Source organism: Okeania sp. SIO3I5 (assembly GCF_010672085.1).
In the GTDB taxonomy this organism is placed as follows: domain Bacteria; phylum Cyanobacteriota; class Cyanobacteriia; order Cyanobacteriales; family Microcoleaceae; genus Trichodesmium.
This window is the reverse complement of record NZ_JAAHHT010000009.1, coordinates 28,308-78,826: the sequence shown is the minus strand read 5'-3', so window position 1 is coordinate 78,826 and position 50,519 is coordinate 28,308. Positions and strand designations below refer to the sequence as shown.

Annotated in this window: 36 protein-coding genes and 2 pseudogenes; 23 read left to right on the top strand and 15 right to left on the bottom strand. The window is 37.6% G+C overall.

Annotation, left to right across the window (positions count from 1 at the left end; translation table 11 throughout):
* Positions 1 to 136: 136 nt before the first annotated feature.
* The 3 genes from F6K40_RS03840 to F6K40_RS03835 are packed head-to-tail and all read right to left on the bottom strand — an operon-like array spanning position 137 to position 710.
* Entirely contained in the window at positions 137 to 283 is a 147-nt protein-coding gene (locus F6K40_RS03840; RefSeq protein ID WP_293131621.1) for a hypothetical protein, read from the bottom strand.
* On the bottom strand, positions 255 to 464 hold the full coding sequence (locus F6K40_RS40610) for a winged helix-turn-helix domain-containing protein (RefSeq protein WP_365670050.1): 210 nt from the start codon (positions 462 to 464) through the stop codon (positions 255 to 257). The genes F6K40_RS03840 and F6K40_RS40610 overlap by 29 nt, the downstream gene beginning before the upstream one ends.
* Positions 465 to 710 carry a hypothetical protein gene (locus F6K40_RS03835; RefSeq protein WP_293131618.1) on the bottom strand — a complete coding sequence of 82 codons (246 nt, stop codon included), beginning with the start codon at positions 708 to 710 and terminating at the stop codon, positions 465 to 467.
* 814 nt (positions 711 to 1,524) lie between these two features.
* On the opposite strand from F6K40_RS03835, the gene F6K40_RS03830 reads away from it, so the two are divergent.
* The 4 genes and pseudogenes from F6K40_RS03830 to F6K40_RS40605 form a co-directional block, all read left to right on the top strand.
* Positions 1,525 to 3,342, top strand: a complete 1,818-nt coding sequence (locus tag F6K40_RS03830) for a glycosyltransferase family 39 protein (protein WP_293131616.1) — start codon at positions 1,525 to 1,527, stop codon at positions 3,340 to 3,342.
* Between the two features lie 187 nt (positions 3,343 to 3,529).
* Positions 3,530 to 3,778 (top strand): hypothetical protein, encoded by a 249-nt coding sequence (locus tag F6K40_RS03825; RefSeq protein ID WP_293131613.1) that lies wholly within the window; start codon positions 3,530 to 3,532, stop codon positions 3,776 to 3,778.
* A 969-nt stretch (positions 3,779 to 4,747) separates the two neighbouring features.
* Positions 4,748 to 6,262 (top strand): class I adenylate-forming enzyme family protein, encoded by a 1,515-nt coding sequence (locus F6K40_RS03820; RefSeq protein WP_293131610.1) that lies wholly within the window; start codon positions 4,748 to 4,750, stop codon positions 6,260 to 6,262.
* Between the two features lie 201 nt (positions 6,263 to 6,463).
* A pseudogene (locus F6K40_RS40605) lies at positions 6,464 to 6,664 on the top strand (helix-turn-helix domain-containing protein); the annotation flags it as partial.
* Here the strand turns inward: F6K40_RS40605 and F6K40_RS03815 are convergent.
* Both F6K40_RS03815 and leuB read right to left on the bottom strand, forming a co-directional pair.
* Positions 6,635 to 7,804 (bottom strand): IscS subfamily cysteine desulfurase, encoded by a 1,170-nt coding sequence (locus F6K40_RS03815; protein ID WP_293131607.1) that lies wholly within the window; start codon positions 7,802 to 7,804, stop codon positions 6,635 to 6,637. The pseudogene F6K40_RS40605 and the gene F6K40_RS03815 sit on opposite strands and share 30 nt — an antisense overlap.
* Before the next feature lie 377 nt (positions 7,805 to 8,181).
* Complete coding sequence (gene leuB / locus F6K40_RS03810) at positions 8,182 to 9,264, bottom strand: 3-isopropylmalate dehydrogenase (protein WP_293131605.1); 1,083 nt, start codon at positions 9,262 to 9,264, stop codon at positions 8,182 to 8,184.
* 507 nt (positions 9,265 to 9,771) lie between these two features.
* On the opposite strand from leuB, the gene F6K40_RS03805 reads away from it, so the two are divergent.
* Complete coding sequence (locus tag F6K40_RS03805) at positions 9,772 to 10,134, top strand: SH3 domain-containing protein (RefSeq protein WP_293131604.1); 363 nt, start codon at positions 9,772 to 9,774, stop codon at positions 10,132 to 10,134.
* A gap of 1,617 nt (positions 10,135 to 11,751) precedes the next feature.
* Here the strand turns inward: F6K40_RS03805 and F6K40_RS03800 are convergent.
* On the bottom strand, positions 11,752 to 13,494 hold the full coding sequence (locus F6K40_RS03800) for an ABC transporter ATP-binding protein (protein ID WP_293131602.1): 1,743 nt from the start codon (positions 13,492 to 13,494) through the stop codon (positions 11,752 to 11,754).
* A 225-nt stretch (positions 13,495 to 13,719) separates the two neighbouring features.
* Between F6K40_RS03800 and F6K40_RS03795 the strand changes: the two genes are divergently transcribed.
* Complete coding sequence (locus F6K40_RS03795) at positions 13,720 to 14,043, top strand: hypothetical protein (protein WP_293131599.1); 324 nt, start codon at positions 13,720 to 13,722, stop codon at positions 14,041 to 14,043.
* Positions 14,044 to 14,319: 276 nt separating this feature from the next.
* On the opposite strand, the gene F6K40_RS03790 is transcribed toward F6K40_RS03795, so the two are convergent.
* Positions 14,320 to 15,306 (bottom strand): YdcF family protein, encoded by a 987-nt coding sequence (locus F6K40_RS03790; protein ID WP_293131597.1) that lies wholly within the window; start codon positions 15,304 to 15,306, stop codon positions 14,320 to 14,322.
* Positions 15,307 to 15,865: 559 nt separating this feature from the next.
* Complete coding sequence (pap, locus tag F6K40_RS03785) at positions 15,866 to 17,353, bottom strand: polyphosphate:AMP phosphotransferase (RefSeq protein WP_293131594.1); 1,488 nt, start codon at positions 17,351 to 17,353, stop codon at positions 15,866 to 15,868.
* Positions 17,354 to 18,080: 727 nt separating this feature from the next.
* Here pap and F6K40_RS03780 point away from each other — a divergent pair.
* The 11 genes and pseudogenes from F6K40_RS03780 to F6K40_RS03730 form a co-directional block, all read left to right on the top strand.
* Positions 18,081 to 18,824, top strand: a pseudogene (locus tag F6K40_RS03780) (photosynthetic reaction center family protein); the annotation flags it as partial.
* Between the two features lie 55 nt (positions 18,825 to 18,879).
* A complete protein-coding gene (locus F6K40_RS03775; protein WP_293131593.1) occupies positions 18,880 to 19,170 on the top strand; it encodes a hypothetical protein in 291 nt (96 codons plus the stop codon).
* 526 nt (positions 19,171 to 19,696) lie between these two features.
* The gene (gene rfbB, locus F6K40_RS03770; RefSeq protein ID WP_293131590.1) at positions 19,697 to 20,770 is read left to right on the top strand and encodes a dTDP-glucose 4,6-dehydratase; all 1,074 of its coding nucleotides are present in this window, start codon (positions 19,697 to 19,699) and stop codon (positions 20,768 to 20,770) included.
* 268 nt (positions 20,771 to 21,038) lie between these two features.
* Positions 21,039 to 24,338: a trifunctional serine/threonine-protein kinase/ATP-binding protein/sensor histidine kinase gene (locus tag F6K40_RS03765; protein WP_293131587.1), complete on the top strand. Its 3,300-nt coding sequence runs from the start codon at positions 21,039 to 21,041 to the stop codon at positions 24,336 to 24,338.
* A 448-nt stretch (positions 24,339 to 24,786) separates the two neighbouring features.
* Complete coding sequence (locus tag F6K40_RS03760; protein WP_293131584.1) at positions 24,787 to 26,343, top strand: ABC transporter substrate-binding protein; 1,557 nt, start codon at positions 24,787 to 24,789, stop codon at positions 26,341 to 26,343.
* 345 nt (positions 26,344 to 26,688) lie between these two features.
* Positions 26,689 to 28,242, top strand: coding sequence for an ABC transporter substrate-binding protein (locus tag F6K40_RS03755; protein WP_293131581.1), 1,554 nt, complete (start codon positions 26,689 to 26,691; stop codon positions 28,240 to 28,242).
* A 309-nt stretch (positions 28,243 to 28,551) separates the two neighbouring features.
* Positions 28,552 to 30,129, top strand: a complete 1,578-nt coding sequence (locus tag F6K40_RS03750) for an ABC transporter substrate-binding protein (RefSeq protein ID WP_293131578.1) — start codon at positions 28,552 to 28,554, stop codon at positions 30,127 to 30,129.
* 253 nt (positions 30,130 to 30,382) lie between these two features.
* Positions 30,383 to 32,716, top strand: a complete 2,334-nt coding sequence (locus F6K40_RS03745; RefSeq protein ID WP_293131575.1) for an ATP-binding protein — start codon at positions 30,383 to 30,385, stop codon at positions 32,714 to 32,716.
* 42 nt (positions 32,717 to 32,758) lie between these two features.
* The gene (locus F6K40_RS03740) at positions 32,759 to 32,887 is read left to right on the top strand and encodes a hypothetical protein (protein WP_293131572.1); all 129 of its coding nucleotides are present in this window, start codon (positions 32,759 to 32,761) and stop codon (positions 32,885 to 32,887) included.
* A gap of 441 nt (positions 32,888 to 33,328) precedes the next feature.
* Positions 33,329 to 34,684 (top strand): hybrid sensor histidine kinase/response regulator, encoded by a 1,356-nt coding sequence (locus F6K40_RS03735; protein WP_293131569.1) that lies wholly within the window; start codon positions 33,329 to 33,331, stop codon positions 34,682 to 34,684.
* Positions 34,685 to 34,983: 299 nt separating this feature from the next.
* Positions 34,984 to 35,469 carry an ankyrin repeat domain-containing protein gene (locus F6K40_RS03730; RefSeq protein WP_293131566.1) on the top strand — a complete coding sequence of 162 codons (486 nt, stop codon included), beginning with the start codon at positions 34,984 to 34,986 and terminating at the stop codon, positions 35,467 to 35,469.
* A gap of 978 nt (positions 35,470 to 36,447) precedes the next feature.
* Here F6K40_RS03730 and F6K40_RS03725 read toward each other — a convergent pair.
* From F6K40_RS03725 to F6K40_RS03715, 3 genes are all read right to left on the bottom strand, one after another.
* Positions 36,448 to 37,941: a UDP-N-acetylmuramoyl-L-alanyl-D-glutamate--2,6-diaminopimelate ligase gene (locus F6K40_RS03725; protein ID WP_293131563.1), complete on the bottom strand. Its 1,494-nt coding sequence runs from the start codon at positions 37,939 to 37,941 to the stop codon at positions 36,448 to 36,450.
* Between the two features lie 907 nt (positions 37,942 to 38,848).
* Complete coding sequence (locus F6K40_RS03720; protein WP_293131560.1) at positions 38,849 to 39,124, bottom strand: glutaredoxin family protein; 276 nt, start codon at positions 39,122 to 39,124, stop codon at positions 38,849 to 38,851.
* A gap of 423 nt (positions 39,125 to 39,547) precedes the next feature.
* A complete protein-coding gene (locus F6K40_RS03715; protein ID WP_293131557.1) occupies positions 39,548 to 40,249 on the bottom strand; it encodes a hypothetical protein in 702 nt (233 codons plus the stop codon).
* A 765-nt stretch (positions 40,250 to 41,014) separates the two neighbouring features.
* Between F6K40_RS03715 and F6K40_RS03710 the strand changes: the two genes are divergently transcribed.
* From F6K40_RS03710 to F6K40_RS03700, 3 genes are read left to right on the top strand one after another with little or no spacing between them, the layout of a single operon-like run.
* Entirely contained in the window at positions 41,015 to 41,305 is a 291-nt protein-coding gene (locus tag F6K40_RS03710) for a response regulator (protein WP_365670044.1), read from the top strand.
* Positions 41,306 to 41,617, top strand: coding sequence for a hypothetical protein (locus F6K40_RS03705; protein ID WP_293131554.1), 312 nt, complete (start codon positions 41,306 to 41,308; stop codon positions 41,615 to 41,617).
* A 24-nt stretch (positions 41,618 to 41,641) separates the two neighbouring features.
* Entirely contained in the window at positions 41,642 to 42,370 is a 729-nt protein-coding gene (locus F6K40_RS03700) for a diguanylate cyclase (protein ID WP_293131551.1), read from the top strand.
* Positions 42,371 to 42,874: 504 nt separating this feature from the next.
* On the opposite strand, the gene F6K40_RS03695 is transcribed toward F6K40_RS03700, so the two are convergent.
* Positions 42,875 to 44,692 carry a two-component system response regulator gene (locus tag F6K40_RS03695; RefSeq protein ID WP_293131548.1) on the bottom strand — a complete coding sequence of 606 codons (1,818 nt, stop codon included), beginning with the start codon at positions 44,690 to 44,692 and terminating at the stop codon, positions 42,875 to 42,877.
* A gap of 485 nt (positions 44,693 to 45,177) precedes the next feature.
* Here F6K40_RS03695 and F6K40_RS03690 point away from each other — a divergent pair, with 485 nt between their 5' ends.
* Positions 45,178 to 45,327, top strand: a complete 150-nt coding sequence (locus F6K40_RS03690; RefSeq protein ID WP_293131545.1) for a hypothetical protein — start codon at positions 45,178 to 45,180, stop codon at positions 45,325 to 45,327.
* A gap of 393 nt (positions 45,328 to 45,720) precedes the next feature.
* On the opposite strand, the gene F6K40_RS03685 is transcribed toward F6K40_RS03690, so the two are convergent.
* From F6K40_RS03685 to F6K40_RS03675, 3 genes are all read right to left on the bottom strand, one after another.
* The gene (locus F6K40_RS03685) at positions 45,721 to 46,257 is read right to left on the bottom strand and encodes a hypothetical protein (RefSeq protein WP_293131542.1); all 537 of its coding nucleotides are present in this window, start codon (positions 46,255 to 46,257) and stop codon (positions 45,721 to 45,723) included.
* A gap of 480 nt (positions 46,258 to 46,737) precedes the next feature.
* Positions 46,738 to 48,141, bottom strand: a complete 1,404-nt coding sequence (locus F6K40_RS03680; RefSeq protein WP_293131539.1) for a serine hydrolase — start codon at positions 48,139 to 48,141, stop codon at positions 46,738 to 46,740.
* 619 nt (positions 48,142 to 48,760) lie between these two features.
* Complete coding sequence (locus F6K40_RS03675) at positions 48,761 to 49,507, bottom strand: RNA methyltransferase (RefSeq protein WP_293131536.1); 747 nt, start codon at positions 49,505 to 49,507, stop codon at positions 48,761 to 48,763.
* 473 nt (positions 49,508 to 49,980) lie between these two features.
* Between F6K40_RS03675 and F6K40_RS03670 the strand changes: the two genes are divergently transcribed.
* Positions 49,981 to 50,175: a GNAT family N-acetyltransferase gene (locus F6K40_RS03670; RefSeq protein WP_365670013.1), complete on the top strand. Its 195-nt coding sequence runs from the start codon at positions 49,981 to 49,983 to the stop codon at positions 50,173 to 50,175.
* 158 nt (positions 50,176 to 50,333) lie between these two features.
* A partial coding sequence (locus F6K40_RS03665) for a GNAT family N-acetyltransferase (RefSeq protein ID WP_483143762.1) occupies positions 50,334 to 50,519 on the top strand: 186 nt, incomplete at its 3' end.

Sequence of the window (50,519 nt, the reverse complement as noted above, 5' to 3'; positions counted from 1 at the left end):
TCGCATTATCCTCAATTAATAAGATTTTTTTTTGTCAGAAATTCCTACATCCTCAGCCAATTGTTTGTCAACAATATTCAACCATAATGTATTGACTCTTGGGATTAAATACCAGCTTCTTTCTCCAGTTTTCGGCTTAACATGCGCCATAAACGTATAGCCATTCATAACGATGATTAACATAGACTTGAGGTCTTTGAACTACTTGATTCCATACTTTCCTTAAAATTGGTTTTAATCCCACTCTATGCTCATCAAAAAAACCATAAATATATTTCGACACTCGGATATTTTTTTTCTATCTCTTTTACTTTTAACGGTAAGTTTTTTCTAAATTTTTCTTGTTCAATTAGAGAACATTTTTTATGTTTTTGCCTGGGACTTTGCCAGGAGTAGTTCAGCTTTTTTAAGTAATGCCATCCCCTTTGATTCCAAACTTTTTCCACTCCTGTTTCCCTTTCAATTCAACGGGCTATTTTTAGTCCTGTCCAAATGTCACCATCAAATGGTCGCCCTGCTAATTCTAGAGCTAATTTTTGAAATTGTTCTGGTTTTAATAGTTCTTTTTTTCCTCTTTTTCCTTTTTGAAGCTTGTGTTTACCATTTTTGACTCCAACTTCACCTAATTGATTGTATTTCTTGATTATTTCTTGGGCATAATCATAATTAATACCTATAGCGATCGCACTATTTTTCACAATAAATGCCACCTTCTTGACTCTACTGGTTCTCCAGTTTTTTTATACCTTTATTTGAGTTTATCTGAACTCAAATAATTTGCTAAATATACTTTTCTTGGCATTCCATTAATCCTATATATTTACCTTAAAGTATAAGAGGGATTTCCAAACCGGATTTGGTATAAAAACGGTATTGAAGCCATTAATTCTGACTCCTGACTCCTGACTCCCAAAAAGTACCATAGCTATTTGTACCAAACATTTATCAAACTGGTATAACCCATCCATCCCATCCTACGGACTGGTCTGCTTGCCGACCGCTTTTTATATAGAATCCGGGTAATTAGTTATCGTATTACTGAGGAGTAATGAGTTAGGAGTAATGAGTTAGGAGTTAGGAGTTAGGAGTTAGGAGGTAGGAATTAGGAATTAGGAGTAAGAAAGGAAATGAAAATGCATAAATTTTTAAATTCGTGCTTCTAGCAAACACATATTTTAGTTGAGGATTTTTGAATGCGATTACTGTATAACCGGATTTTATATTATTCCTTTAAAAAGGGAGGCTTTAGACCACAATTTTTCGGTAAAAGGAATCAATGGTACGATGATTAAATGTACTAAAAAACTTTAGCACAATAAAGTTGAGTGGTAAGGGAATAGAGAATAAGGAACAATAATAGAGGAATATCCTAACATATTGGCATAGCGCTATAGAATTAAATATCGGGTGCATCTCATATTTGCAAAAATACTTTTTTCCTATTCTCTGTTCCCTGTTCCCTCTTTTCCGGAGAGGTCTAATAATTATAGCGATTTAACTGTTAACAACATTTAACCAATCTAGATGAAAAATAACGACATTAAACTACTACTTAAAAATCAATGGTTTCACCTAATAATATTATTATGCTGGCTCATAATAGGCATTATACTCCGCAGCACAAACTTAGATGCCAAATCTCCCTCATCAATCGAAATTGCTACACTAGGTTATAGTTTGGGACATAGTTTTTTTGACCTACCCTTAGATCGAGTTATAACCCTTAATCAATTGCTCTCACCCTTGCAATTTGACTCAACTTCTACTCCCACCGATGTAATTCATCAGCTACTCAGTGAGGATACCCATCCCCCGCTTTATTTCGTAATAAATCATTTGTGGTTTAACTTATTCAGCACTGATGGAGAAATAGTTTCTCTCAGGGTGGGGCGATCGCTCAGTGCTATTTTGGGTGTAGCTACTATTCCGGCAATTTTTGGCTTGGGTTGGTTGGCATTTTCCCCATTAGTAGCTCATATAGCAGCGGCATTAATAGCTATTTCTCCTTATGGTATCTATCTCGCCCAAGAATCTCGCCATCACACCCTGACTATTTTATGGATTATTAGTTCCATAACTTGTTTGACTGCAATAGTACCGTATCTCCAAAAACGCAGGATATTTCCAATTTGGTTAGGATGTCTTTGGGTTACTATCAATAGTTTAGGAATTGCCACCCATTATATTTTTATCTTGGTGTTAGCTACAGAAGGATTAGTTATTGGAGGTTTTTGGTTGAGAGATATACAAAACCGATTTCAAAGTTATTGGTTGCGAATTTATCTGGTTGCTTTGGGAACGTTTGTTGGTTGCTTGGTTTGGTTGCCTGTAGTCGTGGGTGCTGCCAATAATCAACTTACTGGTTGGATTTCAACTAGCTTCGATCTTGATGAAATTTGGCATCCTATTCCTCGTTTGTTAGTTTGGATATTGACAATGGTATGGCTTTTGCCCCTTGAAGGAACAAGTTTGTTTGTAACTATCTTATCTGGAGTCACGCTTCTAGTTGCTTTAGTTTGGGTTGCTCCTAATTTATGGCGAGGTGCAAAAGCACAGATGAACGATCTTGAAAATCGTTTGTCTTTTCAAATTTTTATCGGTTTTTTTGTGGGAGCGATCGCTTTATTTTTGCTGATTATTTACGGTATGGGTAGAGATTTATCTCTTGCTGCTCGCTATCACTTTGTTTATTTTCCTGTTGTAATTATTTTATTAGCTGCAATATTGGCGAAATGTTGGAATAATTCGGACAATCAGAAAGCAGGAGAAAAAGTTTTTTCAGACAAAGAAACAGGTAAAAACAAAAAGGAAAAAGCGACCCAAAAAGATTGGATTATTACTTCTGCTACAAGTATAATTATTTCTAACTTCAAGCCGATTAATAAAAGAGTTGTAATTATAGTTTTATTAATCGGTTTATGTGGTGGTTTAACGGTGGTTAACAACTATGGATATCAAAGATCGCGACGTGCAGACCTTTTGGTTGAAGTGATTAAAACACAGTCTAAAGCTCCACCTTTAGTTGCAACAACTTATCAAACTCATGCAGAAATTCGTGCTTTAATTGCACTTGGTCTAGAGTTTAAACGTCAAGAAAATAAAACTAATATCTCTGATTTTTTTTCACCTCAATTTTTATTAGCTAAAAGACAAAAAAAACAAAAATTAACTCCTGATTCAACTTTAGCTAAATTTCTCTCTCAAACATCAAGACCTATAGATTTGTGGGGAGTTAATCTCAAGGTAGAAACAAGCGATTTAGAAAGTTTCAATTGTCGGAAATCTTCCATTTATCAACCTAAAATTAATGGTTATCGTTATAGGTTGTATAATTGTCGTTAATTTTGTTCAGGTTAAAATTTTCAGTCTATAGCGATAATTAAGAAGCAATCGACGCCCCTGAAATTGCTTCCTGCCACTCCATTCCAATCGTATAGTAATTAGGATTTGCTGAAAAAGTATTTTTGCTCTTTGTAGTAGTCAGTAGTCAGTAGTCAGTAGAAATAGGAATTGGTGGTGGTGCATACTAATGGTAGAGAGAGTGTGGGAGGTGTGGGAAGTGTGGGAAGTGTGGGAAGTGTGGGAAGTGTGGGAAGTGTGGGAAGTGTGGGAAGTGTGGGAAGTGTGGGAAGTGTGGGAAGTGTGGGAAGTGTGGGAAGAAATTACAAAACTTATGTATCTTCGCCATTCCTCAGCAGGACTACCTAGGAATTTATATAAAATCCGGTTATACAGTAATCGCGCTCAAAAATCCTCAACTAAAATATGTGTTTGCTAGAAGCACGAATTTAAAAATTTATGCATTTTCATTTCCTTTCTTACTCCGTACGGACGCCCTTATGCAACGTCCCTACCTCCTAACTCCTGACTCCTGATTACTTCCTCAACTAAGATATGTTAAGCTAGAAGCACGAATTTAAAAATTTATGCATTTTCATTTCCTTTCTGACTCCTAACTCATTACTCCTAACTCATTACTCCTAACTCATTACTCCTAACTCATTACTCCTAACTCATTACTCCTAACTCATTACTCCTCCGCTCCCCCGCTCCTCTACTCCTTAAAAAAGACACCCACATTCCACACGTCAAGTTGGGGCGGTAAGTATTTATACTGAATCTATTAAAAGTCTGAGAGCTAGAAAAGGAAAATCAAAAGTGAAAAGCAGCATTACAGAAGTTCAAATATTAAATTTTCCTGAAAAAAATCGCCTGAATTTTCCTGACAAATATTAAATTTTCCTGAAAAAAATCACCTGAACTTTCCTGACAAATACTGAACTTTATTTCCTGACAAAAACAGGATTGTGTATATCAACGATAAGAGTTAATATACTTGCAAGTGATACAGATCACAGAAAAATTATGAGTTAACGTCCTTGGGCAAGTGAGACAGATTACAGGCAAATCCTGGATTGTTCACTTACACGATTAATTTTAACTTTTTTCTCAAGCAGGAGTCTTCTGCAAAAATGCTTATTTTATTAGGATAATCTTTATAGTAGTAGCTAAGATTTTTCTCTGAAAATAAATTCGGGAAAACAACTACGTAAATTCGGGAAAACAACTACGTATTTTCTCAAAAACAGCCACACAGCGCTGACAAATTGATCAAATTACCTAGAAAAAAATCGGCTCATTTTCATCAGAGAATTAGACTTATTTTTCAGACACGGCGTCAATGCCTTCAACTAATTTACACAGAACTTAATCGGACAATTTTTTTAACTGCAGAGGAAAATTCAAAATGATGAATATTACACAACACATTGAAAGAGGTGCGAAATTTTTTCCAGAGAAAACAGCTTTAATTTTTGAAGACCAAACTTACAGTTATCTAGAACTGAATCAATTAGCAAATCGCGCTGCTAATAGTTTGGTAAAATTAGGGGTTAAATCTGGCGATCGCGTAGCTTTATTCTTACCAAATATTCCCGAGTTTATCATTGCTTATCTGGGAATTCTAAAAATAGGTGCGGTAGTTGTCTCTGTGAGTGCTATGCTCAAAAGTGATGAAGTTCGCTTTATCCTCAACGATAGCGAAGCGGTGGCAATTATTACTACAGAATCCTTGAGAAAGCAAGTCCCCGACGATGATCTAGGATTTCTAAAGTATGTCTGCATTGCTGATTTTTCCGAAACTGTAGATGAATTAACAGGTAATGATATTAGCTTATCTACTTTGATGACTATCGCTAGTTCTGATGCTCAGGCAGTTTCTATGGCACCAACTGCACCGGCAGCTATTGTCTACACTTCTGGTACAACGGGTTTTCCTAAAGGGGCAACTCTTTCCCACGGAAATGTCTGTTCTAATATGCACTCGGTGAAGCATTCTTCTGGGATGAATTCTGACGATAAGTTGTTGCTTTTTGTGCCACTTTTCCACTGTTTCGGTCAGAATCATGTTCTCAATAGTGGATTAAACGCTGGTGCAACGATTATTTTACAGCGTCGATTTAAGCCAGAGCAAGTGTTAGAAGTGGTAAAAACGGAAGGTGTGACGATGTTTTTTGGTGTTCCTACTGTTTATTATCGCTTGCTAGAGATGGGTATTACTAAGTTAGATTTGAAATCGATACGCTATTATTTTAGTGCGGCAGCTAAAATGCCTGTACAACTGGTGCGTAAGTGGCAAGAATCTTTAGGTCAGCTAATTTCTGAAGGTTATGGGTTAACTGAAACTTCTCCTTTTGCTTGTTACAACCATAATTCAAAGTATAAGTGGGGTTCCATTGGAATACCGATTGAGGATGTGGAGATGAAGGTTGTTGATGAAGGGGGTGAAGAGGTGGAATCAGGGGAAGTAGGAGAGTTATTAGTGCGCGGCCCGAATGTAATGTTAGGATATTGGAATCGCCCTGAAGAAACAAAGAAAGTCCTACGCAATGGCTGGTTTCATACGGGGGATTTGGGTAAGATGGATGAGGATGGTTATTTCTATATTGTCGATCGCTTGAAGGATATGATTAATGTTTCTGGGTTTAATGTCTATCCTTCTGAGGTGGAAAGGGTGATTCTGATGCATCCTGATGTTAGTGAAGTGGCGGTTTATGGAGTGAAGCATCAGATTAAGGGTGAGATTACTGCTGCTAATATTATTCTGAAGCTAGGTAAGTTGCTGACGGTTGAAGATTTGAAGAGTTTTTGCTCTCAGAGAATGGCTACTTATAAGGTGCCGCATTTAATTCGCTTTGTTGATTCGATTCCCAGGAATGCTACGGGGAAAGTTCTCAAGCGGGTTTTGTGCGCACAAAAGTAGGCCGGAAATTGTGAGTTGGGTTGAGTACGTACAACCAAACCTGAAAAGCTACATCAACGAAAAAGCTCTGGTTTGAAAATTTCTAAATTATAGCAGTCCAAGCATAGGGTTTGTAACTGTTGGCTAAAATCTGGTATTATCTATAAAAATCTGGGATTATCTGTTTTATGCTACTAGGATTCACGCGCTGAACTACACCCCAAAAAACAGCAAAAAACGCTGCTGACTAAACACGCGGGTGTAGCGCGTCATGCTTACAATTGGGTCTTGTGGTTAACTAAAAATATCCGTCGGACGGTGCGGAGCACCATCGCTTATACGAAAAAAGCGCTCTGCACAGCTAAAAAATTGCATCCGTGGCCAAATCCCTGTCTATCCCTGAATTCTACTTGCTTGACGTAAAGATTTAATAGTAGCGATCGCCTGTTCTGCCACCATATCAATTTCTTCGGCAGTATTAAATCGCCCAATACCAAAACGCACAGAAGCATAAGCTAACTTTTCTGAACGCCCTAAAGCTTGCAAAACATGGGAAGGGGCGACTTTTGCAGAAGTGCAAGCGGAACCCGAAGAAACCGCCATCACACTTTGCAAACCCAACAATAAAGCTTGCCCATCCACACCTCCAACACTAATATTCAAATTTCCTGGCAAACGGTGAGTCGGATGTCCGTTGATAAAAATATTTTCCAATGTTTGCAGCTTTTCCCATAACCTTTCTCGCAAACTGGTTAACTGTTTTGCCTCCGACTCCATTTCAGATAACGCGACTTCCACTGCTTTACCAAAACCGACTATTTGAGGCGTACACAAAGTACCAGAACGCATTCCTCGTTCGTGTCCTCCCCCATGTATTTGAGACGCTAGTTTTACTCTCGGATGACGACGACGCACATAGATCGCACCAATACCTTTTGGTCCGTAAATTTTATGGGCAGTTAACGACATTAGATCGATATTCATTGCTTGTACATCAAGGGGAATTTTACCAATTGCTTGTGCAGCATCAGTATGGAAAATAATGGAATTTTCTTTGCACATTTCTCCTATTTGTGCCAAGGGTTGTAAAACTCCAATTTCATTATTTGCTGCCATAACAGATACGAGAATTGTATCTTCGCGCAAAACTGTTTCTAGGGAAGTTAGCTCGATAATTCCATCTGTATTTACAGGCAAATAAGTAACTTCAAATCCTAAATTTTGTAAATATGCACAAGGATCGAGAACTGCATTATGTTCAGTAGCGATCGTAATAATATGTTTGCCTTTATTGAAGTAAGCTTCAGCTACTCCCTTTATTGCTAAATTATTTGCTTCTGTCGCGCCACTGGTAAAAATAATTTCTTCAGGAGTAGCATTAATACCTGTAGCCAAAATTTCTCTAGCTTTTTTCACTGCTGCTTCTGCTTCCCAACCATATTGATGAGTGACACTAGCGGGGTTGCCGAAATGTTCCGTGAAATAGGGCAACATAGTTTTTAATACTCGTTCATCCAGAGGAGTAGTGGCATTGCAGTCGAGATATATAGGACGTTTTAACATAGCGATCGCTTAATAATTAGTAGTTTATAGCGCTACGCGCTAGGGAATAGGGAACAGGGAACAGGGAACAGTAGACTCTCAAATGCTTTCAGAATTTATAACTGTCCTAACCTTTGCTTCGACTGCTATAGTAGTAGTAGCGTGTGTAGACTAAAATTGTTAGTTAGGAGCGAGCAGTTTAGAAGACCTCTCCCCCCTGCCCCTCCCCCTCTCCTGCTTTTGAGAGGGGAGAAATCACTCCCTTCCCTCCTCCCCCCTTTCAAAGGGGGGCAAGGGGGGATTCTTGTGGGGTTGCGGGGTTAGGTTTTTAACCCCTAAAGCTCGATCGCTCCCTAAATTACCAACGCCGTAATTTTTGCTATTTCAATTAAATTACTCTACAAACTCAAGACTTTCAACAAAACCTCTCCCACTTCTTTACATCCCACCAGTTTCATACCTTCCGACATAATATCCCCAGTACGATAACCCTTCTCCAATACTTGCAAAACTGCTTTTTCAATTTTCTCTGCTGCAACAGGTTGCTCTAGAGCATAACGTAACATCATTGCTACACTCAAAACTTGTGCCAGAGGATTAGCTTTATCCTCACCTGCAATATCTGGCGCCGAACCATGAACAGGTTCAAATACTCCTGGTCCAGAAGCACCCAGACTTGCAGAAGGTAACATCCCAATACTCCCAGTCAACATAGCAGCAGCATCAGAGAGAATATCCCCAAATAAATTTCCTGTAACGATAGTATCAAATTGTCTTGGCCAACGAACCAACTGCATCGCCGCATTATCTACATATAAATGGGATAACTCCACATCTGGATATTCTGGAGCAAGTAGAGTAACGCGATCGCGCCACAACTGAGACACTTCCAAAACATTTGCCTTATCCACGGAACACAATTTACCCCCTCGTTTCTGGGCAGTCTCAAACCCCACCCTAGCAATACGATCAACTTCTGACTCAGAATAGGCCATTGTATTGACACCCCGTTTTTCTCCAGTCTCGGTCTCAAAAACGCCTTTGGGTGTACCAAAATAGACCCCACCTGTTAATTCTCGCACCACCATAATGTCCACTCCTTCAACTATGTCTCGTTTGAGAGTTGAAGCATCTATTAATTGGGGCAAAATTTTGGCAGGCCGTAAATTGGCAAATAATCCTAATCCGGCCCTTAGTCCTAATAGTCCAGTTTCTGGCCGTTGATGGCGAGGTAAATTATCCCACTTGTAACCACCGATTGCTGCTAATAGTACCGCATCGCTATTACGACACATTTCGAGAGTTTCTGTAGGTAGAGGTTCCCCAGTAGCATCAATAGCTACTCCACCAATAGGAGCTTCTTGAAATTCAAAGTTGAGGTTAAATTGGGAACCAATTACTTTCAAGACATCTACCGCCACTGCCATAATTTCTGGGCCAATGCCGTCACCGGGAAGTAGAGTAATGCGGTAGTTCATCATGTTCTATATTTTTAATTTTCTATGAGTTTAAGTAGAGTATTAACTATATCAGGGAACAGGTCATTTCAGTTATCAGTTATCAGTTATCAGTTATCAGTACCTCCAAGTGAACCATTGGAATTGAAATATATATAGCGAATATTTTATGGAGGGAAGATTGGATATGGTTAAGTAACCCATCCATCCCTTGACCACTTTTTCATCCTCTTAAAAAGGGGAGGCTTTGGACCCTATTTTTTGGTAACATCTAAAGCAAGGAAAATATTTTCTCCTATTTTATTTATCAATTGTAAAAATTAGTAATGGAGGAAGAGCTACTATTAAAATTGAGAAAGAAGGTAAAGTATTTATTTTTAGAAGCTCTCGTTCATTTAGAGGCAGAATAATATTTCCATAGAATAGGAGTTACACATGGGCCAATTGATTAAGTATCAGCAAAATTTATCCTGACTTAAGCTTTTATATCATGTTATTATTGATGTCCTAACTTGAGCTATAGTTCTGTGAATGAAAATTAATATTATGCGACAACTTTTAACTATTATTCCTGTAATTTCTCTCTATATATTGGGTGTAAAAGTTTTATCTACTGACACATCTTATGCAGCAGATAGATTGCAAAACCAGACTGATAAATTTTTATTAGCTGCTGCTAGTAGTTGTGAAGTTTCAATGCCAATTCCTGAAACAAATGAACGTCTAGTTTTGAATGTGCGAGAAGAACCAAATGGCGATCTTGTTAATACAGTTGATGATGGAGAAACAGTAAAATTAGAAACAGCCGGTGATATTGAAGGTTTGTTTTGGGTGAAGATTGTTGAGCCTGTTGTAGGATATGTTTGGACGGAATATCTAACAAATTGTAAATAATTTTTTTGCTTGTAAATTAGGTTATATCAAATTCACTTGCTTCGGAGCATTATAAGAAACTAGATTTGTGGGAGGTTAATGTTAGTATTGTAGGATATGTGATATTTTCCCTGGTTTATCTGCTTTTTTATACCGATACTACCGGATTTGATATTAATCAAGATTAGACTGAACTACAGAAAATTTCTGTTTACAAAATAACTATATAGAATGGGAATATCCTAAACAAATTTATTTTTAAGCTGAGTTATTTTGCTTCCTAAAATTGTACTATCAACCAACTCATAATATCGTTTTTTACTTTTAACTTTTGAATCAATTTTTAACTACATCAATTTTTTGACAACTAATAACTAATAACTAATAGAAGTTAAAAGTCAAAACTCAGATTCTCAAACACTCTGGAGTCGAATCAGATTTTGGTGCATTTGCCTGGGTAATTTTCCACTTTGTAAATTTTGACTTTTAACTTTGGAATCAATTTTTAACTACATCAATTTTTTGAGAACTAATAACTAATAACTAATAGAAGTTAAAAGTCAAAACTCAGATTCTCAAACACTCTGGAGTCGAATCAGATTTTTGTGGAGTTGCCTGGGCAATTTTCCACTTTGGAAATTTTGACATAGAAGTTAAAAGTCAAAATTCAGATTCTCAAACACTCTGGAGTCGAATCAGATTTTTCTGTAATTGCCTGGGCAATTTTCCACTTTTTAAATTTTGACTTTTAACTTTGGAATCAATTTTTAACTACATCAATTTTTTGAGAACTGATAACTAATAACTAATAGAAGTTAAAAGTCAAAAGTCAGATTCTCAAACACTCTGGAGCAGAATCAGATTTTTGTGCAGTTGCCTGGGTAGTTTTCTACTTTTTAAATTCTGACTTTTAACTTGTGAATCAATTTTTAGCTACATCAGTTTTTTGAGAACTAATAACTAATAACTAATAGAAGTTAAAAGTCAAAACTCAGATTCTCAAACACTCTGGAGTCGAATCAGATTTTTCTGTAATTGCCTGGGCAATTTTCCACTTTTTAAATTTTGACTTTTAACTTTGGAATCAATTTTTAACTACATCAATTTTTTGACAACTAATAACGAATAACTAATAGAACTTCAAAGTCAAAAGTCAGATTCTCAAACACTCTAGAGTCGAATCAGATTTTTGTGCAGTTACCTAGATAATTTTTAACTTTTTAAATTTTGACTTTTAACTTTGGAATCAATTTTTAACTACATCAATTTTTTGACAACTAATAACTAATAACTAATAGAAGTTAAAAGTCAAAAGTCAGATTCTCAAACACTCTAGAGTCGAATCAGATTTTTGTGCAATGGAATGGCAAGGTTTCCTAAGCATATCCAATCTACCAAGAGAAATAAATTTTTTCCTTTTAGTCAATCCTCTCCGTTTTAGGAAGAGGTAATTATACATTATCCATTAATGAAAGATTTTCTATTGAAAACTAATTTGAAAATTCATACTATTCAAATCCTTTTTTTTCCTGACTCCTGACTCCTGACTCCTAAACAATACGATAACTAATTACCCGGATTATATATAACTAAATGACAACTAACAACTAATAACTGAAATGCTCCTTATCCTAAGAACTATTCAACCTTTTGTTGTTGCCAAAGTAACTGATATAAACCAGGTTGATCTATTAATTCTGAATGATTTCCTATTTGCACAATTTTCCCTTTATTCATCACAAAAATTCTATCTGCAGTAGCAGCAGCAGACATTTGATGGGAAATAAAAATTACAGTTTTCTTTTGAGTTCCAGTCGATAAATTTTGCAAAATATTCGTTGCTGTCTGATTATCAACACTTGAAAGTGCATCATCTAAAATTAATATTGGCGCATCAACTAATAAGGCTCTTGCTAATGCTGTTCTTTGTCTTTGTCCTCCTGATAAAGTAATTCCTCTTTCTCCAACTATAGTTTCATATTGTTGGGGAAAGTTGAGAATTTCTGCGTGAATTTGTGCTTGTTTAGCAGCAAATTCTATTTCTTTTTGTTCTTTTAACGGGTCTCCATAACAAATATTATTTTTAATAGTTGTACTGAAGAGAAAACTTTCTTGAGGAACGTAGGCGATCGCCCTGCGTAAATCTGTCAATTTTACTTGAGTTACATCATAACCATCTATAAATAATTGGTCAATATCAATATTTAAAAGTCGAGGTAATATATTTGCTAAAGTTGATTTTCCCGAACCAATAAGTCCGACTATAGCAATAGTTTCTCCTGGTTTAATCAGAAAATTAATGTTTTCTAAAGCTGGTGTTTTACTACCTGGATAAGCATAAGTTAATCCTTGGCTTTTTATCCAACCTTTTACTGTTTGTGGAAAAGTTATAGGTGATTCATGGTCTTGAATTTTTGGTTCAACTGTGAAAATAGCTTCGATACGATCAATACTTACTTCTCCTCTTTGATAAGCACTAATTGTAAAACCTAATAATGCAGTAGGGAAAACTAAACGTTCAACATAAAGAATTAAAGCTACAAAATTACCAACTGTTAATTGCCCGCTTTCTAGATAACTTGATCCATTAATTAGTAAGATTAATAAACTTGAACCTGCTAAACCAACCAGGATAGGAAAAAGAATATTACGAGTTTGTGCTAAATCTAAATTTACATCTAAAAGTCGTTGATTATATTCACTAAAAGCTTGTATTTCATTTTCTTCTTGAGCATATATTTTGATTAGAGAAATACCATTCATATCCTCTTGAATCAGATCGCTAATATTAGAAAGTTCTTCTTGCACAGCTAATTGTTGAATTTGCAGTTTCTTACTAAATATTTTTACCAGTATTAGCATGATAGGATAAATAGAAATTGCTAATAGAGTTAACCGCACATTAATAGAAAGCATAACTGGGATAGTTAAACCATAAGCAAAAATTGTATTAAAAATACTTAATACTGCAAAACCTAATAGTCTACGGATATTATCAACGTCACTTGTAGCGCGATTAATTAAATCTCCAATTGTATTATTACTGAAATAGGATGGTTCTAATTTTAATAGTCGATTAAAAATTTTTTGTTTAAGGTCAAATTCTACTTGTCGCCCTACTCCAAATATGAGAATGCGGGAAGTTACTCTAATTACCCACATAATGGAGGCAAAAATCACAATCAACACAACATAGTATAAAAATTCATTAAATTTTGTTGCTATTTCCAGATCATCTATAGCTTGACTGATTAATTTAGGAATATAGATTCCTAAACTATTGACTATTAGTAGGGAGAAAATTCCTAATGAACACTTTCGCCAATGAGGACGTAAGTAGGAGACTAACTTTTGGAGTCGTAGTTGAGAAGATTGAGCCATAGCAGTAATTTTAAATGTTAGATAATGGTATTATTGTAAAGAGTTAAATATACAAAACAATTGATGTTTGATTCAACAACTAATCAGCTTTTTGTTGAGCAACCTGATCTGTATCAAGTAAATCTACCACTACTAAGTAATCTTGTCTGAAATTAAGCTCAAAATATTAAGAAGATGATCTTAATATCTTGACTACAATATTTACCATAAATAGGATTAACAAATATGGGTAAGGAACTTTCTTTTAAAGCCAAACTCAACGACGATGATAAGACTATTGACATTAATACTATTGAAGTCAAACTTGAAAAACCTAAAGACAAACCAAAAGACCCACCTCCAGGACAAGATTTTGTAATTTCATTATTACTTACATTTTTAGGTATTTGGTTTATTGTTACTTTTTTAGTACCAGGTGGTCAAAAAAGTATAAATGACCAACCATCTGCACCTACATCTGAACCTGCACCTGCTAATTCAGAAAATAATTCAACAGTTAGATACCCTACTAATTACGATCAATTAGAAATATCTTCTAAAGAATATTGAGATGGGTTGAAAACAATTTTTTAAACAGATTTGAGGAACCAGATTTGGCATTTCTTTTAAGAAAATGAAAATGCCCCTTTTTCTCAAATTTTTTAAGTGGGGCATTAACTAAATTGACTAAATTGTATGAAAGAAAAAAAATAGATAAGCATTCAACTATTATCGTTTACTTCTCAGCTTTTGAATGAATAAAGCAAGCATTTGTTTAACTTATACTCAATTTTCAACTAGAGAAATAAAGCTGGTAGCTGAGTGCTGAATGCTTACAAAAGTTATTTAGAAACCAGGAGCTAACCAACCCCGTAGGAAGTAATAAAATAATACCAAATATTCTTCCCAAACTTCAGTAGTTAGCGAAAGTGCTTCTGCATTAGGAAGAAAATCTGCTAGTACAAAACGATAAGAAGAATCCTCATAAGGATTAACAGTATTAAAATCTGTGGGAGCTGGAATAACCCTCATATCTAGGTCAGTGAAAGTTAAACTAGCACGACGAACTTGAATAGCAGAAGTAACAAGAATAACTGTAGGTTCTAAACCTCTTTCATCTAATATTTCACGAGTTTCAATCGCACTTTCACGTATCGTCGAGCTATTTGGTTCAATAATAATAGCAGAACTTGGAACACCCAATAAACCTAAAACTCTTTTGATATCTTGAGCTTCAACTGTATTAATATCTTCTCCAATTCTTGGACCAGCACTAACAATAACGTAAGGAGCTAAACCTTTCTTATATAATTGAGAAGCATAGATAATTCGCTCTGCAGTTTTAGTTAGCTGAACTTGTATCCGATCAGGTATTACTGGTTGAGTTGTTCCTTGACCTAATAATACAATTGCATCCGCTGTTTCATCACAACAAGCTGAAACAGAAACAACCTCTATTGCATCTTCTTCTGCTTGTTGAGCTACCCATACAGCAAATACTGGTGCGCTAGAAATTATCAGAACTATTAAAGCTGTAATAATCAGGGTTGGTGCTGGATTTTTTATTCCCCCACTTGATATTAGGGTAGTAGCATAAATCAACAATATAATCGAAAAACCAAGTGGTTTAAATGCAAAAGCCAGAAATCTAAAAACAGCAGCACCTACCGGACTATCTGGTGCATAAAATGCCAGTATTAATAGAATAATTGAAAATACCAGTAATAACTTAGAAATTAAGTTCTTCTTATCACCACCTGAATTGTCCCAAAGTGATTTAACTATAGAAATTAATAGTATAGCGAATACTATTCTTGTTAAAAGTATCAGCATAATTTTTTGATTTTTTTTCTGAAAAAATTGGAATTTTTCGCTATATCAACTAAAGTGAGTTGATATAGCATTACTGAATAATGAATAATTAATAATTAAATAATTCACCTTTAAAGCCTCCCTAATAAAGGCAGGGCTGTTTTATTCTTGGGTTTTGGTAGAGGGGGAGCAGGGGACCAGGGAGCAGGGGAGAATTTTCCTAGCTTTACTCCAAGATTTTCCCCAATATTTATCAATTATTCTTAAAGGTTAATTAACTTCTTGTTGTGGCTGTATCGGGAATTGAACCAAATATTTAGACAGAATTTAATGACACTCCGAAGCTGAAAAATCGGCTTTCTGCGTGACTAATTTCTCTATTTTCTGATTCTAAACATCTCTCGTTATCCTTAAATTGTTAACTCACGATACTTTGAAAAAGCCCTGCCCCAATAAAGGGAAAAAAATTGATTTTTTTCCTTTTAGTCAATCCTCTCCTTTTTAGGGAGAAGTAATTATCAATTATCCATTATCTATTATCCATTAATGAACTGTACATAAAAATAAAAATCAACTGGTTTTAGCCAAACTTCAGTTGATAATTAATTGCATCTGTCACTGTTTGGATTACCTTAACACGAGCATAAGGTTTATTATCACCCGCAATTAAAGTCCAAGGAGCGGTTGGTCTACTTGTACGTTGAATCATTTGATTTACAGCTACTTGATAAACTTGCCACTTTTCTCTATTGCGCCAATCTTCTTCAGTAAGTTTATACTGTTTATATTGGTCATTTTGTCGCTCAGTGAAACGCCTTAGCTGTTCCTCCGGGCTAATATGTAACCAAAATTTAACCAAAACATAACCTGCAGTGGTCAACTGTTCCTCAAACTCATTAATTTCCCGATAGGCACCCTGCCATTCTGACTCTGTAGCAAATTTTTCCACTCGCTCCACCAATACTCGACCATACCAACTGCGGTCAAAAATACCAATTTTTCCTGCTTCTGGCAACTTTTTCCAGAAACGCCAAAGATAATGATAAGCTTTTTCCTCCTCTGTTGGTGCAGCAAAAGCATTAACTACATAGCTACGAGGGTCCAAATTATCCGTCAACCGCTTAATTGCCCCACCCTTACCAGCAGCATCCCACCCTTCAAATAGGATTAAAACTGGTAGTTGATGCTTATAGATTTCCAATTGCAATTTATTCAAAAGTTCTTGCTGCTCATTTAATGACTTTTTGTACTGTTTCCCAGACAAAGATTTGGTCAAATCTACTTGAGCTAAAAAATCTTGTTCGGTCGGTTTGAGTTGTTCTTGAAGAGGATTATTTGGTCGTGGCGCCCTAATATGGATTTGGTCTAAAGCTTGAGTCAATATAGAGACAATTTCTGTCAGGACTTTAACTCTTGCCCAACGTTGAGAGTTTCCCTCAACTAATGTCCAGGGAGCAACTCCTGTGCTGGTATTAATTAGCATTTCCTCAACAAAGGCAGTATATTTTTTATAATTTTTTGCTTGTTGCCAATCTTGACTTCTGACTCGCCAACTTCTTAAAGGGTCCGCAGCAGTTTCTTTTAAGCGGTTCTTCAATTCTTTTTTGCTCAGATGAATCCAGAATTTAGCGATCGCTGCCCCATTATCGACCATCTGACGTTCAAAAGCATTGATTTGTCCCATAATTCTTGGTATGTCCGCCTCTGAAACACTTTTCAACAATCGGTCTTCTAGGACGTGGGTGTACCAACTATGATAAAATAGGCAGATTTGTCCAGCTCTAGGAATTCTTTGCCAAAATCGCCACAGAAAAGGATATTGTCGCTCTTGTTTAGTAGCAGGCCAAATTGGATGAACAACAAATCCCCGTGGGTCCATATATCCCACTATTTGTTTAACTAAAGCACCCTTACCTGCTGCTGCCCAACCCTCCAATACTATTAGCATGGGTAATTTACTTTGCCAACAAGCGTTTTGTAGCGATCGTAACTGTCGCATCAATGTTTCTAGCTGTGTTTTGTAGGCATCTTTGTCCAGGGAAAGGTCTAAGTCCAGAGTCTCTAACATCTGTAAGTTTTTATCTGAAATATTGGTTGAATAGTTAATAAAAATATAGTCACATAAGACATATCCTTATTTTGCAGGTCTTGCCCTGACTGGGTATACAACACCACGCCAGTTGCTTGATTGTCGGGGGACTCGCCCAAGGCACTGGCTCCTCTATCCCATAGTCAAAGACAAAAGGGAGTTGCTTTTTTGATAAGTAGGTGGGTTTAATTATCTGTACAATAGCAAAGAAGATTCAAAACGGTGAGAAGCTTTTGGGAACTTGCTTCTAGGTTATTTTTAAGATTTTTTGTTTTAACCTTTATTTATGCTTACCTATTTAACTTTCCTGGCGGGAAGTCCCGCGCTCTCCCGTAGGGGAGCGTCGGGAGTATGTCAATGTTCAAAGAACCATTCACTTAACTCATTCGTTAATCCTTTGCTGGCAATACGATACAAACCTCTTTTTACTCTTTTTTCTGAGAAAGTGAGGAGTAATAGTTGACCAAAAACAAGCTACTACTAGATATATAGATATAGTTATCTAGTAGTAGCTTGACTTTTAAATTTTATTATGTCATTTAGCTAATAAATTAATAAAACTTATAATTAAATTCAAGAATAACTTTCTTAAAACCCTTTACAAAGAGAAATAAAGTAGCTAAAGTATTAATAACGGTCAAGGAACACAAAACCCAAGACCGCCGTACCTCGAAAATTTCATACATAAAGCAATCATACATCTATTATGACCACTACTTTACAACAGCGCGAAAGCGCTAACGTATGGGAAAGGTTCTGTAGCTGGGTAACTAGCACAGATAACCGTCTTTACATCGGTTGGTTCGGTGTATTAATGATCCCTACTCTCTTAACCGCTACTATCTGCTACATCATCGCATTCGTAGCAGCTCCTCCTGTAGACATTGATGGTATCCGCGAACCCGTCGCTGGTTCCCTACTCTACGGAAACAACATCATTTCCGGTGCAGTAGTACCTTCCTCCAACGCAATTGGTCTACACTTCTATCCTATCTGGGAAGCAGCTAGCTTAGATGAGTGGCTCTATAATGGTGGCCCTTACCAGCTAGTAATTTTCCACTTCCTCATCGGTATCTTTACTTATATGGGTCGTGAGTGGGAATTATCCTACCGCTTAGGTATGCGTCCTTGGATCTGTGTTGCTTACTCTGCTCCTGTAGCAGCAGCAACAGCAGTATTCTTAATCTATCCAATCGGTCAAGGTAGTTTCTCCGATGGAATGCCTTTAGGAATCTCTGGTACATTCAACTTCATGATTGTATTCCAAGCAGAGCACAACATCTTAATGCACCCATTCCACATGTTAGGTGTAGCAGGTGTATTTGGTGGTTCTTTGTTTAGTGCAATGCACGGAAGCTTGGTAACTTCTTCCTTAGTTCGTGAAACAACTGAAACTGAATCTCAAAACTACGGTTATAAGTTCGGTCAAGAAGAAGAAACTTACAACATCGNGAGGAGAGGTAAGTGAGTGGGGTTGAGAGTTATGTGCTGGAGGTCTGGGAAGTGTGGGAAGTGTGGGAAGTGTGGGAAGTGTGGGAAGTGTGGGAAGTGTGGGAAGGGTGGGAAGTGTGGGAAGTGTGGGAAGTGTGGGAAGTGTGGGAAGTGTGGGAAGTGTGGGAAGTGTGGGAAGTGTGGGGAGACCCTCGAAAGTAGGAGGAATAATTGTACCTGTATCTTTTTCGGAAGTGTCTGCTTTTCGTCCTAACTTTTTGGTCTTAAAGGCTGAAAAATTTGTACTTTTTTTGCTCGAAAAATCTCCTGAACCTTTATATATCAGTGCTTTTCGATTATATTGACCAGCCCGACTTGACAATCCCACACTTTGCTGATGCACAACCGATTTTTCAACCGCCGATGAAAAAAGGATGGCTGCCACCAAGTTTGAAACATCAGGTTTTGAGTGTAGAAACCTGAGTTAATAGATTGTGTAAACTAACTCCGGTAAGTAGTTTAGCTATGGAATTGCTCAAGTTTGATACCAATTACCATGCATTAATTTTATACTTCGACTATACTTCAAATATGCTTCAAAAGTCTAGAGTTACCAAGATTAAAAGTCTTTTTTTGACAATTATTAGTCAGTTAGTATAAATTTTTCCGTACGGACGTTGCATAACAAAAATGCGAACGTCCCTACCTCTCTCCACACCTCCCACACCTCCCACACTTCCCCACCTGATCGGGTATAGCATTCATGCATGAGAAATGGTATGACACCTAGAAAATACAAAACCCTGAAATTTCAGGGGTTGAGTATCAACTTGGGGAACTATTTGGTTATCATGTCCGGAAGTATCTACTACAGAAGTGGAGATGAAAATTATGGAAAATCGATTGCTGATAACTGGGGGTGCTGGATTTATTGGTTCTAACTTTACCCATTACTGGTGTGAGACATATCCTAATCACCGATTAGTTGTGTTAGATGCTCTAACTTATGCGGGTAATAAAGAAACTTTAGCTGATTTACAAGACAGGCCAAATTTTCGTTTTGTCCAAGGGGATATTTGCGATCGCTCTTTAGTAGATAGCTTACTCCAGGAAGAGGATATAGATACAATAGCCCACTTTGCAGCAGAATCTCATGTAGACAGATCGATATTAGGACCAGCAGCTTTTGTTCAAACTAATCTGGTGGGTACTTTTACTCTATTAGAGGCATTCAGAAGTCATTATCCAACTCTTACTGAAAATCCCAATCGTAAATGTATATTTCTCCATGTATCAACTGATGAAGTCTATGGCAGCTTAAGTTCTGAAGACCCAGCCTTTACAGAAACTACACCTTATGCTCCAAATAGTCCTTACTCTGCTTCTAAAGCAGGAAGTGACCATCTTGCTAGAGCATATTATCATACTTATGGTTTGCCAACCATTATTACTAATTGTTCTAATAACTACGGACCTTATCATTTTCCTGAAAAGTTAATTCCTTTAATGTGCATCAATATGTTGTTAGGAAAAAAATTACCAGTTTATGGAGATGGGCAAAATATTCGAGATTGGTTATATGTAATAGATCATTGTCGGGCATTAGATACGGTAATTCATAAAGGTCAACCAGGAGAAACTTATAATATTGGTGGAAATAATGAGGTAAAAAATATTGATTTAGTACGAATGTTGTGTCAAATTATGGATGAGTTGGCGGATGATTTACCAGTGCAACCTTGTGAAAAATTAATTACTTTTGTCAAGGATAGACCAGGGCATGATCGACGTTATGCTATTGATGCGACAAAGATAAAAACTGAGTTAGGTTGGCAACCTTCGGTAACTGTTGAAGAAGGCTTACGTCAGACTGTAGAATGGTTTTTGAATAACCGAGATTGGTGGGAGCCATTATTGTCTGAAGAGTATCAAGAATACTATAAAAAAGTTTATGCAAATTCTTGAAAAAGAAATAAGTAAAGATTAGTTTTCAGAGCCCAAAATTTTTGTGAGGGTGCAACCAAAAATTCTTTGACACGCCGATTTTTTTTGGGAGCTTCATAGAATGCAAACTTTGGCGTTTTGGAGCTAAATTATTGATGAACGGAAAAATTTGGTGAGGGAAAAACCTAATTTTTTGGAGCTTCACAAAATGACAATATTTCTATAATTCTTCTGGAGACAATTTTGTGAATATCTGATTGCTTCTTACAGTTGGTCGGGAATTTTTTTTTTGCACGATCGAGTTCAACAAGCTGCTTATTCTTTGATTGCTGAGTCTGAAAAACAGGCGACTCATTTAAAGATTGGTAGGTTGTTGTTAAGTAATACTCCTGAACAGGAGCGGGAAGAGAAAATTTTCGATCTAGTTAATCAATTGAATTATGGTGTGGAATTAATCGTTCAACCAGAAGAACGCCAACAGTTGGCGCGGTTGAATTTAGTAGCGGGAAATAAGTCGAAAGGTGCAACAGCTTACAGTGCAGCAGTTAGTTATTTGGCTGTAGGTAGAGAACTACTGACATCAAATAGTTGGCAAACTCAGTACGAACTGACATTGCTTTTATATGAGTCCGCAGCAGAAGCAGCATACCTGAATGGTGAATTTGAGGAAATGGAAAAATTCATTGAGGTGGTATTGCAAGAGGCAAAATCATTATTAGAGAAAGTCAGAATTTATGAAATCAAGTTGCAAGCTTATTCACTACGAAAGCAATTTGTGGAGGGGATGAAAACGGCTTTTGATGTTTTGAATTTATTGGGAATAAGTTTTCCCGAATCGCCAACCGATGCAGATATTCAACAGGCATTCATGGAAACTCAATCCTATTGGATCGATCGGCAAATTGCAGAATTAATTGATCTGCCACCAATGATCGATCCAGAAAAAGTAGCAGCTTTACGCATTCTGGGCAGCATCACTGCAGCAGCTTATATTGCGATGCCTCAATTTTTGCCCCTAGTTGTTTGCAAGCAAGTGGAGTTATCTCTAGAATATGGTAATGCATCTTGGTCTGCTTATTCTTATTCAACTTATGGGACTATTTTGTGTGGAATTTTGGATGATATTAATTCTGGTTATCAATTTGGCAAATTAGGTTTGAGTCTATTGTCTAAATTTAATGCTAAAGAACTTACAGGCAGGGTCATTATCAATACAGATGGGGATATTCGACATTGGAAAGAACCTGCGAGAGAAACTATCAAACCTCTCTTTTCAGCATACCAAACGAGTTTAGAAACTGGAGAACCAGAATTTGGCTCCTATTGTGCTTTTCATGGGTGTTGCAATTCCTATTTTGCTGGCACAGAATTGGTGGAGCTAGAAAAAGAAATTGCGACTTATACTCAAGCATTCAAGGAATTTAAACAGGAGACTGCTTATTCTTGGAGTGCAATTCACAGACAGGCAATTTTAAATTTAATTAAACCAAGTGCTAATCCTGGTTATTTGTTAGGGGAAGCTTATAATGAAGAAGAATCTCTAGGGTTTCATCAGGAAGTCAACGATCGCCTCGCGTTCCATCTAATACATAGCCATAAGCTGATACTAAATTATTTATTTGAGCAGGTAGAAGCAGCAATAGAAAATGCGGCGATCGCTGAAAAATATTTAGATGGAATAACGGGAATGCTAGGTATTCCTGTATTTTATTTTTACGATTCTTTAGCCAGACTACGACGTTTGCAGAACTTAGACGATCGTAATTCAGTAGAACTCGAAAAAGTCGCCCTCAATCAGAAAAAGATGGAAAAATGGGCAACTCACGCACCAATGAATCATCTTCACAAATTTAATCTAGTAGCAGCAGAACAACATCAAGTTTTAGGTCAAAATTGGGAAGCTATAGAATTATACGACAGTGCCATTGCAGGAGCCAAAGAAAACGAATACATTCAAGAAGAAGCTCTCGCCAACGAACTCGCTGCCAAATTCTACCTCGCTCGGAGGAAGGAAAAAATAGCTACTACCTATATGCAGGAAGCCTACTACTGCTATGCTCGCTGGGGTGCAAAAGCCAAAACTGAGGACTTAGAAAAGCGCTATCCTCACCTCCTAGCACCCATTCTCAAACGACCAAAACTTACTTTAACTTCCAGTGCAACTCTCACCAGTTTAACTCAAGAAACAATTTCCCCAACTGCCACAGGAGCAGGAGAAATATTAGACTTAGCTACTCTAATGAAAGCATCGCGCACCCTGTCAGAAGATATATCCTTAGACGGAGCGATCGCTAATTTAATGCAAGTAGTCCGAGAAAATGCAGGAGCTGAAACCGTGGCTTTGATGCTGTTTACTGACCAAGAATTAATGCTCGCTGCTCTTGCTACAGGCCAAGAAGTTAGCACAATTGACCCCATTCCCGTTATCAGAACTCAGGCAGTACCTTTATGTATTATCAACAAAGTCAAACGCAAACAAAAGCCTTTAGTTCTGGATAACGCTAGTAACAACAATGCTTATGCAGGCGATGCTTATATCCAAAAACACCAACCCCAGTCTGTTTTATGTCTACCCTTAATAGATCGCGGTGACACGATCGGCATTCTCTACCTAGAAAATAATCAAATTACTGGAGCATTTACCAGCGAACGAGTAGAAGTGCTAAATTTACTTTGTTCCCAAGCAGCAATTTCCCTAGAAAACGCCAGACTTTATAGAGAATCTCAGAATTACGCTCAACAATTGGAGCAAATCCAACTACAACTTGTTCAAAGCGAAAAAATGGCTTCAATTGGTCAGTTAGTTTCTGCTGTTGCTCACGAAATTAATAATCCCGTGGGGTTTATTTCTGGGAATTTAGATTATGCGATCGAATACATTCAATATTTAATAGATTTGTTGGAGCTTTATCAACAAGGAATTGATTGGAATAGTCAAACAACTCAAGAGAAAATTGAAGAGATAGAATTAGATTATTTATTGACAGATTTACCAGAATTAATTGAGTCAATGAAACAAGGAACAGAACGTATTGCCGAGATTAGTAAATCAATGCGAATTTTTTCTCGTGCGGATACAATAGCGAAAGTTCCATTTAAAATCCATGATGGCATAGATAGCACTTTATTAATTCTCAGACACCGACTCAAAGCTAATGAAAAACGCCCAGAAATCAAAGTAGTAAAAAACTATGGTGACTTGCCAGAAATTCACTGTTATCCAGGGCAATTAAATCAAGTATTTATGAATTTAATTGCTAATGCTATTGATGCTTTAGAAGAAAGTAATTCTAGTCAAAAAAATGTCAAAATAGCGCCAAATCAAATTAGTATTACGACAGAAATTGACCAACAAAAACAACAGGTAATTATCCGAATTAGAGATAATGGTATAGGTATGAGTGAGGAGGTGAAAAAGAAAATATTCGGTCATTTATTTACCACAAAAGGAGTAGGAAAAGGAACGGGATTAGGCTTATCAATTTCTCGGCAAATAGTAGAAGAAAAACATGGAGGTAAAATTAGTTTTACTTCAGAATTAGGAAAAGGAACTGAGTTTGTAATTGCTTTAGACCTCTCCAAAAAATAGGGAGTAGGGAGCAGGGATTAGGGAGAAATAATTGATTATTTATGTACGATAATTGATTTGATTTTTGATTATTGGAGAAGTCTTTTGGCTAAAAAATAAGGTAGAGTCTGGCGAAAGCAAGTTTTCAAACTGCTTAGGCTGTATAACCGGATTTTATATAACTAATAATTACTAAGATAACCGTAGTTATGAAGATAGAATATTTTTTTATGTCTAATCCCCCCGGATTTGATATAATGAAAACCGCTGTAATGCAACACAGTTATTCACAGGACTTACGCAGGGGAACCCAAAAACAAAACCGGGTTTTTTCGTAGATTTCTAGTGTGAAAAACAACGGTTTATTCAAGAAACTCCGTTTCTTTGCGTAAGCCATAATTCTAATAACTTGAGTAGACATCTGCTGCTTTCTTTTGATTGATCCATTTTTTAGATCGAACTAATTTTTATGAAAATACTGGGCCACAAAAAAAATTGTCATCAGCAAAGATTATCTACAGCACTTGTAGCTTTCCTTTTGCTGTTAAATGCAGTCGGTTGCACTCCAAAACAGTCCACTCTGGAAACAGATCAGGTTCAAACTCCAATAGAAAATTCAGTAACACCGCAAAGATTTGACGGGATTACCATTACGGTTGCTACCTACGAGAAACCTCATGGGGTAGGGGTTGAGCGTCGAGCGCGTGAGTTTGAACAACTAACGGGTGCTAAGGTTAATATGGTTAAACTTCCTCTCCAAGATACTTTTCCATCCATACAGCAGCAGTTTGTGAACAAAACCAACAAGTATGATGTGGTTGTTTTCTCTGCCAAATGGATGACGGATTTTGCAAAGCCTGGATATTTGGAAAATTTAACAGCTCGTGTCCAAGCAGATAGCCAACTGGAATGGGATGATATTGCACCCTTTTTCCGCAATTTTATTGCCACCTACAAAGAGGAAATCTATGGGATTATTGTGGATGGCGATTTTCACATGGTTTATTATCGTACGGATTTATTGGAAAAGGCGGAACTTGACTCCCCAAGAACCTGGGATGATTATCTTGCTATTGCCAAAAAATTTCACGGGCAAGACCTCAATGGTGATGGTATACCAGACTATGGTTCTTGTATACCTAAAAAGCCAAAAAACGTGAACGATCAGATGTTTTGGTCTGTAGCAAGTCCGTTTCTCCAAAGTCAAGGAACAGAAGAAGGTGGATTTTTTGACGCTGAAACCATGAAGCCATTGGTAAATAACCAAGCCTTTGCCAGAGCACTAGATATTTATAAAGAAACAACTAAATACGCACCGCCAGAAGAATTAAACTTAGATTTAGACGGAGCCAGAGCATTGTTCCTAAGTGGACGCTGTGCCCTAACTTTAGATTGGGGGGATATTGGAACATTAGCGATCGATCCAGCCATTTCCCAAATACCCGATCAAGTTGGTGCATCAATATTACCGGGTAGCAAAGAAGTTCTCGATCGCAATACTGGTAAATTAGTAGCCTGCGATAAATTTACCTGTCCTTATGCAATTGATGGCGTTAACCATGCTCCTTATGGTGCGATGGGTGGATGGGTAGGATCAATTAATGCAGCGGCCAAACCAGAAGTTAAAGATGCTGGTTATGCACTGATTTCTTATATCAGCCAACCCGCGCAATCCAATGTTGATGTCACCATTGGGATTACGGGTTTTAATCCTTACCGCATATCACAGTTTACTAACCGTGAAGCCTGGTTAGAGGCAGGAATGGGGGAAGAACCAGCTAGTAAATACTTGGGTGGGATTTCTGTAAGTTTAAAAAATCCTAACATGGTATTAGATTTACGCATCCCAGCAAATGCTCTCTACCAAAGAGAACTTGTGGATAATGCACTCGCCAGTTTTCTGACGGGTAAGATAACTCGCGATGAAACCATGGAACAAATTGAGCAAGGGTGGGAGAAAATCACAAATCAAATGGGGCGAGATTCCCAATTAGAAGACTACCGAGACAGTTTAGGACTTGAATAATCAAATCAATTCAAAATTCAAAATTATCAATTCAAAATTATAACTTATGCCTAAAATCAGCTCAATTCCAACAGAACTTACGCCAACTCTTAGACAATAAGCTATCCGTAGAGGGCGAATGCCATAGAGGGCGAATGCCATTCGCCCCTACGACATAGCGGTGCGACCCCGCGTCGGCGTTAGCGTTAGCGAAGCTCCTCTGTAAGAGGAGAGCTACCGTAGCAAGAGGCAAGTCGCAAGGGAATGCGCACCAAGAGAGGGAACGCGCACCAAGAGAAGGTGGTTCTGCGTAAGTCATATTCAAAAATAGTGATGGAGAGAAAGCAATCAATGTTTCGTTTTTTTATGAAAATACTGGGCTACAAAAAAAATCATCATCAGGAAAGATTATCTACAGCACTTGTAGCTTTCTTTTTGCTGTTTAATGCAGTGGGTTGTAGTCAAAAACAGTCCATTCCGGAAACTGATCGGGTGCAAACTCCAATAGAAAATTCAGTAACATCACAAAGATTTGACGGGATTACCATTACGGTTGCCACCTTCTATAAAATTGGGATAGGAGTTGAACGTCGAGTGCGTGAGTTTGAAGAACTGACGGGTGCTCAGGTTAATATGTTTACGTTTCCGATGAAGGATGTTTTTGCATCGATGCAGCAGGAGTTTGTGAACAAAACTAACAAGTATGATGTGGTTGTTTTCTCGCCCAAATGGATGACGGATTTTGTCAAGCCTGGATATTTGGAAAATTTAACAGCTCGCGTCAAAGCAGATAGGCAACTGGAATGGGATGATGTTGCACCTTTTTTCCGCAATTTTATTGCCACCTACAAAGACCAAGTCTATGCTGTTCCTGTGGATGGCAATTTTCACATGGTTTATTATCGCACGGATTTGTTTGAAAAGGCAGAGCTTGAGTCCCCACGAACCTGGGATGATTATCTCGCTATTGCCAAACAGTTTCACGGGCAAGACCTGAATGGTGATGGGATACCAGACTATGGTTCTTGTATGATGAAAAAGCCAAAAGTCTTGAATCATCAGATATTTTGGTCGGTGGCAAGCTCGTTTATCCAAAGTCACGGAACAGAAGAAGGTGGATATTTTGACCCCGAAACCATGAAGCCATTGGTTAATAACCAAGCCTTTGCCAGAGCACTAGATATTTATAAAGAAACAACTAAATACGCACCGCCAGATGAATTAAGCTTGGGTGTGGACGAAGCGAGAGCATTGTTCTTAAGTGGACGCTGTGCTTTAACCTTAGATTGGGGCGATATGGGAACATTAGCCATAGATCCAGCCATCTCCCAAATACCTGATCAAGTTGGCGCCTCTATATCACCGGGTAGCAAAGAGGTTCTTGATCGCAATACTGGTAAATTGGTAGCCTGCGATAAATTTACCTGTCCATACGCGATCGATGGCGTTAACCATGCTCCCTATGGTGCGATGGCTGGATGGGCAGGTGGAATTAATGCAGCGGCCAAACCAGAAGTTAAAGAGGCTGCTTATGCACTGATTTCCTATATGAGCCAACCAGCCCAATCTAATGTTGATGTCACCATTGGGATTACGGGTTTTAATCCTTACCGCATATCACAGTTTACTAACCGTGAACCCTGGTTAGCGGTAGGAATGGGGGAAGAAGCAGCTAGTAGATACTTGGGTGGTATTTCTGTAAGTTTAAAAAATCCCAACATGGTATTAGATTTACGCATCCCAGCAAATGATCTCTACCAAGGAGAAATTTTGGATAATGCACTCGCCAGTTTTCTGACGGGTAAGATAACTCGCGATGAAACCATGGAAAAAATTGAGCAAGGGTGGGAGAAAATCACAAATCAAATGGGGCGAGATTCTCAATTACAATCTTACCGAGACAGTTTAGGAATTCAATAGTTAAATAAATTCAAAATTATAACTTATGCCTAAAGTCAGCTCAATTCAAACAGAACTTACGCAAACTATTAAACAATACGCTATCCGTAGAGGGCGAATACCATAGAGGGCGAATGCCATTCGCCCCTACGACATAGCGGTGCGACCCCGCGACGACGTTAGCGTTAGCGAAGCTCCTCTGTAAGAGGAGAGCTACCGTAGCAAGAGGCAAGTCGCAAGGGAATGCGCACCAAGAGAGGGAACGCGCACCAAGAGAAGGTGGTTCTGCGTAAGTCCTGTTCAAAAATAGTGATGGAGAGAAAGCAATCAATGTTACGTTTTTTTATGAAAATACTAGGGCACAAAAAAAATCGTCATCAGCAAAGATTATCTACAGCACTTGTAGCTTTCTTTTTGCTGTTTAATGCAGTGGGTTGTAGTCAAAAACAGTCCATTCCGGAAACTGATCGGGTGCAAACTCCAATAGAAAATATAGATTCAGTAAAACCACAAAGATTTGACGGGATTACCATTACGGTTGCAACCCTTGGTGGATCGATTGGGGGAGGCGTTGAGCGTCGAGCGCGTGAGTTTGAACAACTGACGGGCGCTAAGATTAATATCATTAAACTTCCTCTCAAAGATACTTTTCCATCCATACAGCAGCAGTTTGTGAACAAAACCAACAAGTATGATGTAGTTGTTTTCTTGCCCAAATGGATGACGGATTTTGTCAAGCCTGGATATTTGGAAAATTTAACAGCTCGCGTTAAAGCAGATAGTCAACTGGAATGGGATGATATTGCACCCTTTTTCCGCAATTTTACGGCAACCTACAAAGGGAAAATATATGCTATTCCCATAGATGGAGACTTTCACATGGTTTATTATCGCACAGATTTATTAGAAGAAGCCCAGCTTGAACCCCCACGAACTTGGGATGATTATCTTGCTATTGCCAAAAAATTTTACGGAGAAGACCTCAATGCTGATGGGATACCAGACTATGGTTCTTGTCTGGCTAAACAGCCAAAAAACTTGAGTTATCATGTATTTTGGTCTGTAGCAAGCTCGTTTCTCCAAAGTCAGGGAACAGAAGAAGGTGGTTTTTTTGACCCTGAAACTATGAAGCCATTAGTCAACAACCCAGCCTTTGCTAGATCCCTCAATATGTATAAAGAAACCAGTAAATACGGACCCCCAGAAGAATTGAGCTTAGATCTAGATGGGACGAGAGCATTGTTCATAGATGGACGCTGTGCTTTAACCTTAGATTGGGGGGATATCGGAACATTAGCGATCGATCCAGCTATTTCAAAAATACCAGATAAAGTTGGAGCATTAATGTTACCTGGTAGCAAAGAAGTTCTCGATCGCCAAACGGGGAAATTGGTGGCCTGCGATAAATTCACCTGTCCTTATGCAATTGATGGTGTTAACCATGCTCCCTATGCTGCGCTTGGTGGATGGGTTATTGGGATTAATGCAGCAGCCAAAGCGGAAGTTAAAGAGGCTGGATATGCACTGATTTCCTACATCAGTCAACCGGCACAATCGAATGTTGATGTTACCATTGGCACTACAGGTTTTAATCCTTACCGCATATCGCAGTTTACTAACCGCGAACCCTGGTTAGAGGCAGGAATGCAAGAAAGCACAGTTACTAAATACTTGGGTGGTATTTCTGTCAGTTTAAATAATCCTAACATGGTCTTGGATATGCACATCCCAGCAAATACTCTCTACCAGCAAGAAATTTTGGATACTGCACTGACAAATTTTCTGACGGGTAAGATGACTCGCGATAAAACTATGAAACAAATTGAGCGAGAATGGGAGAAGGTTACGAATCAAATGGGGCGAGATTCCCAATTAGAAGCGTACCGAAACAGTTTAGGACTCGAATAGTCAAATCAATTCAAATTTCAAAATTATCAATTCAAAATTATAACTTATGCCTAAAATCAGCTATCCGTAGAGGGCGAATGCCATTCGCCCCTACTATGTAAGGTGGTTATGCGTAAGTCCTGTTCAAAAATAGACATCTCCAGAAAAGAGGGAACAGGGAACAGGGAACAGGGAACAGGGAACAGGGGGAGTAATTGATAATTTATGGATAATAATTGATTTTATTTTTCATTTTTGGAGAAGTCTAATAGTTATGGAGAGAAAGCAATCAATGTTACGTTGGAATTTAAGTCTCAAAATTGTGGCTGCTTATTCAGGCTTAATTGCTCTGATGGCGGGGATACTCACTACTACTCTTTACTGGCAGTTTCGCACAGCTAACCAGCAAGCAATGCGCGCTCGCTTATTGGATTTGCTGAGTTTAACTGCGCCAGAAATTGACAGTGACTATCATTCTCTGGTTGTCACACCTAAAGATACTAATAAACCGTTCTACAAGATCAATATCGAAGAACTCAAAACCGTTCAAGCAGCTAGTAAAGATGTCAACCGCATTTATACCCTGCGTCCCCAAAGCAACGGTAAATTCGCTTTTGTCTTAGATGTCTATCCCACGTCGAAATCATCAACATTTGTGGGGGAAATAGCAGAGAATCTAACTCCAATTCTCTCAGCAGAAGGAAATACCCTATCCAAACCCAAGGTTGAAAACGATTTTGTGCAGAATACAGAAGGCAAAAGCTTGTTATATGGATATGCACCGATCGAGGATCAATTTGGTCGTTTAGAGGGGATTTTAGCGATCGAATTAGATGCTACTTCAATTCTGCAATCTGAACAAATTGCTGCAGCGATCGCCCTAGGACTTTTCTTGATAATTTTAGCTTTGACGGTTATTATGGTGCGGTGGTTAGCGCGATCGCTCATTGTGAATCGAACTCTCCGCTTAAATGATGCGGCTAAAAAACTAGCTGCTGGAGAATGGGATCAATCTTTATTGAATGAGAGTAACGATGAATTGGGTGAATTAGCTAATTCTTTTAATTACATGGCGGGGCAACTACAAACCTCATTCCAAAAACTGGAAGAATATTCCCAAACTCTAGAACAAAAGGTAAAAGAACGAACTGTGGAATTAGAGCAAGCAAAATTAATCGCAGATTCTGCGAACCAAGCCAAAAGCACTTTCATTGCCAACATGAGCCACGAATTACGCTCTCCCCTGAACGCTATTCTTGGCTTTGCTCAAATTATGACTCGCTCGCAAACCCTGGGGCGCGAAAATCAAGAAAATATTGGCATTGTTTATCGTAGTGGCGAACATCTCTTGAGTCTAATTAACAATATTCTCGATCTTTCTAAAATTGAAGCAGGTAAAACCACTCTCAATCCCCAAAACTTTGACCTTCAGCGCCTGCTAGATGACATTGATGATATGTTTAAAATGAGAGCAGAGGAGAAAAATCTCTACTTACTGATGGAGTATGAACCCGATCTGCTCCGCTATGTCCGTACCGATCAAATTAAATTGCGCCAAGTGTTGATTAATCTGATTAACAACGCCCTCAAATTTACTCAATCTGGTGGCGTTTCCATTAGAGCTTCCAATCTGAGAACTAATAGTCAAGATCAAGTGTTAGATGCTAATTCTTCTACACTTCATTTTGAAATTGAAGATTCAGGGGCGGGAATTGCTCAAGAAGAATTAGAACATCTTTTTGAAGCCTTTAGCCAAACCAAAACCGGAAAACAAGCTCAGGAAGGAACGGGTTTAGGATTATCTATTAGCAACCAATTTGTGCGTTTGATGGGAGGCGAGATTAAAGTTAAAAGTGTCGTGGGGCAAGGCACAACTTTCCTATTTGATATTCAAGTTACTGAAGTGGCAGCGAGCGATATTACCACACTCGATCCCTCTCGCCGAGTTATTGCTCTGGCAGCTAATCAACCCAAATATCGTATTCTCATAGTTGATGATAAAGCGATCAATCGCCAATTATTAATTAAGCTACTTTCTCCCTTGGGATTTGAACTTCAAGAGGCAAATAACGGCCAAGAAGCTGTGGATATTTGGGAGAAATGGGAACCACACTTAATCTGGATGGATATGCGGATGCCAGTCATGGATGGTTACACTGCTAGCAAAATTATTAAATCTCACCTGAAAGGACAAGCAACAGCAATTATTGCCTTAACAGCGAGCGTCCTAGAAGAAGAAAAAGCAGTAGTCATATCGGCAGGATGCGATGATTTTGTCAGAAAACCTTTTCGAGAGTCAGAAATTTTTAATGTGATGAATAGACATATTGGTGTCGAATATGTTTATGAGGAATTAATTCCAGAAAATACGGCAACAACAACAAAAGAGGTTTTAACCCCAGAGGTAATGGCAGAAATTCCTACTGAGATTTTAGCCCAACTCGAAGAGGCAGTCATGTTTTCTGATGAGGACTTAATTACCACGCTAATCAAACAAATTGCTACTCATAATGATTCTTTAGCTCTGGCACTAAAAACTTCTTTGCATAACTTTGAGTATGAAAAAGTATTAAGCTTAATTTCAGCAACAATAGGAGACAAGGAGTAATATTAAATCCGGTAGCATTGGTGTAAAAAGAGTGTAAAAAGAGTGTGGGAAGTGTGGGAAGTGTGGGAAGTGTGGGAAGTGTGGGAAGTGTGGGAAGTGTGGGAAGTGTGGGAAGTGTGGGAAGATAGAACATTTTTTTCTACCGAATTAAACGGATTTGATATAATATAAGGAGTAATATCATGTCCGGATAATTAGTGATAAAAACACTTCTTTTTCCTGGTACATTCTTTTCTCCTGTCTCCTGTCTTCTGTCTCCTGACTCCTCTTCCTGGTACATTCTTTTCTCCTGTCTCCTGTCTCCTGTCTCCTCCCTAATTATTTATATAGCAGTCGAAGCAAAGATTAGGACATAGACTGATGATGAATCTTATACTAGGAAACACTTTTCCAACTGTTCCCTGTTCCCTGTTCCCTGTTCCCTGCTATATAGCACTACGCATTAAGATTAGGACATTTCTCAATCCTGTTTGCGGAGCATTTCCCTATAAGAAAAAGCCTTTGAAAGTCGGCTGTTCCCTGTTCCCTGTTCCCTGTTCCCTGTTCCCTGTTCCCTGTTCCCTGTTCCCTAGCGCGTAGCGCTATAACTGTTCAACCAGAGATGATCTAAACATGAATTCTACTCAAGAGCAAATCATTATTATTGATGATACCCCAGCTAATTTACACGTACTTAGCACTCTGTTAAAGGAAAATGGCTATCTGGTGCGATCGTTTCCTAATGGAAAATTGGCTTTAGCATTTATTGAAAAATTTTCTCCTAGTTTGATTTTGCTGGATATTAAAATGCCAAACATGGATGGCTACGAAGTTTGTCAACATCTCAAAGCCAACGAATTGACTTGCGATATTCCAGTGATTTTTATTAGTGCTTTAGATGAAGTAATGGATAAGCTCAAAGCTTTTACTCTGGGAGGGGTGGATTATATTACCAAACCATTTCAAGCGGAGGAAGTTTTAGCTCGCATTTCTACTCATTTAGAACTCTCTCGCCTGCAAAAACTTCTGAAACAAGAAAATTATATGCAGGCTCAACAACTAGCAAAACAAAATAAACAACTCCAGCAGATAAATCAGGAATTAGAAAAAGCTAATCAGGAACTGAATCAAAAATACGATGAACTAAAACAAGCCCAACTCACTATTATTCAAAGCGAGAAAATGGCTACCTTGGGGAATCTCGTGGCGGGAGTAGCCCACGAAATTAACAATCCCGTGGGGTTTATTTCCGGAAATTTAGATTATGCCACTAAATACATTCAATATTTAATAGATTTGTTGGAACTTTATCAACAAGGTATTGATTGGAATAGTCAAACAACTCAAGAGAAAATTGAAGAGATAGAATTAGATTATTTATTGACTGATTTACCAGGATTAATTGACTCAATGAAAGAAGGAACAAAACGTATTGCAGAGATTAGTAAATCTATGCGAACTTTCTCCCGTGACGATACAATTGCTAAGGTAGCTTTTAAGATCCATGATGGTATCGACAGCACTTTATTAATTCTCAGACACCGACTCAAAGCTAATGAAAAACGATCAGAAATAGAAGTAGTAAAAAACTATGGCAACCTGCTACCAGTATATTGTTATCCGGGACAATTAAATCAAGTATTTATGAATTTAATTGCTAATGCCATTGATGCTTTAGAAGAAAGTAATTTTGGGAAAACTTTTGAGGAAATAAAAGCAGCACAAAATCAGATTACTATTACTACAGAAATTGATTCAGAAAACCAACAGGCAATTATCCGAATTAGAGATAATGGTATGGGTATGAGTCAGGAAGTTAAAAATAAAATATTCTGTCATTTATTTACTACAAAAAAAGTAGGTAAAGGAACGGGATTAGGTTTATCAATTTCTCGGCAAATAGTAGAAGAAAAACATGGAGGTAAAATTACTTTTACTTCAGAATTAGGAAAAGGAAGTGAATTTACGATTAGTTTACCAAATAATTAATAGACTTCTTACAGAAGTCAGGGAATAGGGAATAGGGAATAGGGAATAGGGAATGAAATTGTTGATTTCCTATCTTGCATTGATTTCATTTTTTATTTTTGGAGATGTCTAATAATTAGAAAAGAGGGAGTAGGGAGTAGGAAATAGGGGGCGTTGCATATTTGGGGGATGATAATTAAATTTGCACCCATCTGAAACTTTTATTTCTACTGACTACTAAAAGATAGGAAATATTTTTCCAACTGTTCCCAGTTAAGTGCTATATAACTAAATGAAACTAAATTATAGGAGAAAATTCAATGACGGAATTAATTAACGCTGCTAAAGTTGGAGATATTTCTCAAGTTGAAACTTTGCTGAGTGGCGGTGTGGATATTAATGCCAGAGACTCGGAGGGTTTAACTGCTTTAATTGCTGCTGCTGAAACTGGCCATGTAGAGATAGTGAAAAAATTGCTAGTTACTGGTGCAGATGTCAATGGCAATGATAATGATGGTTGGGTTCCGTTGATGGGTGCTGCTGCTAGTGGCAACCAGGAAATTTTGCAACTGTTGTTAGATGCTGGTGCTGATGTTAATGCTACTACTAATTTTGGTTTGACTGCTTTGATGACTGCTGCTGGTAGTGGTTATATTAGTGTAGTTCAAACTTTACTAGACAGGGGAGCAGACATTAGGGCAAAAGATAATAATAAATGGACGGCCTTAGTCTGGGCAAATTCTGAAAATCATAAGGATGTGGTGGAGTTGCTGAAGCAGGTGCGCGATAGAACTCCGTTCCGCTGAAGCGATAAAACTACGTTTTCGCCAATCGCCGACATGAAACGCTTCGCGATCGCGATAATTAGTTATTTTAGGGAGTAGAGATGTTCTATACAATGTCTCTACAGGGTAAGGTGATGTCCTCCCCCTGTGTTGACATTGATAATAACAAAATTCTCCTAGCTTGTCAAGGGCCTATGAATGTTTAGCTTATGAAGGTATCCGAATCCTGGCCCAGGCTTTCATCCCGACGCTCCCCTCCCCCCTTCCAAAGGGGGGTTAGGGGGGATGGAGAGCGCGGGACTTCCCGCCAGGAAAGTTAAACCCATGAGATTGCTTCCTTCCACTCCGTTCCAGTCGCAATGACTTGGGTATTGTAATTACCCGGATTTGATATTACGCAAAATATCAGATTGTACACTATATGTAGGGGTGAACAACTGTTCGCCTTTACTAGATACAGCGGTTCTGCGTAAGTGCTGATTAAGTTTAGAAAGGCGATAGCAATTTTGTAGGTAAGGAGCGAGCCACCACCGAAGACCTCTCAGCAAATCCCTCTCCTAAAACTATCCCTGATCAGGAACTCCTGAAAACCTTGTGGGTAGTAGGGGAGCAGGGGAGAAAGAGTCATGGTAGCCAAGTCAAACTACTTAAATTTATGAAAAAATGTACTTATTAATACATTTTTTCTGTAGAAAAAGCCGCTCCAAGACTTATATCATGTCCGGTAGCATCGTTTGTGTATAATAGAAGAAGAAAAAAAATAATTGCCCTTCGCTATCGCCACTCTTCAAGCACTTGATAAATTATCAGTAGGCCACCAACGAAAACAAGTAAGACCTGTTTGGGAGCGATTGCCTCCGGCACGTTAAAGGAGATGGGATAAACTCCCCCACAACTATCCCCCCTTTCACTCGTGGGGCAAGGGGGGATAGTTGTGGGGTTGGGGGGTTAGGTTTTCCACAATTTTAGCCTAGACACCCTACTACGTCCACTTTACTTTTAACTCAAACCATACTTATCGCTCAAAGCATCCCTCGCCTGCTCCCGATCGTCAAAATGAATTTTTTCCGTACCCAGAATTTGATAATCTTCGTGACCTTTTCCAGCTATCAACACCCCATCTCCAGCTTTAGCTTCCATAATAGCAGCATTAATAGCTTGAGAGCGATCGCTTATCACCAAAGGCTTAACTTCCGGCGATATTCCCTCCAAAATATCCTGTAAAATTTTTTCCGGGTCTTCAGTGCGGGGGTTATCAGAAGTCACCACAGCTAAATCTGATAACTCAGCAGCAATTTGACCCATTTTTGGTCGCTTAGTCCGGTCGCGATCGCCTCCACAACCAAATACACAAATCATCCGACCAGGAATAAAAGGTCGTGCTGCTTTTAACAAATTCTCTAAACTATCAGGAGTATGAGCATAATCAACAATTACACTTACATCTTGCTCTTCAGTCACCTGTACTCTTTCCATCCGACCAGGTACTCCCGGAAATTCTGATAAATGAGCAACCACCATCGCCAAATCTAAACCCAAATGTAAAGCTGCTCCCACCGCAGCTAACATATTAGATAAATTGTACTGCCCTACCAATGGCAAACTAAAAGCAATATCGCCCTGGGGAGTATGCAGCGTTCCCTTAACTCCCGTAGGTTGGTATTCTAAATCTGATGCCCACAGATCGGCAGAAGTGTCACTGGTGCTGTAACTCCAAACCTTTTCCGACTCTAATCTGGCAATCAACTTTTTGCCATAGGAGTCATCAGCATTAACGATCGCCCTACCCTTGAGATAGTCTGAACCAAACAGCAACGCTTTTGCCTCAAAGTAATCATCCATATCTTTGTGATAGTCGAGATGATCTTGGGTCAAATTAGTAAATACTGCCACCTCATAAGTACAACCCCAAACTCGCTTTTGATGTAGAGAGTGAGAGCTAACTTCCATGACTCCATATTTACTACCTGCTGCCACTGCTTGCGCCAGTTGGTTTTGCAATTCCACTGGAAAAGGTGTGGTGTAAGCTGCCGTTTCTGCAAATCCTGGCCAACGCGCATAAAGTGTGCCGAATAAAGCGGTAGGTAGTTGAGCATTATTCAGGAGAAATTCGACTAAATGGGTAGTAGTGGTTTTGCCGTTGGTGCCAGTGATGCCTACCATTCTGATTTTTTGCCCAGGGTAGTCATAGAATGCAGCAGCAATTTCTGGGCAAATTTGACTCATGTCGGCAACTGGGATAACACACTCATTTTTGGCTGGGTATTTTGTTGCTGCCAAATGAGAAACTATAGCTACCACTGCACCATTAGCGATCGCGCTTGACCAGAAGTCTCCCCCATCAACGCGGGTACCTGGCATTCCCAAAAATAAATCTCCTGGTTGACAAGCATGGGAATTTGTCGCTAAACCTTTAATTTCTGTTTCTAAAGCTTGGTGATTATTGGTAAGTGAAATACTTGGAACTTTTGCTAATAATTCTCTCAATTTCATATTAGGAACTCCAATAGTTTTTTTGAGTTTTTTTAATTTAAAGTATAGCAAAAATTTACAAGAATATTTGTAACATTTACTGCATTTTTTTTACTTACATTCAAGGAAAGGGAGATGCTATAAGCTTTTCGGTTATTGTCTTTGTTCAGGGAAACTTTTTATGGAAAAATGGTTAATACTCAAGGGGGGAATTTAATCTCTTGATTGAGCATTAAGCATTTAGCAAATGATACTTATGTTGACTTACAATTTTAACTCAAATGAAGTTCGTGTCATTCTCGGCAGTGATGATGAGTCTTATTTCTTTGTAGAGGATGTTTGCGAAATCCTAAAAGTATCTACCGAACGCTTAAACAATGAAGACAGGATTACACATAAATTAAATGAGCAGAAGGTGATAGTAACTTCTGAGTTTTGACTATATGAACTAATAATGAACTGCTTCATAAAACCGATATAAAACGTCATAACGAAAAACTGAGCGCTATTCAGCAAACCGTCCAAGAGTTAAACCAAAAATTACCTAAAAATCAGGAGTAAATTGATTTTATCTTGGTGCAGTTACTTTCAATAATTAATAATTAATAATTACCTCTCCTTGAAAAGAAGAGGATTGACTAATCATGAAAATTTTTGCTTGTTTATCCTTGAAAGGAGAGGCTTTAAACCTTAATTATTCGGTAACCCTACACACAAAAAAATGCACTTCAGAATCTCACTCAAAATTTTATATTCATATTTTTCTATGTAGGTCTGTATTTTATTTTTTATCAAATAAATTTATTTGATAAATCTGAAATTATGTACTAACCACTCCTAGAATACATTAGGAATTTTACTCATCTTTCCTATCCATTAAAATAGAATGAGTAAAGAATGAGTAAAAGTCAATAAATTCAGCAAAAATTTACAAATATTTTTGTAACTTTTGCTGCAAATTTTTTACTGGTGTTCGAGGTGAAAATCGTGGTATAAGCTTTTCAGTTGTGCTATTCGGCTCAGATACACAAAGTACGGGTATTTCATATTGATAAGTTTGAAACCAGTCATCACGGGTAGTAATATCTCTAACCTCTAGGTCGAATTTACAGGGGTTTTCCGGGTCTTTCAGTATTTCTTCGAGTTTTTCTTGGAGTCCTTCGCAGAGGTGGCAGCCTGGTTTACTGTATAAGATTAGGTTCATAATTTAGATTAAATTCTAGAAAATCTGTTAGTTTAATTATTGTATATTTTAAAGTGATTCCTGATTTTGAATTTTTATGGAAAAAAAAATAGGATTAGGAACCCTTTAGCAAGCCTATAAAGCTTATGGAAAAGAACAATTTTGTCAAGTAGTTTTGACAATGGGTTATTCTATATCTCAAAGAGAATATCATCCTTTTTAGGCAGTTTAATTTCCAATTATTGACCAAAAAATAAGGTCTCAAGCCTCCCCTTTTAAGGGGATGATAAAAATCAATTTCAGTATTTCAAGCCTCTAGCTTTCCTGCGGAATGCGGAGCAAAAAGACAGAGGTACTGATAACTGAAATGACACACCCTAGAAATAAGTGGTTGAGTGTTTTCTACTGACTACTGACTACTGACTACTGACTACTAACTTGATATTATTTTGCACAAAAATGCTGCAAAATATTACTGCGAAAATCCTGCAATTCAGTCGAGGGATTCTTAACTGTAAATGCTTCCGATAAAGCATCCGAAAATAAATTACGTTCTGCCAAAAATTTAACTTTAGCTAAAGCGATCGCTTCTGGTGTAGCTTTAGCTTGCTTTAAACCAGTATCAAGTTTTTCTAACTCTCGAGTAATCACCTCACGTTCGGGAACATCCATAACTGTAAAAGTCACTCGTAATGTAGGAAAAGAATACTCATAATCAATTGAATCAAATACTCTCCAATAATAAGTATTACCAGGTTTTAATGATTCTCCATTGTCAATAATTATTTGCTGATTATCTTGAACTTTTTTCGCCCACAAAATCTCTTCACTATTAGCTGGAGGAATGGAAATTCGCTCTAATTCTCCTTGCCAAATAAATGTCGGACGAGTATTCCAAATTTTTTCCTTGAACTCTGTTGAACCAGGAGAAACTAAACACAAACTACCACCCCGAGTAGTACCATCTTTTGGGGTTACTGGTGGGTCTTCATCTGATTGATTAAATGAATCTTGAAAAACTTTTTCCCACTTCTCATTAATATCATTTTTTCCTTGAATATTTTGTGCTTTAATTATTGGGAAATTCCATAAAAATGTTATTTTTAATCCTAAAAAAAATAGCATCAAATTGAGTTTTTTATTCATAAAAATCCTCTGATTCAGTAGGTAGGCACGAAAAAAAACTAAGTATGTAACAAAAAGTAAAGTAGCTCTGAAGCCTCTTCCCTTCAGCATAGCTTTCCTCCTTCCTAATTTCCTAATTATGATAAATTTTAACACCCATCTGCTTAATATTGTTAGAGTAGCTATGTAAGAACTGATTCTTTAACTTAGCTGTTATACCAGGCGTGATAAATGTTTGCTACAAATATAGTAATCAGGAATGAGATGTGAGAAAAAAGTGTAGGGGTTTGGTCTCCAAACCCAAATTATAAGGATTTGGAGACCAAACCCCTACGATAAAATCTTACCGAAAAATTTTGGTTTAAAGCCTGCCCTTTTAAGGGGATAATAAATAAAAATTTTTATGATTAGTAATCCTCTTCTTTTCAAGGAGAGGTAATTATTAATTATTCATTATGACCCAGGAAAACTTTGATTTTACGGTAGTGCATCAGGAATATTAAATCTCAAAGGCCATAAGTTGCCAAATCTAAGTCTAACAAGCAATAAATTCTCTTAATATTTAATTTATAAATCAGCTTTAAGAAAGAACATTTGTGGTAATCTTTCAGAATTATATATTGCAAACTTATGTTATAGCAGGGAACAGGGAACAGGGAACAGGGAACAGTTAGAAAAACATTTCCCAGTCTAAGGTTCATCATCAGTCCATGTCCTAAGCAACTCTTTCTCAGCTATAAAAATACTAAATAATTGAATCTAATAATAAAAATTATGAACCGATAGATCATAGCAAATAATATATTAATTGTAGACGATAAAATTCCTAATTTACGAGTTTTAACAACTATTTTAAAGGGGGAAAATTATCAAGTGAGAAAAGCGACAGATGGTGAAAGTGCAATTGAAGCAGTGCAAATAGAACCTCCTGATTTAATTTTATTAGATATACAAATGCCAGGAATGGATGGCTATGAAGTTTGTCGATCCTTAAAATTAGATCGTGAAACTCAAAATATTCCGATTATTTTTATTACTGCTTTAAGTGAAGTATTTGATCAAGTTAAAGCTTTTTAAATGGGAGGAATTGATTATATTACCAAGCCATTTCAGGAAGAAGAAGTATTAGCAATAATTAGGAATCAGTTAATGATTCAAAAACAACAAAAACTCTTACAACAAGAACAAGAAAAACTCAAGCAAGAAATTAAACAAAGAAAAAAAGCAGAAGAAATTTTATATCAATCTAGAGCATTAATTACCAGTATTTTAAATAATTCCCTAGATGGAATTGCTGCTTTAGAAGCAGTTAGAAATCCTCAAACAGGAAAAATAGAGGATTTTTGCTGCCTAGTCGTTAATCCTGTTATTGCTAAAGTGTTGAATTGAGAACCAGAAGATTTAACGGGAAAGTTGATTTTCAAAAAGTTTATCAATAAAATTGACCCCAGTTTATTTACTGCTTTTGTTGGAGTTGTGGAAACAGGAATATCCTTACAAAAAGACTTGAGTTCTAATAAGAACCAAGAGAAAAAATGGTATAGTTTTACAGCAGTTAAATTAGTTGATGGTTTTAGCGTTACAGTTAGAGATATTACTGAAAACAAAAAACAGGAATTAGAATTGAAGACTTTCGCTAGTATAGATGGTCTAACAGGTATTAGCAATCGCCGTATTTTTGATAGAAGTTTAGCGAAAGAATGGCAAATTTGTCAAAGAGAAAAACAACCTTTGTCTTTAATTATGATAGATATTGACTACTTCAAAAAATATAATGATTTTTATGGTCATCAAAAGGGAGATGATTGTTTAAGTCGTGTGGCAAAAGCGCTCTCTAAAACGATCGAACGCCCTAGGGATATTGTTGCTCGTTATGGAGGTGAAGAATTTGCGATTGTTTTGCCCAATACAGAGCGACCAGGAGCGATCGCTATTGCCGATCGCATTCAACAAGCGATTAGGGTACTAAGAATTCCCCATGAGCGCTCAGAGGTAAATACCATTATTTCTTTGAGTTTAGGAATTGCCTGTGTTATTCCTACCGCAAATAATTCACCAGAGAATCTGATTGATATGGCGGATCGAGCGATGTACAAAGCAAAACAGCAGGGGCGCAATCAGGCGGTAACCTACAGCACATAAATCACGATCAATAATTTGCTTGTTTGATTATCAGAGATATCTAATAGGTTGTAATATCATGTTCGGGTAATCAGTTATGAATAAAATTTCAGCTGTGAGAGTAGGGAAAAGATATTACACTTCTACTTTTCTCCTGACTCCTTTCTCCAGCAATTCTGACTCCTGACTCCTGACTCCTGACTCCTTGATAATTATTTATAAGTATTCAACCGAACATGATATAAGATTTTATCGTAGGGGTTTGGTCTCCAAACCCAAGCGCTAGAGGATTTGGAGACCAAACCCCTACAGCTTTTTCTCACATCTGATTCCTGATCGCTCTATCATTTCCGGATAAGAGCGTGATAGAAAGACCTTCCGCTTTCGCTGCGCGACATGTTTGCGTAGCATTCCCTATAAGAAAACGCGACCAAAAAAATTTCTCGTCGTTATAGCTTAAAATTCCCTCCTATTCCCTCCTGACTCCTGACTCCTGACTCCTGACTCCTCCATTTTTATTTATAACTATTCAACTGGACATGATATAAGTATTTCTTTGATTCGATCGCTGCTTACCGGAGGTGAAAAAAAGTATCCTTGTCCATAATCGCAATTGAGTTTTTGGAGTTGTTCCCACTGTTGAGAGGTTTCCACGCCTTCAGCAATAACATCCATATCTAAATTATGTGCCAATGAGATAATCGCCTTGACAATATCTGAACCCTGTTGTGGTTGTTCCATACGATTAATAAAAGAACGATCTATCTTTAAGGTATTAACTGGAAAACGGTGTAAATAGCTTAAGGAAGAATAACCAGTACCAAAATCATCAATACTTAATTGGATTTGACGTTTTCTCAGTTTTTGCAGCAATGAATATGCTGATTCAGCGTTTTCCATGAGCGCACTTTCGGTAATTTCTAACTTTAAATTACTGCTACTCAGGTTAGTTTCTTCCAGAATACCATCAATTTCTGCAATTAAATCTGGTTGAGCGAACTGTTTGACTGAAAGGTTAACACTTATTGTCAAAGATGGTGATACCACTTGTTGTTGTTGCCAAGTGTAAAGTTGTTGACAAGCGTGCCTTAAAATCCACTTACCTATCGGAATAATCAAATTATTGTCTTCGGCAATGGGAATAAATTTTCCCGGTGATATCATGCTTTTTTCTGGGTGAAACCAGCGAATTAATGCTTCAAATCCAGTAATTTGATTTGTTTGACAGGAAACAATTGGTTGATAATATACTTGGAATTCCTCTTGTTTGACAGCTCGACGTAGATCGTTTTCCAATTGCAGACGATTCATGGCAGAAGCGTGCATACTAGGATCGAAGATTTCATAACGATCGCCACCTTTTTTCTTAGCTTGATACATTGCAGTATCAGCATCCCTTAAAAGATTACTTGGTTGCTCTATATTTTCGTCGGCGAAAACAATACCGATACTAGCAGTTATAAAAATTTCATGGTTTTCGAGGTAAAACGGTTTGGTTAATTTCTCTTGAATTCTGTGGACTACTGCAATCGCATCTTTAAGAGCTTGTATTTCTGTCAACACAATTATAAATTCATCCCCTCCTAAACGAGCTAAGGCGTCACTAACTCGCACACATAACTTGAGACGTGCTGCGATTTCCATTAACAGTTGATCGCCGAGTACATTACCTAAAGAATCATTGATAATTTTAAAGCGATCGCAATCCAGAGAAAGTAAAGCAAAATAAGTATCCGTTTCATCTTTTACCCGATGCACCAATTTTTCTAAGATAGCCATTAATAATACACGATTCGGTAAACCTGTTAACGCATCACGCCTAGACATATACATCATTTTCTCTTGTGCTTGCTCGCGTTCTGACATCTCCTGTTGTAATTGAACCGTTTGTTGTTTAACTTGTTGTTCTAGTTCCCTATTTAAACTTTTAAGTTCTTGTTGTAGCTCTTGAATTGTTAGTTGATTTTTAATCCGAGCTAAGACTTCTTCTATCTGAAAAGGTTTGGTAATATAATCTACTCCTCCAATAGATAAACCTTTAACCTTATTGGCAATATCATTCAATGCTGTCATAAAAATAATTGGAACATCTTTTGTCTCGGGCTGAGATTTGAGTTGTTGACAGGTTTCAAAACCATCCAAATCTGGCATAACTACATCCAATAAAATTAACATAGGAGGATTTTGTTTCCCTTGTTCAATAGCACTTTTGCCATTTTCAGCGATCGCCACTTTATATCCTGCTTCTCTAATTTGTTGGGCAAGAATTTTTAAATTATTGGGACGATCGTCAACTATTAGAATTGGTGCTTCTCTAAGAGGAGAGAATTTATAACTTTTCACGGGAATTTATTGTAATAAATTTTAGTATACTCGATCAATTATATCATTCATTAGTAGTCAGTAGTCAATAGTCAATAGACATCTCCAGAAAAGAGGGAACAGGGAACAGCGGATCTGGGAACAGGGGGGAGTAATTGATAATTTTTTGATCAGAATTGATTTGATTTTTCATTTTTGGAGAAGTCTAATAGTCAGTAGAAAATATTAGTAGTCAATAGTCAGTAGAAGATATTATATCAAATCCGCTGACTACGGTTCCCGATAAATCGGAGTGATATAATTCTACTATCAGAAAAGAGTGAAAACTCCTAGTTTGTCGAGGGTTTGGAGACCAAACCCCGGAGAGTCTGGAATTCTACCGATACTACCGGATTTGATATTAGTAGTCAGTAGTCAGTAGTCGTAGGGGCGATTTCGTTCCGAATGCTGTCGCTTTCCGCGTAATTAGGGTTTGCTGAAAAAAGCAGAGTAGGGGAGTGTGGGAAGTGTGGGAAGTGTGGGAAGTGTGGGAAGTGTGGGAAGTGTGGGAAGTGTGGGAAGTGTGGGGAGGGTGGGAAGAGAAAGAAATTAGGAGAAATAATTGTGAAAGTAATTTTTCTATCTTTGGTCTTCCTAAAATCCTAACTTTTTGGTAATTATATTGGGAAAAGCTGCACTTTTTCGGGATTTAAAAAGGCTATAACCTTTATCTCTAAAGACTTTAATATTTATTCAGCAAGCCCTAATTAGGAGCATGACAAACGGAAATCGCCCCTACAGTAGAAGATACTCAACCACTATATTCTTCTCAAGAATTTGATATTTATGAGTAGTCATATCATGTCCGGATAATCAGTGATAAAAAAAATTCTGCCTTTACAGCGCTTTTCAGATTGATGAACCACATCGTTAGAACCAAAACCCCGTAGGGACGTTCCATGGAACGTCCCTACTGTGGTTTACTGAAATGAAAACTGCTGTAAACTTTTCTTTCCCTTCTGCCTTCCTTTAAAATCAATTACTATCCATAAATTCAAACAGGAAATCAATTATATCTCCCTGTTCCCTGTTCCCTCTTTTCCAAAATTGATTAAATATAAAAATATATAAATCCAAAATGTTAGAGTAGGTAAAAACCAAGGGAATAAAATTGCTGCTGAAATATAAATTTGTAAACTCACTAACCCATAAATTAAATTCAAGAAAAATAGTAATAACAAAATAACTTCCTGTTGTTGCCTTTGACTCCGATTTTCTAACATTAATACCACTCCTTTTCCTAACAAAGCAGCAATCCCAATTAACCATAAATTAGGAATAGGTATCACAAATCTTTGGTTCAGAAAATGATGAACCATATAAGTATGAATTTCACCCCCTGTAAATGTCCTGCTTAGATCGGGAGGTTCCTTTTGAGAACGCCAGTAATTAACCGCAGCAGGTAAAGGAAAATTATCTTCTCCAGGAGCTAACCCCGCATCTTTATATCTAGCAGCAATAATTACTATTGATGGGTGTTTTTCTAGTATAGTTTTTGCTAATAATTCGGATTCATTACTCTCTAAAAGTTGCCAAATAGAACCCATTTGGGATCTATTATTGGGAAGTTGGTTCGTGTGGGAGGTGTGGGAGGTGTGGGAGGTGTGGGAGGTGTGGGAGGTGTGGGAGGTGTGGTCCCTACAGGACTCAAAAAATGTAGGGTTGTAAATATTCTAGCTCAGACAATGAATGAGTAATGCCTACACAAGCGCTCCCCTGCTCCCCTACACAAGCGCTCCCCTACTCCCTCTTTTCTAGAGATACCAATTTTGTAGAGATACCAAATGGCTTCTATAGTTAGAGCATATTTCAGACTAATAAGGTACAGGCTTAAATAGTGAAATTCTTGTAGTGCAGGCATCTTGCCGGCTAGGTGTGTACCTCACGAGCAGCGGGAAGTGCTGTAAGTTGACTTTGAACAACAAGTACAGCAGTCGAAGCAAAAGTTAGGACGCATAAAAAGCCTAAAACTCAGACAAAGCAATCTTCCCTACTCCCTACTCCTTACTCCCTACTCCCTACTCCCTCTATTCTGAGGATTTAAGATATTGATAAGTTTTCTTAGACACCCCCCGAATCAAGTCTACAGCATCTTGGTCATTATCGGGACGCTTCACCAATACAGCCAATAGATAACGCTTACCATTAAGCAAATCAATCATACCAACATCCGCCAACACAGACTTCAGATTACCTGTCTTGTGAGCAACCACAGAACCTTTACCTACACCCCTAGGCAACAACGAATTATTTTGAGTCCTCTCCATAATTCCAAATAAGCGATCGCGAGACTTCAGCGACACCAAACCACCCTGATTCACCTGTGAAATTAAATCGATCAAATCCTTGGGACTCGTTGTATTAGTTCCCGACAAATCTGGTAGGCGATCGTTAATCACAGTATTCTTCAAACCCCAACTCTGAAACAACTGATTCAAAACATCAGCGCCACCAAGTGCTTCAACTAACATATTAGTTGCTGTATTATCACTAATCGCAATCATCTTCCTCGCCGTTTGCAAAGCGGTATATTTTCTCCCAGGCTTCCGAAACTGCATATCTCCAGATCCCTCAGCTACATGAGATTCCTCCATTGTCAACATATCATCCAATTTGATTCTGCCCCGATCTACAGCCTGGAAAAAAGCCACTAAGATCGGTAACTTAATCGTACTAGCTGCTGCCACAGTAGTATCTCCATTAATATCCACATAAGCACCAGTATCAACATCAATCAGAAATACTCCTGGTGTTAACTTTGGATATTTGGCGATGACTGTATCCAACTCTGTTTTCAAAGCTGCAATTTCCCGAGTTTGTTGTACTGCTAAAGGTACAATGGAAGGAGATTTCCATTCTCGATCTGTCTCTACCTCACTATCTGCTGCTTGAGATATTGGATTATAACTACTTCCCGGCTTCAATATTGATAGCACTGTTCCAGCAATCACCGCTATTCCCACACCTAAGATAAACATCCGAGTTGCGTACAATAGCAAAGAAGAAGAACGAGAATTCTGACGACTTGTAACTGGTGATTTTTTAGTCGGGAGTGACTGAGAAATCGCTTGAGCTTTTTCTGCTCGTTTCTGAGGGCGAGCAGACGATTTGGGTTGTTGTTCTGCGATATTCTTTAATCTAGCGATTTCCTCTATTCGACTACGTTTAGATCGATGAGACTGAAATTTCGGAATCTCTTGTTTTGAAACTTTAGGTACAGCAGTCTTCTTTTTGGGAGGCACTGTTCTCAGAAATGTTCGCTCAGAAGTTGGAATTGGAAACTTGGCTACATTATGCTTTTTCTTAAGAGGTGACTGCGGTTGCACCCGACTACGAGGCTTTCTACTACTAGACTGCTCCGACTGAGAGTCGGACTTATTAGTAGAAGAAACTACTGAAAGAATCGATCGATTACGAAAACTCTGAACCACTCCAAACACCTTAATATATAACTATAATTTTATTGATAATACCTCGCCTTTAAGGGCGGGGTTTTAATTGCAAAAATATCAAAAGCTACCTCGGCAAAAATAATTTTTTCTTTGATTGAATAACCTGAAAATTATCGGAAATCCCAACAATTATTTCTGCTCATTTATGACAAGTTTTGACATTATTAATAGTGAATTTGTCTGATAATTATTATCGTCACTCCACTCCAAAGTTGTTGGGTGTTAGGTAGCAAATTTTTCCCTACACTATTACAGAGCAATAGTGTCGAAAACCCAACCATTATTGGCAATGTCTACTACTTAAGTTGGGGTTAAATCCAACGGCAAACATTAAACTTAAAACCTAGCACCCACAACCTACAAAATTCTTCAAGACTAGGTTCTGTAACAAAATTACTAGAAAATTAGCTTTGCACAGAAGCACTTGGCCTTACTAATAAGCCTGTAAATCACCCTATCACTTTAGCGCGAGTCGTACCTATTTTTATCTAGTCCAAAGCAGATAACTACCTGATGAATAAATCCTGAATATTTTCATAAGGAACTTAAATTTGGCGGTGGGACGTTCCTCTTAAATTAAAATACCCAGAGTAGAAAATTAACTATCATCCCGATCCTGATTAGACAGTGCCCAATTGATTTGTCTAATCATTCCCCGCAACATTGCCACTTCTTGACTAGAAGGATAGGCACGATTGTATAAACGACGGAATTTTTCCATTCTGCTAGATGCTGTATGGGGATAAAGATAACCTATTTTCAACAACATAGTTTCTAGATCCTGATAATATGCTTCTAAAACATCTAGGGAGACTTCTGAATCAGAGTTTTGTTGACTTTGATGACTATTTTCCTCATTAAGTTGTGCCTGATATAGCTCATAACAACAGATAGCTACTGCTTGAGCCAGATTTAGAGAAGGATAGGCATCATCTGATTGAATACGGACAAATCTTTGAGCGTAGTTTAATTCTACATTAGTTAAGCCTCTATCTTCTCTACCAAATATTAAAGCTGCTGAATATCCCAGTAGCCAAGGTAGGGAATTTTTAGGGTTTTCTAGGTGAGTGGGCAATGAGCGGTCTAAGGATGTAGTAGCGATCGCCCTTTGACATCCTTTTAGAGCTTCTGGTAATGTTTGGACAATGGTCGCCTTTTCTAAAATTTCTGCCCCATGAACTGCCATTTTTCGGGCCTCTGTTCCATGAGGATCGCATTGGGGGTTAACCAAGACCAAATTATAGAAGCCCATATTTTTCATAATCCGCGCTACAGAACCAACATTTAGTGGCCCTTGGGCTTCTACTAATACTATCTTAATTTGTGTTGATTCTGTTTTAAACATAATTAATCTGTAAGCATTCAGCCATTAGCCATCAATTATCAGCTATTATTTTTGGTTTTATATAAAAGCTTTATTAATTTAGCCAGAATTAAATATTACTATAAAAGCCGACTACCTTGATCTTAAATTCTACAATACTTAGGCAGGCTAACCCAGAAACAATCGGTTTTTGTCGTGAATTTTTATTGTTAAAAACAACGATTTATTCTAAAAATCCGGTTTCTTTGGGTAAGTTCTGTTCTATATCCATTTTTATCCAACTTTTAACCAGATAAATCTTTACCAATAACTTTTTTTAAAAAAACTATCTTACCATATTTGAGATGTATTTTTTGAAAAAAATAATGATAGCTATTAGCTATCAATACTTAATAGTGATTATGCTAATTCACAACAACCTTCTGCTTCAATTGTTAGGATGATAAGGTACAGTTTAATACTAACTTCTATTCCCTATTCCCTATTCCCTAAAAATGACAGAAATAGTATTACCAAATTCCTGTAATCTCAGACCTGCATCTGCTAAAGATATATGGTCTATCCGTAAGTTAGTTTTAACGGCTAAACTTGACCCGACTCAATTACGTTGGCAACAATTTTGGGTGATTGAATGTGAGGAAAAATTAGTAGCTTGTGGGCAGTTGCGTAATTTTGAAAATACACAATAATTAGGCAGTTTAGTAGTTATAAAAACTTGGCAAAAACGTGGATTAGGCACAACACTTACAAAACATCTAATTCAACTTCAATTGTTAGGATGGTAAGGTACAGTTTAATACTAATTTATATTCCCTATTCCCTATTCCCTATTCCCTATTCCCTAAAAATGACAGAAATAGTATTACCAAATTCCTGTAATCTCAGACCTGCATCTGCTAAAGATATATGGTCTATCCGTAAGTTAGTTTTAACGGCTAAACTTGACCCGACTCAATTACGTTGGCAACAATTTTGGGTGATTGAATGTGAGGAAAAATTAGTAGCTTGTGGGCAGTTGCGTAATTTTGAAAAT

Coding starts and splice junctions, on each gene's coding strand:
- F6K40_RS03830 (WP_293131616.1), top strand. CDS start 1,525: ATGAAAAATAACGACATTAAACTACTACTTAAAAATCAATGGTTTCAC.
- F6K40_RS03825 (WP_293131613.1), top strand. CDS start 3,530: ATGGTAGAGAGAGTGTGGGAGGTGTGGGAAGTGTGGGAAGTGTGGGAA.
- F6K40_RS03820 (WP_293131610.1), top strand. CDS start 4,748: ATGATGAATATTACACAACACATTGAAAGAGGTGCGAAATTTTTTCCA.
- F6K40_RS03815 (WP_293131607.1), bottom strand. CDS start 7,804: ATGTTAAAACGTCCTATATATCTCGACTGCAATGCCACTACTCCTCTG.
- leuB (WP_293131605.1), bottom strand. CDS start 9,264: ATGATGAACTACCGCATTACTCTACTTCCCGGTGACGGCATTGGCCCA.
- F6K40_RS03805 (WP_293131604.1), top strand. CDS start 9,772: ATGAAAATTAATATTATGCGACAACTTTTAACTATTATTCCTGTAATT.
- F6K40_RS03800 (WP_293131602.1), bottom strand. CDS start 13,494: ATGGCTCAATCTTCTCAACTACGACTCCAAAAGTTAGTCTCCTACTTA.
- F6K40_RS03795 (WP_293131599.1), top strand. CDS start 13,720: ATGGGTAAGGAACTTTCTTTTAAAGCCAAACTCAACGACGATGATAAG.
- F6K40_RS03790 (WP_293131597.1), bottom strand. CDS start 15,306: ATGCTGATACTTTTAACAAGAATAGTATTCGCTATACTATTAATTTCT.
- pap (WP_293131594.1), bottom strand. CDS start 17,353: ATGTTAGAGACTCTGGACTTAGACCTTTCCCTGGACAAAGATGCCTAC.
- rfbB (WP_293131590.1), top strand. CDS start 19,697: ATGGAAAATCGATTGCTGATAACTGGGGGTGCTGGATTTATTGGTTCT.
- F6K40_RS03760 (WP_293131584.1), top strand. CDS start 24,787: ATGAAAATACTGGGCCACAAAAAAAATTGTCATCAGCAAAGATTATCT.
- F6K40_RS03755 (WP_293131581.1), top strand. CDS start 26,689: ATGAAAATACTGGGCTACAAAAAAAATCATCATCAGGAAAGATTATCT.
- F6K40_RS03750 (WP_293131578.1), top strand. CDS start 28,552: ATGTTACGTTTTTTTATGAAAATACTAGGGCACAAAAAAAATCGTCAT.
- F6K40_RS03745 (WP_293131575.1), top strand. CDS start 30,383: ATGGAGAGAAAGCAATCAATGTTACGTTGGAATTTAAGTCTCAAAATT.
- F6K40_RS03735 (WP_293131569.1), top strand. CDS start 33,329: ATGAATTCTACTCAAGAGCAAATCATTATTATTGATGATACCCCAGCT.
- F6K40_RS03730 (WP_293131566.1), top strand. CDS start 34,984: ATGACGGAATTAATTAACGCTGCTAAAGTTGGAGATATTTCTCAAGTT.
- F6K40_RS03725 (WP_293131563.1), bottom strand. CDS start 37,941: ATGAAATTGAGAGAATTATTAGCAAAAGTTCCAAGTATTTCACTTACC.
- F6K40_RS03720 (WP_293131560.1), bottom strand. CDS start 39,124: ATGAACCTAATCTTATACAGTAAACCAGGCTGCCACCTCTGCGAAGGA.
- F6K40_RS03715 (WP_293131557.1), bottom strand. CDS start 40,249: ATGAATAAAAAACTCAATTTGATGCTATTTTTTTTAGGATTAAAAATA.
- F6K40_RS03705 (WP_293131554.1), top strand. CDS start 41,306: ATGGGAGGAATTGATTATATTACCAAGCCATTTCAGGAAGAAGAAGTA.
- F6K40_RS03685 (WP_293131542.1), bottom strand. CDS start 46,257: ATGGGTTCTATTTGGCAACTTTTAGAGAGTAATGAATCCGAATTATTA.
- F6K40_RS03675 (WP_293131536.1), bottom strand. CDS start 49,507: ATGTTTAAAACAGAATCAACACAAATTAAGATAGTATTAGTAGAAGCC.
- F6K40_RS03670 (WP_365670013.1), top strand. CDS start 49,981: ATGACAGAAATAGTATTACCAAATTCCTGTAATCTCAGACCTGCATCT.